We start from the raw sequence: 57,671 nt of genomic DNA on the forward strand, positions 1-57,671 counted from the left end.
GGTGCGAGCACCGCGAGGACGAGCACATATCCGGCGATGAACGGGGAGAGCCGCTCGTCGAGCCCCGCACCCGCCGCCATGGTGGCCAGGATGAGCGCGAACTCGCCCCGTGCCATCAGCGTGGTGGAGATGTTCGACGCGGGCAGTGCGCCGAAGCCGTACACCCGTGCCGAGAACAGGCCCGAGAGCACGTTCATCGCCACGGTCAGCGCGACCGCTATCAGGACCGGCCACAGAACGCTCGGCAGGTCGCCCGGGTTGATGGAGAGTCCGAAGGCGAAGAAGAAGATCGCGCCGAAGGCGTCCCGCAGCGGGTGCACCAGCTTCATGATGCGGTCGCCCGAGCTCGTGCTGCCGAGCATCAGACCGACCATGAAGGCCCCGATCGCGTCCGCGACCCCGAACCACTCGGAGACACCGGCCACGAAGACGGCGGCGCCGAGGAAGGAGATGACCAGCAGCTCGTCATCCCGTGTGTTGATCAGCTTGCTGATGAACTTGATGCCGAAACGGGCCATGAGAGCCAGCAGCAACAGGAAACCGAAGGCTTTGCCACCGTCCCGCAGGGCGGCGCCGAGACCGTCGGACTGCGACAGGATCGGCTGGAGGGCGGCCAGATAGAGGGCGAGGAAGATGTCGTCGACGACGATGATGCCGAGGATCGGCTTGGTCTCCGGGCTGCCGAGGCGTTTCGTGTCGACAAGGATCTTCGTGACGATCGCCGAGGACGAGATGCCGATCACCCCGGCGAGCACCAGCGCCTCGGAGTTGCCCCAGCCCAGGGCGAAGCCGAAGCCGAGCCCGGCGCCGACGTTGAGGATCAGATAGACGGTGCCGGCGAGCACCATCTTGCGGCCACCCGCTTTGAGGTCGTCGAGCTTGAACTCGAGCCCCAGGTAGAAGAGCAGCAGCACAAGACCGAGCGCGGAGAGCATCTCCAGGTCGTGCGGGTCGTCGAGAAGGACGACCCCTGGCGTGTGTGCGCCGAGAAGGATCCCGGCGAGGATGAACAGGGGGATGGTCGGCAGCCCGATACGGCCGCCGACGCGGGCGAGGACGGCGGCGGCGAGGAAGGCGCCCCCCATGGCGATGAGCGTGTCTGCGTGTCCGATGAGCCCGTCTCCTTCGTTCGGTCAAGAGTGCGTCAAGGAATCGTCAGTAATTAGTTTACCGAACGATTTGGGATGCAACGGTTGACCCGTCGAAATGTTGCTCCGTGGGGGGTACGGTCGGACCCATGACGAGCCCGTATCTGACGCTGTCCCAGGTGGAGGCGATCGCCCGCGAGGCCCATCGCCGGCAGACCGACAAGGCGGGGCGCCCGTACGCGGAACACCTGGCCGCGGTGGCCGATGGCGTACGGATCAGGGGCGGCAGCGAGGAGCAGAGGGCGGCCGCCTGGCTGCACGACGCGATCGAGGACGGCGCGCTGTCACGGCAGTGGCTGGCGGAGGCCCCGCTTCCGTCGCGGGTAAAGGAAATGGTCCTCGCCGTCACCAAGCGGGACGGCGAGGACCTCGTCGCGTACACCGGGCGGATTCTCGCCACGCCCGGGGCGCTGTTGATCAAGGAGTCGGATCTGGCGCACAACGCGGACCCGGACCGGCTCGCTCTCCTGGAACCGGCGACCCGTACCCGGCTCACAGCGAAGTATGCCCAGGTACGCGGCCTGTTGGGGCTCGGCGGGGGAGTCGGGCCCACCGAACAGCGGGATCAAGCCAACCCCGTGGACCGCTGACGCCCCGGTGGGGCCGGCCTCCGGCGGGAGGGCCCGATCCGGACGGACTCAGCGCTTGGCGGGGTTCCGGCGGAACGCCCAGCTCATGTCCGGCTCGGTCGCGAAGCGCAGTACGCGGCGGACCGGCGGGGTGCACAGCAGGGTCACGGCGACGGCCGCGGTGACGGACACGAGGATCAGGCCCAGGGGGCCCGAGAGCCACTCGTAGCGGTCGAACAGGCCCGCGTAGGAAGCGCCCTTCACCAGGAAGCCGTGCAGCAGGTAGCCGCAGATCGTCCCGGCGCCCAGCACGGTGAACCACATGGGGCGGCGCGGGACCCAGGCCAGGAAGGCGGTCGTGAGCAGCAGTGCGCAGCCGAACATGGCCAGGGTCATCACGGGACCCGTCCACCACTGGAAGTCCATCTCCTGGGCGCTGTTGCTGCGGTAGAACCAGCCGAGCTGCATGCGCGGCGCGGCCCAGTAGGCGAAGGCCAGGGCGCCGACGACCAGCGGAATCGACAGCATCCGCACCTCGCGGCGGCGCACCAGCTGGAAGTGCTCGGGCTTCAGCAGCAGGCCGAGCACGAAGAACGGCAGGAGCTGGCAGACGCGCTGCAGGTCCAGGTCGTCGCCGATGTCGGGTGTCAGCGAGGCCAGCGCCGCGATCACGAGGGCGACCGGCAGCGGGTGACGCAGCGACTGCCAGATCGGTGTGGTGACCCGCCAGATGAACAGGGCGATCAGGAACCAGGTGAGGAACAGCGGGTCGAGCAGGGTGATGGGTGTGTCGTCCACGCCGCCGGCGTACCGCCTGAAGAGCGAGTACGCGGTCTCGAAGAGCACATAGGGCACCACGACCCCGGTGATGAGGCGCTTCACCTTGGCCGAACTCATGTCGAACGACCGCGAGAAGTAGCCCGACACCAGGATGAACGCCGGCATGTGGAACGTGTACACGACCATGTACAGCGCGCGCGTCGTGCGGCTGCCGTCCATCACCGGCTCCCAGGCGTGGGCCACGGCGACGAGCACGATCGCGAGATACTTCACATTGTCGAAGTACGCGTCACGGCGCTTGGCCGGCTTGGACGCCGCACCACCGGCCGGAGCGGTCTCGGCTGCGGGGGAGGAGACACCCGTACCGGTCAGGACCTGCTCGTGTCTCGGCTCCGACTCCCGGCTCTCCGGGGTGATCGGGGCCCTCTGAATTTCGCTGGGAGCTTTAGACATCTCATGCACCTTAGACCCGTCGATCCGTACGCGTAAAACTCTCAAGGGATATCGCGTGTTCCCAGCCATTCGAAAGTGAAACCGTCGAAAACCGCCCGTTACGTAGTGATTCATCCGCCTTAAATGGGGCATATCGGCGGGTGGTTGGGGGGAGTGAATTTCGTCGCACGAACGTCCGGCGAATCGCCGTGAATGAAGTGTGGGGATATGGAAACGGTCACGTTGATCGATATGCGAACCGCTCTGCGCACAGCAGGCGCACAGTTTAGGCCCGACCCGCGCCCCTGCACCGCCTCTGCCCCTGTGTGCGCCGGATCGCACCACGGCGCGCGCGGGGGGGCACGCGGGCGCGAGGATGGCGCGATCCGGTCATGTCTCTTCATCACCCGTCAGCAGCCACAGGGGAGTTGGTGGCACGATGGGAGCGACGGAGGTGTGCTGGTCGCACGCCACCGGGCCGGCAAGGCGGACCGACCAAGGGTGTGATCAGTCGTGGCCATTTCACTGTCTGTGGTGCTGATGCTGGGGATCGTCCTGGTGGTGCTGATCCGCGGTGGATCCATCAAGGGGGGCCCGGCGATCGTCGCTGTGCTTTTCGGCTTCTTCCTGGCCTCGACCGGCATGGCGCCCTCGATCAACAGATTCATGAACTCGATAGCCGACACGATCAACCAGATCAGCTTCTGAGGCACACCCCGAAGCCCGGCCCGGCGGCCCGCAGCCGGCCGGGCCCCTTCCGTGCGTCCACGCACGGCGGAACAGGAAGACGACGGGCGGCGCGTAAGCGGGCGGGGCCACGGAAACGCCTCAGGGCCGGGCGGAGGGAAGACCTCCGCCCGGCCCTGAGCCGTTGGAGCGGGCGACGGGAATCGAACCCGCGTAGCTAGTTTGGAAGACTAGGGCTCTACCATTGAGCTACGCCCGCAAGCACCGCACCGCAGGTCCGTGGACCTCGGTACGCACAGCATCGTAGCGGGTCGGGGACGGTGCGCGCACACCCGTATCGGTGTGCCCCCACGACGGACCCCGGGACCCCCTACGCGAAGCGGCCGACGCGGTGCGCTTCTGCATGTACCCTACGTGTCGCACCGACGGGGTGTGGCGCAGCTTGGTAGCGCGTCCGCTTTGGGAGCGGAAGGTCGTCGGTTCGAATCCGGCCACCCCGACCACCAGCAAGATCGCATTGTGGGAGTCCTCCCCCTTGCCGTTACTATGCAAATTGCGTGCCCGTGTGTCTGATGTACCGGGCTCGATCCGCGAAGCCGCCTCTCGGCGGCCCAGCAGAACCCCAAGAAGTCAGCCACCAAGGAGACCGAACCGTGAAGAGCGCCGTGGAGACCCTGAACCCGACTCGGGTTCGGCTCAGCATCGAGGTGCCCTTCGAGGAGCTCAAGGACAGCCTCGACGCGGCGTACAAGAAGATCAACCAGCAGGTCACGGTGAAGGGCTTCCGTAAGGGCAAGATCCCCAACCGCGTCATCGACCAGCGGTTCGGCCGTGGTGCTGTTCTGGAGGAGGCCGTCAACGACGCCCTCCCGAAGTTCTACACCGAGGCTGTCAACGAGGGTGAGCTCAACGTTCTGGGCCAGCCCGAGGTTGACATCACCGAGCTCAAGGACGGCGACCTGCTGGCCTTCACCGCCGAGGTGGATGTCCGTCCCGAGATCGAGATCCCGGACTACTCCGGTATCGAGGTCACCGTGGACGCACTCGAAGTCAGCGACGAAGACGTCGACAAGGCCGTGGAGCAGCTCCGTGAGCGCTTCGCCTCGACCAACCCGGTCGAGCGCGCCGCCGCCGACGGCGATGTCGTGACCATCGACCTGGAGGCCAAGGTCGACGGAGAGGTCCTCGAGGACGGCGTGGCCGCCGGTGTCTCGTACACCATCGGCTCCGGCGAGCTCCTCGAAGGCATCGACGAGGCCGTGACCGGCCTGGAGGCGGGTGGCGAGGCCACCTTCACCTCCGAGCTGAAGGGCGGCTCCGCCGAGGGCAAGGAGGCGGAGGTCACCGTCAAGGTCACCGCCGTCGCCTCCCGCGAACTGCCCGAGCTGGACGACGACTTCGCGCAGATGGCGAGCGAGTTCGACACGCTCGCCGAGGTCCGCGAGGACAGCCGTAAGCGCCTGGAGAGCACCAAGCAGTACGACCAGGCCACCCAGGCCCAGGAGCGCGTGCTCGAGGAGCTGCTCAAGCTGGCCGAGGTCCCGATCCCCGAGAAGCTCCTCGCGGACGAGGTCCAGACCCGCAAGCACAACCTGGAGCACCACCAGCTCGGCCAGATGGGCCTCGACCTCGAGAAGTACCTCGAGATCCAGGGCAAGACCCTGGAGGAGTTCGAGAACGAGACCTCCGAGCAGGCCATCAAGGGCATCAAGACCCAGTTCATCCTTGACGAGCTCGTCAACAAGGAGAAGCTGAACGTCAACCAGGAGGAGCTCACCGAGCACCTCATGCGGCGCGCGCAGTCCTCCGGCATGAGCCCCGACCAGTTCGCCCAGGCCGTCGTCGAAGGCGGCCAGGTGCCGATGCTCGTCGGCGAGGTCGCCCGCGGCAAGGCGCTCGCCGTCGTCGTCGAGGCCGCCAAGGTCACCGACACCAACGGTGAGATCGTCGAGCTCGAGGACGAAGAGGACGCGGCGGACGCGGACGGCGAGGCCACCGAGACGGCCGAGGGCGTCGAGGGCGCCACCGAGGCCGCCGACGCCACCGAGGCCGCCGAGAAGAAGGACGAGAAGAACGAGGCCTGAGCCTCGCCCCGCTCGTTGATCTGATCCGCACGACGGGCCCCGGACGTTGCCGTCCGGGGCCCGTCGTCGTGTCGGCCCGCCCCGGGAACCCTTGTGCCCACTGCTTACCTTGCGCTCCCAGCGAACAGTTGGGGAAGCGGGATGGCGTTGTCCCACCTGCGCGTTAGGGTCCATGAAGAGGAAGGGTCGGGTAGTCCCGGCCCACCCCGGTACGAAGACGCTGAGACGGCCGGAGCCGTCAGAGACGAGCAGGTGGATACGTGACGAATCTGATGCCCTACGCCGCCGGAGAGCCGTCCCTCGGTGGAGGCCTCGGTGACCAGGTCTACAGCCGACTGCTCGGCGAGCGCATCATCTTCCTCGGTCAGCAGGTCGACGATGACATCGCCAACAAGATCACCGCACAGCTTCTGCTCCTTGCCGCGGAACCCGACAAGGACATCTACCTCTACATCAACAGCCCCGGCGGCTCGGTGACGGCAGGCTTCGCGGTCTACGACACGATGCAGTACATCCCGAACGACGTGGTCACCATCGGTATGGGCATGGCGGCCTCGATGGGCCAGTTCCTGCTCACCGGTGGCACGACGGGCAAGCGCTTCGCGCTCCCGAACACCGACATCCTCATGCACCAGGGCTCGGCCGGCATCGGCGGTACGGCCTCGGACATCAAGATCCAGGCGCAGTACCTGCTCCGCACGAAGACGCGGATGGCGGAGATCACGGCCCACCACTCCGGTCAGACCGTGGAGACGATCATCCGCGACGGCGACCGCGACCGCTGGTACTCCGCAGAAGAGGCCAAGGAGTACGGCCTCATCGACGAGATCATCTCGGCCGCGTCGGGCATCCCGGGCGGCGGCGGCACCGGCGCCTGATCCAGGCGCGCACCACCCCGCACCCTCTCGTACGCCGAGACCTCCAGCCCACATGAACGCCACCAGGATGGTGAACACCCACATGAACAACCTCTCCGGCGCCTCAGCGAGCGGCCTCTACACCGGCCCGCAGGTGGACAACCGCTACATCGTGCCCCGTTTCGTGGAGCGGACCTCGCAGGGCACGCGTGAGTACGACCCGTACGCGAAGCTCTTCGAGGAGCGCGTCATCTTCCTCGGCGTCCAGATCGACGACGCCTCGGCCAACGACGTCATGGCGCAGCTGCTGTGCCTGGAGTCGATGGACCCGGACCGTGACATCTCGATCTACATCAACAGCCCCGGCGGCTCGTTCACCGCGCTCACCGCGATCTACGACACGATGCAGTTCGTGAAGCCGGACATCCAGACGGTCTGCATGGGCCAGGCCGCCTCCGCGGCCGCCGTCCTGCTGGCCGCCGGCACCCCGGGCAAGCGCATGGCGCTCCCGCACGCCCGTGTGCTGATCCACCAGCCGTCCTCGCAGACCGGCCGTGAGCAGCTCTCCGACCTGGAGATCGCGGCCAACGAGATCCTGCGGATGCGCACCCAGCTCGAGGAGATGCTGGCCAGGCACTCCACGACCCCGCTGGAGAAGATCAGCGAGGACATCGAGCGCGACAAGATCCTTACCGCCGACGACGCACTCGCGTACGGTCTGGTGGACCAGATCGTGTCCACCCGTAAGACCACCGCAGGCGCGTCCGTCTGACGTCGGTCTTTCCCCTTGGCACAGTCCACCCGCACCGGCCTCGGCCGTGTGAACCGTGCCAAGGGGGGCCCGAACGGGGGGCCAGGCAAGGTACCGTCGGATAGAGGCACCAGGAGCCGCTGAACCAGGCTGCTCCCAGGCGAAGGGGAAGCACCTCGTGGCACGCATCGGTGATGGCGGCGACCTGCTCAAGTGCTCGTTCTGCGGAAAGAGCCAGAAGCAGGTGAAGAAGCTCATCGCGGGACCCGGTGTGTACATCTGCGACGAGTGCATCGATCTCTGCAACGAGATCATCGAGGAGGAGCTCGCCGAGACCTCCGAGGTGCGGTGGGAGGAGCTCCCCAAGCCGCGCGAGATCTACGAGTTCCTCGAGGGGTACGTCGTCGGGCAGGAGCCCGCGAAGAAGGCCCTCTCGGTCGCTGTGTACAACCACTACAAGCGGGTCCAGGCCGGGGAGAACGGCGGCGGCGCGAATCGCGACGACGCCATCGAGCTGGCCAAGTCCAACATCCTGCTGCTGGGCCCCACGGGCTCGGGCAAGACGCTCCTCGCCCAGACGCTGGCCCGCATGCTCAACGTCCCGTTCGCCATCGCGGACGCGACGGCGCTGACGGAGGCCGGCTATGTCGGTGAGGACGTCGAGAACATCCTGCTGAAGCTGATCCAGGCCGCCGACTACGACGTCAAGAAGGCCGAGACCGGGATCATCTACATCGACGAGATCGACAAGGTCGCCCGCAAGAGCGAGAACCCGTCGATCACGCGCGACGTATCGGGCGAGGGCGTCCAGCAGGCCCTGCTGAAGATCCTGGAGGGCACCACCGCCTCCGTACCGCCGCAGGGCGGACGGAAGCACCCGCACCAGGAGTTCATCCAGATCGACACGACGAACGTGCTGTTCATCGTGGGCGGTGCCTTCTCGGGCCTGGAGAAGATCATCGAGTCGCGGGCCGGCGCCAAGGGCATCGGCTTCGGGGCCACGATCCGCTCCAAGCTGGAGATCCAGGCGAGCGACCAGTTCCAGGAGGTCATGCCGGAGGACCTGGTGAAGTTCGGGATGATCCCCGAGTTCATCGGCCGCCTCCCGGTGCTGACCTCGGTCCACAACCTGGACCGCGAGGCGCTGCTCCAGATTCTGGTCGAGCCGCGTAACGCCCTGGTGAAGCAGTACCAACGACTGTTCGAACTCGACGGTGTGGAGCTGGACTTCGAGCGCGAGGCGCTTGAGGCCATCGCCGACCAGGCGATCCTCCGCCAGACCGGCGCGCGTGGTCTGCGCGCCATCATGGAAGAGGTCCTGCAGTCCGTGATGTACGACGTCCCGTCCCGCAAGGACGTGGCCCGCGTCGTCATCACCCCGGACGTCGTCCGCAACAACGTCAACCCGACCCTGGTCCCGCGCGAACCGCGCGCGATCGGCAAGAACGACGACGGCCGCCACGAGAAGTCCGCGTAGCGGCAGCCGACACGAAAGGGGCGCCCGGCCATCGGCCGGGCGTCTTTTCTCGCACCCAAAGTATTAGTCTGTGCTAATATTCCTTCCTGTGGATGGTCCGTACGAAATCAGATTCTTCGCAGATGTCCTGGAATGGATTCACGTGCTGGCCAAGGAGGATCCGGATAGCCATGATTACGTGATCGCTGCACTGGAGCGCCTCCAGGAGGTCGGTCCTGCGTTACGGCGCCCGACGGTGGGGGCTGTCGAGGACAGCCGCTACCGCAACATGCGCGAGCTTCGTCCACGCAGCGGCAGCACCGTCAGTATCCGGATGCTTTTCGTGTTCGACCCGGTGCGACGAGCGGTGTTCCTCGTTGCCGGGAACAAGGCGAGCGGGCGGCAGTGGGCGGCCTGGTACCCGAAGGCGATCAAAGAAGCCGATGCCAGGTACATGGCTTACCTTGAAGCCCTGAAGGAGGAGGACAACGGATGAATCTTGGCAGCATGGCCGATCTCACGGCAGACATCACGCCGGAGAAGCGTGCTCGCATCGACGCGCTCAAGAGCGAGATGGTCGACGCGGAGCGGGGGCATGAACTGGCCTCACTCCGGAAGGCCCAGGGGATGACCCAGGTGCAGGTGGCGAAGGCGATGAGCGTGACTCAGGGGCGGATCAGCCAGATCGAGCGTGGTGGAGTGCGACTGGACACTTCGACGATGTCGGCCTACCTGCATGCCATCGGAGGCGAGTTGACGATACTGGCCACCGTCGGAAACGTGTCTGTGAAGCTCTGATCGGTGGCACACACCACATACGCGAGAGGGGCGCCCGGCCACCGGCCGGGCGCCCCTCTCGCGCTGTGCGGGATCAGACCTTGGTGCGGGAGGTGTTGTAGAGCTTGGCCGCGAGAGCCGCCACCTCGTCCTGGGTCATGGACTTGTTGGTCATGGCCGCGCCGATGTCGACGCCGATGACCGCACCGACGGTGCTGTAATCGGCCCAGACGCAGACCGGCGTGGTCATATCCGCGGGGCCGTTCGCCAGGTCGCCGTCGGCCTGGTCGTTGACCACCTTCATGTTCTGGCACTTCATCAACGCGTCCTTGAAGCCGGGAGGCGTGACGTCCGTGGGGCTGCCGACCAGAGAGGTCTTGGCGTCATCACTCGCGGCCATCCCCATCTTGGCCTGAGCGAACATGCCGTCGAGAGCCTTCGCCGGGTCGGAGATGTCACCCCAATTGCCGTACAGCATGAGCATCTTGGTCGTGAGGGGATTCTTGTCGAGGTCGCCGCTCAGGTACTGGGCCTCGGCCTTGTGGGCATCCTTGATGCCCACAGCCTCGGCCTCGGCCTTCTCCTTGCTCGTCATGGTGTCCGAGGAGGAGGAGGAGTCCGAGGTGTCCTGCTTGTAGTCGTCCACCGTGGCGGCCGGGGTGAGCTTGTACCCCTTGGTGGAGTCCGCCACGTCGCTGCTGCTCGAACCGCCGCCCGAGGTCAGGAAGTACACCCCGCCCGCGACCACGGCCAGCGCGACCACGGCCGCGCCGATGATCAGGCCGGTCTTCTTCTTCGGGGCCGGCTGCTGCGGGGGCATGCCGGGGTACGCCTGCTGGCCGCCGTACGGCGGGGTGGGCGGCTGCTGGCCGTACGGGCCCGGCTGCTGGCCCTGCGGGTAGCCGTAGCCCTGCGGGGGCTGCTGCTGCGGCGGGACACCCTGGGGGGCCTGCTGCGGGTAGCCGTAGCCGGGCTGGCCCTGCGGGGGGCCCTGGGGCGGACCCTGCGGCGGCGGACCGCCGTACGGGCCCGGCTGCTGGCCGTACGGTCCGGGCTGGCCCTGCGGCGGCTGCCCGCCGTACGGGCCCGGCTGGTTGTAGCTCATTACGCTGTCCCCTGTTCGTGATGCTTACGCGTTCCGAACATCCTGACGGAAGCACCGCTCACATGGGACATCCGGGTGTACACCGTTACTGAACAAACCGGTTTCAGTGCAGGACTGTGACGCCCCTAAACTGTCTGCCGTGACCGAGAACGCAGCGCAGCAGCCAGCCAGCATCCCCGAACTGCCGACCCAGTACGCGCCGGCCGATGTAGAGGGGAAGCTGTACGAGCGCTGGGTAGAACGCGGTTACTTCGAGGTCGACGAGAACAGCGAGAAGCCGCCGTACTCCATCGTCATCCCGCCGCCCAACGTCACCGGATCCCTCCACCTGGGCCACGCCTTCGAGCACACGCTGATCGACGCCCTGGTCCGTCGCAAGCGGATGCAGGGGTTCGAGGCGCTCTACCAGCCGGGCATGGACCACGCCGGCATCGCGACCCAGAACGTCGTCGAGCGTGAGCTGGGCAAGGAGGGCAAGTCCCGCCACGAGCTCGGCCGTGAGGCGTTCGTCGACCGCGTCTGGAAGTGGAAGAACGAGTCGGGCGGCCAGATCTCGGGCCAGATGCGCCGGCTCGGCGAGGGCGTCGCCTGGTCCCGTGAGCGCTTCACCATGGACGAGGGCCTGTCCAAGGCCGTCCAGACCGTCTTCAAGCAGATGTACGACGACGGGCTGATCTACCGCGCCGAGCGCATCATCAACTGGTGCCCCCGTTGCCTCACCGCGATCTCCGACATCGAGGTCGAGTACCAGGAGGACGACGGCGAGCTCGTCTCCATGACGTACGGCGAGGGCGACGAGACCATCGTCGTCGCCACCACCCGCGCCGAGACGATGCTCGGGGACACCGCCGTCGCGGTCCACCCCGACGACGAGCGCTACAGGCACCTGGTCGGTAAGCAGATCAAGCTGCCGCTGACCGACCGTACGATCCCGGTCGTCGCCGACCACCACGTCGACCCCGAGTTCGGCACGGGCGCCGTCAAGGTGACCCCGGCCCACGACCCGAACGACTTCGAGATCGGCAAGCGCCACGACCTGCCGTTCCTCACCGTCCTCGACGAGCGCGCCGTCATCACCGTCCCGGGCCCCTTCCAGGGCCTGGACCGCCTGGAGGCCCGCTCCGCCATCGTCGCCGCCCTGCGCGCCGAGGGCCGGATCGTCGCCGAGAAGCGGCCCTACGTCCACTCCGTCGGCCACTGCTCGCGCTGCAAGACCACCATCGAGCCGCGCCTCTCCCTCCAGTGGTGGGTCAGGGTCGCCCCGCTCGCCAAGGCCGCCGGTGACGCGGTCCGCGACGGCAGCGTCAAGATCCACCCGCAGGAGATGGAGAAGCGGTACTTCGACTGGGTCGACAACCTCCACGACTGGACGATCTCGCGCCAGCTCTGGTGGGGTCACCGCATCCCCGTCTGGTACGGCCCGAACGGCGAGGTCGTCTGCGTCGGACCGGACGACGAGGCGCCCACCGGCGAGGGCTGGACCCAGGACAGCGATGTCCTGGACACCTGGTTCTCCTCCGGCCTGTGGCCCTTCTCCACGCTGGGCTGGCCCGAACGGACCGACAGCCTCGCGAAGTTCTACCCGAACTCCGTCCTGGTCACCGGCTACGACATCCTCTTCTTCTGGGTCGCCCGGATGATGATGTTCGGCCTGTACGTCAACGACGGCGTCCCGCCGTTCTCCACCATCGTCCTGCACGGCATGGTCCGCGACGAGCACGGCAAGAAGATGTCGAAGTCCTTCGGCAACGTGGTCAACCCGCTGGACTGGATGGACAAGTACGGCTCCGACGCGCTGCGTTTCACCCTCGCGCGTGGCGCCAACCCGGGCACCGACGTCCCGATCGGTGAGGACTGGGTCCAGGGGTCCGCGAAGTTCTCCAACAAGATCTGGAACGCCACCCGCTTCGCGCTGATGAACGGCGCCACGATCGAGGGCGAACTGCCGTCCGCCGACGAGATGTCGGTGACCGACCGCTGGATCCTGTCGCGGCTGAACAAGACGGTCGCGGAGGTCGACGCCTTCTACGACGACTTCCAGTTCGCGAAGATCAGCGAGTCGCTGCGCCACTTCGCCTGGGACGAGGTCTTCGACTGGTACGTCGAGCTGTCCAAGACCATCTTCTTCGCGGGCGGTCGTCCCGCCGAGGTCTCGGGCCGGGTCCTCGGCGAGGTCCTCGACGTGATGCTGCGCCTGCTGCACCCGATCGTGCCGTTCGTCACCGAGGCGCTCTGGACCGCGCTGACCGGCCGTGAGTCCGTCGTCATCGCGGACTGGCCGACCGACTCCGGCTTCCGCGACGATGCGGCCGAGAAGGAGATCGAGCTCGTCCAGCAGGTCGTCACCGAGGTCCGCCGCTTCCGCAACGACCAGGGCCTCCAGCCCGGCCAGAAGGTCCCGGCCGAGCTCACCCTGAGCGGTACGGCGCTCGCGCCCCACGAGGCGGCCATCCGGCAGCTGCTGCGCCTGCAGCCCGCGGGCGAGGGCTTCCAGGCCACCGCCTCACTGCCGGTCGCCGGCGCGACCGTCGCGCTGGACCTCTCGGGCACCATCGACGTCGAGGCCGAGCGCAAGCGGCTCACGAAGGACCTGGAGGCCGCGCAGAAGGAGAAGGCCCAGGCCACCGGCAAGCTCGGCAACGAGGCATTCCTGGCCAAGGCCCCGGACAACGTGGTCGACAAGATCCGTGGCCGGCTCGCCAAGGCCGAGAGCGACATCGAGCGGATCACCGCCCAGCTGGCGAGCCTGCCGAAGGGCTGATGACCTGATCACCAAGCCCCCGCGCCCCGACCGACCGGGAGCGCGGGGGCTTCGCCGTACTGCGAAGCCGACCCCGGGGGAGCGCGGCGGCGGGCGCTGCGCACGATGTCCGTGGCCATCCGTAGACTGGCCCCGTGAGTGAGCCCCGCCCTTCAGACCGGCACGACGCGTCCGATCCCGACGACACCTTCGCGGAGATCGTCGACGAAGAGACCCAGCGCGACCCCGACCTGGCGGTGATCGAGGCCGGGAGCCGGACGCTGCGCACCCAGTCAGGTCCGCCGCAGGGCGAGGCCGTCCCCGACCGCCCCGCCGACCCCGAGACCGACCGGGCGCTGCGCGAGGTGGAGCAGGAGCTCGCCGGACGCTGGGGCGAGACCAAGCTCGAGCCGTCGGTGACCCGTATCGCGGCCCTGATGGACGTGCTGGGTGAGCCCCAGCGCGCGTACCCCTCGATCCACATCACGGGGACCAACGGCAAGACCAGCACGGCCCGCATGATCGAGGCCCTGCTGGGCGCCTTCGAGCTCCGCACCGGCCGGTACACCTCCCCGCACGTCCAGTCGATCACCGAGCGGATCAGCCTGGACGGCGCCCCGGTCGACGCCGAGCGTTTCATCGAGACGTACAACGACATCAAGCCGTACATCGAGATGGTCGACACCCAGCAGCCCTACCGGCTCTCGTTCTTCGAGGTGCTGACGGGCATGGCGTACGCGGCCTTCGCCGACGCGCCGGTCGATGTCGCGGTCGTCGAGGTCGGCATGGGCGGCACCTGGGACGCGACGAACGTCATCGACGCCTCGGTCGCCGTCGTCACCCCCATCTCGCTGGACCACACCGACCGCCTCGGCTCCACCCCCGCGGAGATCGCCGGGGAGAAGTCCGGCATCGTCAAGCAGGACGCGACGGTGATCCTGGCCCAGCAGCCGGTCGACGCCGCCCAGGTGATGCTGAAGAAGGCCGTCGAGGTGGACGCCACGGTCGCCCGTGAGGGCATGGAGTTCGGCATCGTCTCCCGGGAGGTCGCGGTCGGCGGCCAGCTGCTGACCCTGCGGGGCGTCGGCGGCGAGTACGACAACATCTTCCTCCCGCTCTACGGCGCGCACCAGGCGCACAACGCGGCGGTGGCGCTCGCAGCCGTCGAGGCCTTCTTCGGTATCGGCGCCGAGCAGAGTCACAGCCTCGACATCGAATCGGTCCGCAAGGCCTTCCTCTCGGTGCTCTCGCCGGGCCGGCTCGAGGTCGTCAGGTCCAGCCCCACGGTCGTCCTCGACGCGGCGCACAACCCGGCCGGCGCACTGGCCGCCTCCGAGGGGATCTCCGAGGCGTTCGGCTTCTCCCGGCTGATCGGGGTCGTCGGCACGAGTGACGGCAAGGACGTGCGGGGGCTGCTCGAAGCCTTCGAGCCGATCTTCGCCGAGGTCGTCGTCACGCAGAACTCCAGCCCGCGCGCCATGGACGCGGACGCCCTGGCCGCGGTCGCGGTCGAGGTCTTCGGCAACGACCGTGTGCAGGTCGAGCCGCGCCTGGACGATGCGCTGGAGGCGGCCATCACCCTCGCCGAGGAAGAGGCCGAATACGCGGGCGCCGGAGTCCTGGTGACCGGATCCGTGATCACGGTCGGCGAGGCCCGGCTGCTCCTGGGAAGGCGCTGACCCTGTGCGTACGCTCTGTGCATCGACGCTGATCGGTGAATTCTTCGTCATCGGCTTCGCCGGACTCGTGGCGATGAAGTCCGACGACCTGTCCATGGGCACGGTGTGGATGGTCTGCGGTATCGGCATGCTGCTGTCGGTCCTGCTGTGCGGTGTGATCACCCGGCCCGGTGGGGTGCAGCTGGGCTGGGCCCTGCAGGTCCTGCTGGTGCTGAGCGGATTCTTCGTTCCGATGATGTTCATCCTCGGTGTGATCTTCGGTGCGCTGTGGTGGGCCTCGGTGCACTACGGTCGCAGGATCGACGAGGCCAAGGCGCGGTGGGCGGCCCAGGCCGAGGCGCAGGAGAGCGCGGAAGCTCCGGCCTGATCTACTTGAGGCCAAAGGCTGACGCGGAGTAAACCCGGCCGCGAGGCCGTTCGCGTACCCCTGTAATCTCGCCCTCACCCGCACCGGAAGTCTGCTAGGAGCCGTACATGACTCAGCGCACCCTCGTCCTTCTCAAGCCCGACGCCGTACGACGTGGGCTGATCGGCGAGATCGTCGGCCGTATCGAACGCAAGGCCGGCTGGACGATCACCGCGCTGGAGCTGCGCACGCTCGACCAGGAGACCCTGGAGCAGCACTACGGCGAGCACAAGGGCCGCCCGTTCTACGAGCCGCTCGTCGAGTTCATGGCGTCCGGCCCCGTCGTCGCCCTTGTGGCCGAAGGCGAGCGGGTCATCGAGGGCATCCGTGCCCTGGCCGGCCCCACCGACCCGATCGCCGCCGCGCCCGGCTCGATCCGTGGCGACTTCGGCACGATCACCAGGGAGAACCTCATCCACGCCTCGGACTCCGAGGAGTCCGCGGAGCGAGAACTCAAGCTGTTCTTTCCCGGACTTTCCTGACTTCGGCTCCGCCAATCAGCGCCAAGCACCTGGGGCGACCGAAGCTAGGCCGACCGGCACATGAGGGGCGGCGTCGCGGGGTTGGGCACGCACATCTGCGGCGTTGTCGTCAGTCGACAACGCTCCGCGTTGCCTCCCTCCTCCGCCTTGCAGCTGCACGCGCCCAACCCCGCTCCTTCACCCACCCCACATGTGCCGGTCGGCCTAATTCGGTCGCCCTTCGGCATAGGGTCACGTATCGCGGGAACGCATCCCTCCGACGTAACGTCACCATGGGTGGAACGGGTAGCCGTTCCACCCGCCACGGCGAAGGACCCTCGCGCTGTGTCCGTGCATACGGCACTACGATGGAAGCTTCCACGCCCGCAGCGCCAACCCTCGCCTACCTCGAACAAGCCATTCTTCGCTTCTTGGGAAGGCCCGACACATCCTCATGGGGAACAAGGGGAACTCAATGTCGTTCATCGGCCGTGACATGGCTATCGACCTCGGGACTGCCAACACGCTGGTGTACGTCAGGGGGCGCGGCATCGTCCTGAACGAGCCGTCCGTCGTGGCCATCAACACCAACACCGGCGGCATCCTGGCGGTCGGCGCCGAGGCAAAGAAGATGATCGGGCGCACACCGGGCAACATCGTGGCCGTGCGGCCCCTGAAGGACGGCGTGATCGCCGACTTCGAGATCACGGAGCGCATGCTCCGCTACTTCATCCTCAAGGTCCACAAGCGCCGCTACCTGGCCCGTCCGCGCGTCGTCGTCTGTGTGCCCTCGGGTATCACCGGGGTCGAGCGTCGCGCCGTCATCGAGGCGTCGACGCAGGCCGGCGCCCGTCAGGTGCACATCATCGAGGAGCCCATGGCCGCGGCCATCGGCTCCGGCCTGCCGGTCCACGAGGCCACCGGGAACATGGTCGTCGACATCGGTGGAGGCACCACCGAGGTCGCGGTGATCTCGCTCGGCGGGATCGTCACCGCCCAGTCGATCAGGACCGCGGGTGACGAGCTGGACAACGCGATCATCCAGCACATCAAGAAGGAGTACTCCCTCCTCCTCGGTGAGCGCACGGCCGAACAGATCAAGATCACGATCGGCTCCGCCTTCGAGATGGAGAAGGACGAGCACACCGAGATCCGCGGGCGCGACCTGGTCTCGGGACTGCCCAAGACCGTGGTGATCTCCGCGACCGAGGTCCGCAAGGCCATCGAGGAACCGGTCAACGCGATCGTCGACGCCGTGAAGACGACGCTCGACAAGTGCCCTCCGGAGCTCTCGGGCGACGTCATGGACCGGGGCATCGTCCTGACCGGCGGCGGCGCGCTCCTGCGCGGTCTCGACGAGCGGCTCCGTCATGAGACGGGCATGCCGATCCACATCGCCGAGGACCCGCTGGACTCGGTGGCTCTCGGATCCGGTAAGTGCGTCGAGGAGTTCGAGGCACTCCAGCAGGTGCTGGACGCCCAGCCCCGACGGTAGGACACGCCGTTCCGCCGTACGGGCACTGTCGTCCCGTGCGGCGGAACGTCGGTATACAGGCACGAACATTCCGCATACAGGCACGAACATTCCGACGAGGAAGGCACGGCCGCCGCACGTGAGGGACACACGAGAGAGCCGGCTGCTCCTGGTGCTGCTGATCGCCATCGCATTCGCCCTGATCACGGTGGATATCCGCGGTGGCGAGGCATCGCCGGTGGACGGAGCGCGGCAGGCCGCCGCCACGGTCTTCGGACCGGTCGAGAACGGGGTCTCGGCGGCGGTGGACCCGGTGGGCAACGCCATCGGCGCCGTGCGGGAATCCGGTGACCGGCACGACCGGATCGCGGCCCTGGAGCACGAGAACGCCGAGCTGAAGACGAAGCTCGGCAGCGACGACCGCAACGCCAGCAAGGTCCGGCAGCTCGACACCATGCTGAAGAGCGCCGGTGCCGGCCAGTACGGCATCAAGGCCGCCCAGGTCGTCGCCATAGGAGCGGCCCAGGGCTTCTCCTGGACGATCACCATCGACGCAGGGGCCAAGGACGGCCTGCGGCGCGACATGACCGTACTGAACGGCGAAGGGCTCGTCGGCCGGGTGACGACGGTCGGACCGAACACCGCGACCGTCCTGCTGGCCAGCGACCCCGACTTCACCGTCGGCACCCGGATGGAGAAGACCGACGAGCTCGGCTTCGCCACCGGCCAGGGGTCCCGGCCGCTGTCGGTGCAGTTCCTCAACGGCAAGGCCGAGGTGAAGAAGGGCGACCGTCTCGTCACCTTCGGCTCCAGCAAGGACAAGCCCTTCGTCCCCGGCGTGCCGGTCGGCGAGGTCGTCAGCGTCGACCCGTCGGGCGGCGACCTGACCAGGACCGTCTCCGTCCGCCCGTACGTCGGCTTCACCAAGCTCGACATCGTGGGCATCGTCGTCCAAGCGCCCCGCGAGGACCCCCGCGACCTGGTCCTGCCCGCGCAGCCCAAGAAGCCGGCGAAGCCCAAGCCCACCCCGACCGTCACGGTCACCGCCCAGCCGAACGGCGACCTCGTCGACGGCAGCGGAAAGGTCGTCGGGAACATCAACGACGATCCCGACGCGACGGCGTCCCCCGACGCGGCCGGTGATGCCGGCACGGCAGCCGGTGACACCGACACGGCCGCCGGTGACGCGGCGAACGAGCAGGAATAGAGCTGATCCCCATGCGCTTCAACCGGACGCTGCTCTCCGTCATCCTGGTCGTGGTCGCCCTCGTCATCCAGGTGTCCGTCCTCGCCCGTCTCCAGCTCCCCGGGGCCACCCCCGACCTGCTGCTCCTCGTCGTTCTCGGACTCGCCTTCGTCTACGGGCATGTGAGCGGCGCCTTCATCGGCTTCGGCGCGGGCCTCCTCGCCGACCTGGCACCGCCCGCGGACCACGCCGCCGGGCGCTACGCCCTGGTCCTCTGCGTCATCGGCTACTGCGCAGGCCTGGCGCGGCCCTCGATCGGCCAGCTCAAGTCGGCCTTCACCCCGATGGCCTTCGTCGTCGTCGCGGCGCTCGGGTCGACGCTGCTGTACGCGGGTGTCGGCGCCCTCGTCGGCGACACGGCCGCCCGGCATGTGGGCCTGGCCAGCCTGCTGTTCACCGCCGTGGTGTACGACCTGCTCCTGGCGCCGTTCATCGTTCCACTGATCATGGCGCTCGCCAGACGCACCGAGAACGACCCGGTCGCCGAGAGCTCCAGCAGCGGCGATGTCGCCGCCGGCTGGCTGGCCACCGGCACCGGCCTTCGGATCGGCAGCCAGCGGGGCGGGATGCGCCTGAGGGCAGCCCGCGGCCGTGCCGCACGCGCAGGAAGGATCAAGGGGGTCAAGCGACTGTGAGGCTGTTTCCTTCCGGGGGTAACCCCCGTACCCCCGGCCGACCCACCAGCATCGGGGGCACCCCGTGAGCAACATTCCCGAGACGGGCCGGACGCCACGGGTCCAGATCCGTCTCGTAGTGATCCAGATCCTCGTCTTCTCCCTGCTCCTGACGCTCGGCGGCCGGCTCTGGTACCTCCAGATCCGCAACGGGCAGGAGTACACCGACGAGGCCAAGAACAACCACGTCCAGCAGGTCGTGCAGCCCGCCGTCCGCGGCTCGATCCTCGACGCGCGCGGCGTGCCGCTCGCCGACAACGAGACACGGCTCGTCGTGTCCGCGAGCCGCACCGAGCTGATGAAGATGAAGGACGACGGCGTCGGCGTCCTCACCCGGCTGGCCGGTGTCCTGGACATGAAGCCCAAGGACGTCCTGGACAAGGTCAGGCTCTGCGACGACAAGACCCCGCAGCCCTGCTGGAACGGCTCGCCCTACCAGCCGATCCCGGTCACCGACGAGGCCACCACACAGCAGGCCCTCCAGATCCGTGAGCGCGCCGAGGACTTCCCCGGCATCACCGCCGAACCCACCGCCGTACGCCGCTACGCCGCACCCGGCAAGGCCAACACCGCCCAGGTGCTCGGCTACCTCTCGCCCGTCACCGACGAAGAGGTCACCAAGGCCCAGGACAGCGACTCGCCGTACCTCCGCTCCGACCAGGTCGGCCGCTCCGGCCTGGAGCGCACGTACGACAAGGAGCTGCGCGGCAAGGCCGGTGTCACCCGGTACGAGGTCGACAACCTGGGCCGCGTCATCGGCCAGGCGCAGAACGACGACGCCGAGCCCGGCGCCAACGTCGTCACCTCCATCGACGCCCGGGTCCAGGCCGTCGCCGAGTACGAGCTCAACGAGGCGATGAAGACCGCCCGCAAGGAGCTGGACCCCAACACCAACGAGATGTACAAGGCCGACTCCGGCGCCGTCGTCGTGATGGAGGCCAAGACCGGCCGCGTCGTGTCCATGGCCTCGCTGCCCTCGTACGACCCCAACGCCTGGATCGGCGGCATCTCGGCCAAGGACTACGCGAAGCTCACCGGCAAGAAGTCCAACTTCCCGCTGCTGAACCGGGCCATCCAGGGCACCGCCGCACCCGGATCGATCTTCAAGGTCATCTCCTCGACCGCCGCGGTGAACGCCGGATACGACTTCGACGGCAACTACCCGTGCCCGAGCTCCTACTCCATCGGCGGCCAGACCTTCAAGAACTTCGAATCCCAGGGCTACGGCAACATCACCATCGGGCGCGCCCTGGAGGTCTCCTGCGACACGGTCTACTACGGCCTGGCGCACAAGGAGTGGCAGAAGGACGGCGGCAACAACCCGAAGAAGAACCCGGCGGACTGGTTCTACAAGACCGCCCACCAGTTCGGACTCGGCAAGGAGACCGGCATCGACCTCCCCAACGAGGTCGCGGGCCGGGTTCCCGACCGCCAGTGGAAGCAGGACTTCTACGACGCCAACAAGGCGTCCTGGTGCAAGCAGGGCAAGAAGAACGGCACCTACGTCGAGAAGATCGCGTACGAAGGCTGCATCGAGGGCAACAAGATGCGCGCCGGTGACTCCGTCAACTACTCCATCGGCCAGGGCGACACGCTCGTCACGCCGATCCAGATGGCGACCATCTACTCCGCGATCTCCAACGGCGGCACGCTGTACGACCCGACCGTCGGCAAGGCGATCGTCAGCGGCGACGGCAAGACCGTCCAGGAGATCGCGCCCGAGGCGCACGGCAAGCTGCCGTTCAAGAAGGCGGACACGCGCGACAAAATAGATCAGGCCCTCGCGGGAGTCGCGACCCAGGGCAGCGCCGCCTGGCGATTCGGCGGTTGGCCCCAGGACAAGATCCCGATGCACGCCAAGACAGGCACGGCCGAGGTCTACGGCAAGCAGACGACCTCCTGGTTCGCCACCTACACCAAGGACTACTCGATCGTCATGACGATCTCCCAGGGTGGTACGGGCTCCGGCGCGTCGGGCCCCGCGGTGCGCAACATCTACAACGCGATCTACGGACTCGACGCCAGCGGCAAGCAGGACCTCAAGAAGGCGCTGCTGCCCGAGCCCCAGAAGGACCTGCCGAAGATCAAGTCGGACGGTCGGATCGTGTCGCCCAAGATCAAGCCGTACACCCCCGCGCCCGCCGACGACGGCACCGAGACCCTCGCGGGTGCCCTGCCGGCGACCGTGGGGAGGCGTGACTGATGGCGGGCTTCTCCGTCTCGGGCTACGCCCCCGAGGAACGCTCCGCCTGGTCCAAGCTCACCGCCCGCGACTCCGTCGTGCGGCGGCTGGACTGGCCCCTGCTCGGAGCGTCACTCGCGCTGTCCTTCGTCGGCTCGCTGCTGGTCTGGTCGGCGACCCGGGGCCGTGAGTCACTGACCCACGGCGATCCGTACTACTTCCTCTTCCGGCACGCCCTCAACAGCGGCATCGGCTTCGCGCTGATGATCGGCACCCTCTGGCTGGGACACCGCACCCTGCGGGGAGCGGTGCCCGTCCTCTACGGGCTCTCGGTCGTGCTCGTCCTCGCGGTCCTCACCCCGCTGGGCGCCACGGTCAACGGGGCGCACGCCTGGATCCTGCTCCCCGGCGGCTTCTCCCTCCAGCCCTCCGAGTTCACCAAGATCACGATCATCCTCGGCATGGCGATGCTGCTCGCCGCCCGGGTCGACGCGGGCGACCAGCTGCACCCCGACCACCGGACCGTCGGCAAGGCCATCGGCCTGGCCCTCGTGCCGATGGCCGTCGTCATGCTGATGCCCGACCTCGGCTCCGTCATGGTCATGGCCGTCATCGTGCTCGGTGTGCTCCTCGCGTCCGGCGCGTCCAACCGCTGGGTCTTCGGGCTCCTCGGCGCGGGCACGGCGGGCGCGGTGGCCGTCTGGCAGCTCGGTGTGCTCGACGACTACCAGATCGCCCGCTTCGCGGCCTTCGCCAACCCGGCACTCGACCCGGCCGGCGTCGGCTACAACACCAACCAGGCCCGGATCGCCATCGGTTCCGGCGGTCTCACGGGCACCGGGCTCTTCAACGGCTCCCAGACGACCGGCCAGTTCGTCCCCGAACAGCAGACCGACTTCGTCTTCACCGTCGCGGGCGAGGAGCTCGGCTTCCTCGGCGCCGGACTGATCATCGTCCTGCTCGGCGTCGTCCTGTGGCGCGCCTGCCGTATCGCCCGGGAGACGACCGAGCTGTACGGGACGATCGTCGCCGCCGGCATCATCGCCTGGTTCGCCTTCCAGTCCTTCGAGAACATCGGGATGACACTCGGGATCATGCCCGTGGCCGGACTTCCGCTGCCGTTCGTGTCGTACGGGGGGACATCGATGTTCGCCGTCTGGGTGGCGGTCGGACTGCTCCAGTCGATCAAGGTGCAACGGCCGCTGTCGGCCTGAGTACGGCGAGGGGCCGGGCGCACCCCTGCATATCCGCCGGTATCGCGGATAGGTTCGTCGTATGGCGGACTCGAAGCGCGAGGTCGAGCGGAAGTACGAAGCGCGTCCCGACACCCGGCTGCCCGACCTGACCGGCGCGGCCGGGGTCTCGGCGGTCGTCCACCGTGGTCCCAGCGAACTCGACGCCGTCTACTACGACACCGAGGACTTCCGGCTGGCCGCCGACTCCCTCACGCTGCGCCGCAGGACGGGCGGGCACGACGCCGGATGGCACCTCAAGTTCCCCGTGTCGCCCGACGTGCGTGACGAGATCAGGGCCCCGCTCTCCGACGCCCTGCCGCCCGCCATCGGCGAACTGCTCCGCTCCCGGGTGCGGAACACCCCGGTGACCCCCGTCGTCCGGATCCTCTCCGCCCGCGACGTCCACCACCTCCTCGGCGCGGACGGCGCCCTGCTCGCCGAGCTGAGCGTCGACGAGGTCCTCGCGGAGCGCCTCACCGCAGAGGGGCACGGGACCACATCGGCGTGGACCGAGCTGGAGGTCGAGCTCGCCGACGACGGCGATCCCGCTCTCCTGGACGCCGTCGAGCGGCGGCTGCGCAAGGCGGGTGTTCTGCCGTCGGCCGCGCCCTCCAAGCTGGCCAGGGCGCTGGCCGAGACCGCCCCCGACGGGCGGCGGCGGACGCCGGAGGACGAGCACGACCCGCACACCGCGGGCGACCATGTGCTCGCCTACGTACGCGCCCAGATCGCGGCCGTCGTCGGACTCGACCCGGCGGTGCGCCGCGAGCTGCCCGACAGCGTGCACCGTATGCGGGTCGCCACCCGGCGGCTGCGCAGCGCCTTCAGGACGTACCGCGCGATACTCGACAGGAGCGTCACCGATCCCCTGCGCGACGAGCTGAAGTGGCTCGCCGCCGAGCTCGGGGCCGACCGTGACCAGGAGGTCATCGAGGAACGGCTGCGCTCCGGTCTGGACGAGCTGCCCGGCACCCTGGTACTCGGCCCCGTGAGCGCCAGGCTGACGCTCACCTCCGTCGCCAGGCGCACCGGTTCACGGCGGCGGGTGGCCACGGTGCTCGACGCGGACCGCTATCTCGCCCTGCTCGACTCCCTGGACGCCTTCGTCGCCGACCCGCCGCTGCGCCCGGCGGCCGGGCGCCCACCGCGGGACGCCCTGCCCCGCGCCGTGCTCAAGGACTACGACCGCCTCGCCGCCCGCGTCGGCCACGCACTCGGCCTGCCCCCGGGCGGGGAACGCGACGTGGCCCTGCACGAGGCGCGCAAGGCCGCCAAACGCGCCCGTTACGCCGCCGAGGCCGCCGCGCCCGCCCTGGGGAAGCCGGCCAGGAAGTTCACCGAACGGATGAAGTCGGTGCAGTCGCTGCTCGGCGACCACCAGGACAGCGTCCTGACCCGTGACGCCCTGCGCACCCTGGCGGTCCAGGCGCACGGCGCGGGGGAGTCCGCCTTCACCTGGGGCCTTCTGTACGGCCATGAGGAGGCGGGGGCGGCGGTACGGGAGCGCGAGCTGCCCGAGGTCTGGGCCCGGGCGTCGCGGCCGGGTCTGCGTACGGCGATGAAGCGCTGAGCGGTCCGCGCGCGGCGTCGAGAGGCTGAGCACCGGGTTAGGCTTGATGGTCACCCCTGCCAGCTACGAAGGTCCCCAGATGTCTGCCGAGTCGGTCTTCCCGCAGCTCGAAGCTCTGCTCCCGCATGTGCAGAAGCCCATCCAGTACGTCGGCGGTGAGCTGAACTCCACCGTCAAACCGTGGGACGAATGCGACGTCCGCTGGGCACTCATGTATCCCGACGCCTATGAGGTCGGACTCCCCAACCAGGGCGTCATGATCCTCTACGAGGTGCTCAACGAACGTGAGGGCGTCCTCGCCGAGCGCACGTACAGCGTGTGGCCGGACCTGGAGGAGCTGATGCGCGAGCACAAGGTGCCCCAGTTCACCGTGGACAGCCACCGCCCGGTCGGCGCCTTCGACGTGTTCGGCCTCAGCTTCTCCACCGAGCTGGGTTACACCAACATGCTCACCGCCCTGGATCTCGCGGGTATCCCGCTGGAGTCCAAGGACCGCACCGTCGACCACCCGATCGTGGTGGCCGGCGGCCACGCCGCGTTCAACCCCGAGCCGATCGCGGACTTCATCGACTGCGCGGTCATCGGCGACGGCGAGCAGGCGGTCCTGGAGATCACCGAGATCATCCGCGCCTGGAAGGCCGACGGCAGGCCCGGAGGCCGCGAAGAGGTGCTGTTCCGCCTCGCGAAGACGGGCGGAGTCTACGTCCCCGGCTTCTACGACGTCGAGTACCTCCCCGACGGCCGCATCGGCCGCGTCGTGCCCAACAGGTCGGGCGTGCCGTGGCGCGTGTCCAAGCACACCGTGATGGACCTCGACGAGTGGCCGTACCCCAAGCAGCCGCTCGTCCCCCTCGCCGAGACCGTCCACGAGCGGATGTCCGTGGAGATCTTCCGCGGCTGCACCCGCGGCTGCCGTTTCTGCCAGGCCGGCATGATCACGCGACCCGTGCGGGAGCGAAGCATCACCGGCATCGGCGAGATGGTCGAGAAGGGGCTCAAGGCCACCGGCTTCGAGGAGGTCGGCCTCCTCTCGCTCTCCTCCGCCGACCACTCCGAGATCGGTGACATCGCCAAGGGCCTCGCCGACCGGTACACGGACGACAAGGTCGGCCTCTCGCTGCCCTCCACCCGCGTCGACGCGTTCAACGTGGACCTGGCCAACGAGCTGACCCGTAACGGCCGCAGGTCGGGTCTCACCTTCGCCCCCGAGGGCGGCTCCGAGCGCATGCGCAAGGTCATCAACAAGATGGTCTCGGAGGAGGACCTGATCCGCACGGTCGCCACCGCGTACGGCAACGGCTGGCGCCAGGTGAAGCTGTACTTCATGTGTGGTCTGCCCACCGAGACCGACGACGACGTCCTCCAGATCGGCGACATGGCGGTCAACGTCATCGCCAAGGGCCGCGAGGTCTCCGGGCAGAACGACATCCGCTGCACCGTCTCCATCGGCGGGTTCGTGCCCAAGCCGCACACTCCCTTCCAGTGGGCCCCGCAGCTGAGCGCCGAGGACACCGACGCCCGGCTGAAGAAGCTCAGGGACAAGATCCGCGACGACAAGAAGTACGGCCGTTCCATCGGCTTCCGCTACCACGACGGCAAGCCCGGCATCGTCGAGGGCCTGCTCTCCCGGGGCGACCGCCGTGTCGGCTCCGTCATCCGTGAGGTCTACGAGTCCGGCGGCCGCTTCGACGGCTGGCGCGAGCACTTCAGCTACGACCTCTGGATGAGGAGCGCGGAGAAGACGCTGCCCTCCTTCGGCGTGGACGTCGGCTGGTACACCACCCGTGAGCGGACCTACGAGGAGGTCCTGCCCTGGGACCACCTGGACTCGGGCCTCGACAAGGACTGGCTCTGGGAGGACTGGCAGGACGCGCTCGACGAGACCGAGGTCGAGGACTGCCGCTGGACGCCGTGCTTCGACTGCGGGGTCTGCCCCCAGCTCGACCTGGACATCCAGATCGGCCCGACCGGCAAGAAGCTCCTGCCGCTGACGGTCGTGAAGTAGCTCCCCCTTCCGGGCTCCCGTACGGCAGCCCGATGACGGAAGCCCGGCCCGGGAGGCTCCGCCGCGAGCCCCCGCGCCGGGCTTTCGCGGGCCGAGGACGCGCGGGAACTCGAAGAGTCCGCTGCGCGTACCCTGGGTAGGACAACGACTGTCCCAGCGCGGCGCCCGCATTCGAGATCTCCCTGCTTGCCGACACAACGGTCGAGCGGGGGTGAGCCGGAGCGGCACCCCGGGGCACCCCGTACTTCGTGGGCGGCACGCCACCGCGGCTGCCCCGCACCGAGGAGAAGAACCACTGGGCAAGCGACAGCCCGAAGGCCCGCCGCCCGCACCGGCGGTGCAGCGCATCAGACTGCGCTACACCAAGCGGGGCCGCCTCCGGTTCACCAGTCACAGAGACTTCCAGCGTGCCTTCGAGCGGGCGCTGCGCCGCTCCGAGGTCCCCATGGCCTACTCGGCCGGCTTCACCCCGCACCCCAAGGTGTCGTACGCCAACGCCGCCCCCACGGGTACGGGCAGTGAGGCCGAGTTCCTGGAGATCGCGCTCACCGAGGCGCGGGATCCGGCCACCCTGCGCACCCTGCTCGACGCGTCGATGCCCGAAGGCCTCGACGTCGTCGACGCGGTGGAGGCCCACACCTCGGGCCTCGCCGACCGGCTGACCGCCTCCGTGTGGGAGATGCGGCTGGACGGGGTCGCCGTACAGGACGCGGAGAGAGCCGTCGCCGCCTTCCTGGGCGCCGAGACCGTCGAGGTCCAGCGCCGGGCGAAGAACGGCATGCGGACCTTCGACGCCCGCGCGGCCGTCGCCGGTCTCGAAGCCCTTGATCCACAGCCTGATAGGTCCGGGGACAGGCCCTGTGCGATACTGCGGCTGGTAGTGCGGCACGTGACACCTGCTGTGCGACCCGACGACGTCCTGTCCGGTCTCCGAGCTGTGGCCGACCTAACGCCGCCAGTCCCCGCAGCGGTGACCAGGCTGGCGCAGGGGCTCTTCGACGAGGAGTCCGGCACGGTGACCGACCCGCTCGCGCCCGACCGCGAGGCAGCCCCGGCCGTTTCCACGGCCGATCCGGCAGCCGCCGCGGCGACGCCGGAAGGTGCAGGTTCCGCGTAAGGCGGTCGTTGTAGCGCAGCCCTTGGACCGGGAGCCACCTGGGTCGGGCCGCGCACCGCCCCATAAGACTTTCGCCAGGCCGTGCGTCACGCGTACGGAACCGGCGAGCCAGACATCAGCTCCCGTGCGGCGCCCGCGCCCCGGACGGCGGTATCGCGCACATCACGCGAATCGCGCCGGACCGGAATCAGGCGTGGCGCCCGGGAGCGCGACGGGAGAACCGCCCGCATGCACGAGCCGAACGAACCCGGAAACACCGGGTCCCCCATGAACGCCGAAGACAGCAACGCCCCCGGGGACAAGCTGCCGCCGCGCCGCAGGCGCCGCGCGGCGTCCCGCCCCGCGGGCCCGCCGTCGGGCGCACAGGGTGCGCCCGCCACCGAAGAGATCACACAGGCCGCCCCGGCCGCCGCCGCAGAGCAGCCCGAGCCCGTGGCGGATGCCGCGCCGCCGGCGCGTGGGCGTCGTCGTGCGGTCCGTAAGGCGACCGCTCCGGCGGGTGCGCCGCAGGGTGCGGCCGAGATCGTGGAGCCCGTCGCCGAGGCCGCTCCGGCCGAGGCCGATGAGGACACCGTCGAGGCGTCCGAGCCCGTGGCGGATGCCGCGCCGCCGGCGCGTGGGCGTCGTCGTGCGGTCCGTAAGGCGACCGCTCCGGCGGGTGCGCCGCAGGGTGCCGCCGAGATCGTGGAGCCCGTCACCGAGCCCGCCCAGGCCGAGGACGAGGACGAGACCGAAGAGGACACCGCTGAGGCACCCGTGGCCGAGGCCGCGCCCCCCGCGCGCTCACGCCGCCGTGCCTCCCGTAAGGCGACCGCCCCCGCGGGTGCTCCCCAGCCGGCCGAGGCCGCCGCTGAGGAGACCGTCGTGGCCGAGCCGGCGAAGGCCCAGGCTCCCGAGCCCGCCGCGGAGCCGTCCGAGCCCGCGGCAGCGCCGCGCGGCCGGGCACGCCGCCGCGCGTCCGCCCCGGCCGGTGCGCCGGGCACTCAGACCGCCGGGACCCCGGCCGAGATCGTGGCCGAACCGGCTGCCGAGGCCGTCGCCGCGCCCGCCGAGCCCGCCAGGGCCGAGCAGGCAGCGGCCGATGCACCCGTCGCCGAGGCACCCGTTGCCGAGGCCGCGCCCCCCGCGCGCTCACGCCGCCGCGCTTCCCGTAAGGCGTCGGCACCGGCCGGCTCCCCGCAGCCCGTCGAGGAGGTCGCCGAGGCGGCCGCCGAGAAGGGCGAGGACCTTCCCGCCGCGGTGGCCGAGGAGCTCGCGTCCGAGACCGAGCAGGTGGAGGAGGCCGCGCCGCGCGGCCGCCAGCGCCGTCGGGCCACCTCCGCCGCCGGCCGCCCCGAATTCACCGGGAAGACCGAGGAGCCCACCCGCAAGGGCCGTCGCGCGACGCGCCCCGCCGTGGCCGTGTTCCAGGCCCCGGTCTTCGCCGAGCCGATGTTCCAGACCCCGGAGACCGCTGCTGCCGCTGCCGCCGCCGCGGGCTCCGCCCCGGCCGTCGACGAGAGCGACGACGCCGAGGAGCAGAGGTCGGCGGACCGTGCGCCGCGCAAGGCCGAGGGCAGGCAGGCCGCCGCCCCCGCCGAGCAGGCCGAGTCCGCGCCGCAGGGCGGTTCGCGCCGTCGCCGCCGCCGTCGCGGCGAGGCCGTCGAGACCGAGCCGGCCGCGACCCCGGTCACGCTTCCGGCCGAGCAGGCCGAGCAGTCCGCCCCCGCCGCCGCTCCGGCCACGGACGAGCACGAGGCCGAGCCCGGGACGGACGCCGAGCACGAGGGCGACGAGACGGACGAGTACGGCGACCGCCCCTCGCGCCGTCGCCGTCGCGGTGGCCGTCGCCGCCGTCGCGGTGAGGCCGGCGACACCGACGACACGGAGCAGCAGCAGGACGACGCGTCCGCCGACCGTTCCGACGAGGCGCAGCCCGCCCAGCAGGACGACGAGGACGAGGACGAGCACGAGTCCTCGAACGGTTCGAGCAGCAGCCGTCGCCGTCGCCGGCGTCGCCGCCGCAGCGGGGATGCCTCCGGCGACGACACGAGCGCGGGCACGGGCTCGGACGACCCGGAGCGTACGGTCGTCAAGGTCCGCGAGCCGCGTGAACGGCGCGGGAAGGAAGCCGCCGAGCGCGAGCCCGGCACCGGCTTCGACGAGGTCCAGTCCATCAAGGGCTCGACCCGTATGGAGGCCAAGAAGCAGCGTCGCCGCGAAGGCCGCGAGCAGGGCCGCCGTCGCGTCCCGATCATCACCGAGGCCGAGTTCCTGGCCCGCCGCGAGGCCGTCGAGCGGGTCATGGTCGTCCGCCAGAGCGGCGAGCGCACCCAGATCGGTGTCCTCGAGGACAACGTGCTCGTCGAGCACTACGTCAACAAGGAGCAGGCCACCAGCTACGTCGGCAACGTCTACCTGGGCAAGGTGCAGAACGTCCTGCCGTCCATGGAGGCCGCCTTCGTCGACATCGGCAAGGGCCGCAACGCCGTCCTGTACGCCGGTGAGGTCAACTTCGAGGCGCTCGGCATGGCCCACGGGCCGCGCCGCATCGAGACCGCGCTCAAGTCGGGCCAGTCCGTCCTCGTCCAGGTGACGAAGGACCCGATCGGCCACAAGGGCGCCCGCCTGACCAGCCAGGTCTCGCTGCCCGGCCGCTACCTCGTGTACGTGCCCGAGGGCTCGATGACCGGTATCAGCCGCAAGCTGCCCGACACCGAGCGCGCCCGGCTGAAGACCATCCTCAAGAAGATCGTTCCCGAGGACGCGGGCGTCATCGTGCGCACCGCGGCCGAGGGCGCGAGCGAGGAGGAGCTGCGCCGCGACGTCGAGCGGCTGCAGGGCCAGTGGGACGAGATCCAGAAGAAGGCGAAGAACACCAGCAGCTCCAACGCCCCGACACTGCTGTACGGCGAGCCGGACATGACCGTCCGGGTCGTCCGGGACATCTTCAACGAGGACTTCTCGAAGGTGATCGTCAGCGGTGACGACGCCTGGGAGACGATCCACGGCTATGTCTCGCACGTGGCGCCCGACCTCAGCGACCGGCTGTCGCGCTGGACCTCCGAGGTCGACGTCTTCGCGACGTACCGCATCGACGAGCAGCTGATGAAGGCGCTCGACCGCAAGGTCTATCTGCCGAGCGGCGGCTCGCTGGTGATCGACAAGACCGAGGCGATGGTCGTCGTCGACGTCAACACCGGCAAGTTCACCGGGCAGGGCGGAAACCTCGAGGAGACCGTCACCAAGAACAACCTGGAGGCGGCCGAGGAGATCGTGCGCCAGCTCCGGCTGCGCGACCTCGGGGGCATCGTCGTCGTCGACTTCATCGACATGGTGCTCGAGTCCAACCGGGACCTGGTGCTGCGGCGCCTCCTGGAGTGCCTGGGCCGCGACCGTACGAAGCACCAGGTCGCCGAGGTCACCTCGCTCGGCCTGGTGCAGATGACCCGTAAGCGGGTGGGCCAGGGTCTGCTGGAGTCCTTCTCCGAGACCTGTGTCCACTGCAACGGGCGCGGTGTGATCGTCCACATGGAGCAGCCCACGGCCGGCGGTGGCGGTGGCGGTGGCAAGCGGTCCAAGAAGCGCGGCCGTGGCGGCGCGGGGCACGAGCACGAGCACGAGCACGCCCAGGACCACGAGCACGCCGAGCAGCCGGCCGAGCCGGAGACCGAGAGCGAGGCCGAGGTGGCCGCCGAGGTCGCCGCCCCGGTGGCGCTGCCCGAGCCGGAGTTCGTCGCCGACGAGGAGCTGTACAGCCACCCGGCCGAGGCCGAGGCGGCAGCGTCGCGCGGCCGTGGCCGCCGCCGCGCGACCCGCAAGGCGACGGCTCCGGCCGGCGCCCCCGCCTCGGCTGCCTCGGTGGATGAGTCCGCTCCGGCGGCCGAGTCCGCCCCGGCGGTCGAGGAGGAGCCGGCGCCCGCGCCGGTGGCCGAGACCCCGGTGGAGGCTCCCGCCGCATCCGAGGCAGCACCCGAGGCCGAGGCCGCGCCGCCGGCGCGCACGCGTCGCAGGGCGACCCGGAAGGCGTCCGCCCCGGCGGGCTCGCCCAAGCACGCCGATGTGACGCCGCCGGTGCAGCCGACCGAGCCCGCGGCGGAGCCCGTCGCGGTCGAGGACCCGGTCGTCGAGGCCCCCGCGGCCCAGGCGCCCGCCCCCTCGGACGAGGCGACTGCCCCCGACGCCCACGCGGCTGACGGGGAGTCCGCTCCGGCCGCCGCGCCGCGCGCCCGTCGCAGGGCGACCCGTAAGGCCACCGCGCCCGCGGGGTCGCCGGCCGGTGCGGAGGGGGCCGAGGCCGTCGTGGTCGCGGACACCGACGCGTCCGACACGCCCGATGCCTCCGGCACCGAAGCGGCGGAACCGGAAGCTCCGGCGAAGAAGGCCGCGGCGCGCAAGACCGCCAAGAAGGCCACGGCGAAGAAGGCGGCCGCCAAGAAGACGGCCACCAAGACGGCGGCGAAGAAGACCGCTGCGAAGAAGACGACGACGAAGAAGGCAGCGGCGAAGAAGACCGTCGCCGCAGAGCAGTCCTCGTCCTCCGTGACGGCCTCGGCCCCGTCCACCGAGTCGGGACCGTCCACCGACTGACACCGGAAGGACTGACCGCCCGTCACACACGTGTCCCGCCTCGAAGCTTTCGGGGCGGGACACGTGTTTTCGTTTCACAACCGATGCATGGGCTTGTTAACAGGACCGAAATCACATGAGAAATCCCTGATAATGTGACGGCGGTCGCTGACTGTGAAGCTCCTGCAAAGGAACTGCGGTCAGTGACCGACCTGGTTCTGGAGTGACCGGGTCCTGTTTCTCGGCAGGGCGTCGGCACATCTGCCGGTGGGGTTTTGCGCGGCCTCGTCAGACGTCCCGCACGCACCCCGGGCCTCTGCTTGTGAAGAGCTCTTGCGGTGTTCAGGGAGGACGTCCATGACGAGCATCAACGGGCAGCCGATTTCCGCTGCCCGCCCGGTTATCGGGGAAGAAGAGATCGAGGCCGCGGTGCGCGTACTGCGCAGTGGTCGCGTGGTTCAGGGCCCGGAGGTCGCGGCCTTCGAGGACGGCTTCTCCGAATTGGTCGACGGCCGCCACTGCGTCGCCGTCAACTCCGGTACCTCCGCTCTGCACATGCTTCTGCTCGCCCTCGGTATCGGTCCGGGCGACGAAGTGATCGTGCCGTCCTTCTCCTTCGCCGCCTCCGCCAACGCGGTCCGGCTGGTCGGCGCCGACGTGGTGTTCGCCGACATCGAGCCCGACAGTTACGGTCTGGACCCGGCCGCCGTCGAAGCAGCTGTCACACCGCGCACGGCCGCCATCATGCCGGTGCACCTCTACGGTCACCCGGCGGCCATGGACAAGCTGCTGCCCATCGCGCAGAAGCACAAGCTCGCAGTGGTCGAAGACGCGTGCCAGGCGCACGCCGCGGCGCTGAACGGCACCTCCGTCGGGGCGTTCGGCGAAGGCGGAGCGTTCAGTTTCTACCCGACGAAGAACATGCACTCCCTCGAGGGTGGCATGGTCACCACGGCGGATGCCGAACTCGCCCGCACTCTGCGCCTCCTGCGCAACCAGGGCATGGAACAGCGGTACGCCAACGAGATCGTCGGTGCCAACATGCGTATGACGGACGTGGCCGCGGCCGTCGGCCGCGTACAGCTCACCAAGGTCGGTGGGTGGACCGAGCAGCGCCGCGCCAACGCCGCGTACCTCGACGCGCACATCACCGCCCCCTGCGTGACGACGCCGACGGTCGCCGAGGGCGCCCGCCACGTCTACCACCAGTACACGATCCGGGTGCGGGGCGACCGTGAGGCCGCGATGGCCGCGCTCACCGGGGCGGGCGTCGGCAACGCCGTCTACTACCCGACTCCGATCCACCGGCTGAAGCCGTACTGGGAGCCGGACCAGAAGGCCGGCCGGAACTGGGACCTGCCCGAGACCGAGCGGGCGGCGGCCGAGGTCGTCTCACTCCCCGTCCACCCGTCGCTCGACGAGGGCGACCTCGCGCGCATCGCCGACGCGGTGAACGCCCTGGGGGAGGGGCTGTGACCGCCGTGTTGAGAGCCGGCCTCATCGGTCTCGGTTCCATGGGGCGCAACCACGCCCGGGTCCTCGCAGGGCTGGAAGGCGTGAAGCTGGTCGGTGTCGTCGACCCGATGGGCGACAGGAACGGCTGGGCCCAGGGCGCACCGGTCCTGTCGTCCGTGGACGACCTCCTCGCGCTCGGCATCGACTACGCGGTCGTGGCCTGCCCGACCGCCCTGCACGAGGAAGTCGGTCTCCAGCTGGCCGACGCAGGTGTCTGCGCCCTCATCGAGAAGCCGCTGGCCGACACCGTCGAGGGCGCCCGCCGCCTCGTCGAGGCCTTCGAGTCACGCGGTCTCGTGGCCGGTGTCGGCCACATCGAGCGCTGCAACCCGGCCCTGAGGTCACTGCGCAGTCGGTTGGAGAGCGGCGAACTCGGCGACGTCTTCCAGGTCGTCACCCGCCGCCAGGGGCCCTTCCCTCACCGCATCGCCGACGTCGGTGTGGTCAAGGACCTGGCCACGCACGACATCGACCTGACGGGCTGGGTGACCGGCCAGGCGTACGCCTCGATCGCGGCCCACACCGTCTCCAAGTCCGGCCGTCCGCACGAGGACATGGTCTCGGCGGTGGGCCAGCTCTGCGACGGCACCATGGTCAACCACCTGGTCAACTGGCTGAGCCCGCTCAAGGAGCGCTTCACCTCGGTCACCGGCGAGCGCGGCTGCTACATCGCCGACACACTCACGGCCGACCTGACGTTCCACTCGAACGCGGCGGTGACCACCGAGTGGGAGGCGCTGCGGGCATTCCGAGGCGTCTCCGAGGGCGACATGATCCGTTACGCGATCCCGAAGCGTGAGCCGCTGCTGGTCGAGCACGAGCTCTTCAGGGACGCCGTGCTGGGCGAGTCGGCCGATATCTGCACATTGCGGCAGGGGCTGCGTACCGTTGAGGTAGCAGCTTCCGTACTGGAATCGGCCCGGGTCGGCCGAACGGTTGTTCTTGAGACAGGAGAGCCCGCTCATCATGGCGGTTGACAATACGGTGGTGGGGGCAGCGCAGCGCAGCTCCCGTGGCAAGATCGTCATGCTGGTCGACAACGGCGTGAACGGTGACTCGCGTGTCCAGAAGGAAGCGCGTTCCGCGGCCGCGGCCGGCTGGGACGTGGTCCTGCTCGGCAAGTCCCCGACGAAGAGGGAGCAGTTCTGGCAGCTGGGTGATGCCCAGGTGCGGCTGCTGCACGTTCCGACTCCCATGCACCGCAGGCGGCATGAATACCGCCGCGCCGTGCTGAGGTCTCCTCTCGCCTACAGGCCCGGCCCGCTGGCCGCGTACCGCAAGCAGCGGATGAAGGCGTGGCGGGCCGAACTGAACATCCGGCTCATCCAGGCGGGCCAGCGGCGATCGGCCGTCGGGAAGCTCAAGCTGATGCCCCCTCGGATCCTGGCACGGGTGATGAGCAGGTGGGTCGGCCTGCGTGCGAAGCAGACAAGCGCCCTGGAGCGGCGCCGCAAGGACATGGTGTCCCCGCTGGACCGCTTCACCACGGCCTTCTGGCTGCGCACGATGGGAGACAGGGCCTGGCGTCGGCTCGACCCGGCCCTGTGGGACATGGAGCTCGCGTACGGCAAGGTCATCGATGCCCTGGAGCCCGACCTGATCCACGCCAACGACTTCCGGATGCTCGGTGTGGGCGCGCGGGCCAAGCTGCGGGCCGGGGCCAGGGGCCGCTCGGTCAAGCTCGTCTGGGACGCCCACGAGTACCTGCCGGGCATCAAGCCGTGGAATCCGCACCCGAGGTGGCACGTCGCGCAGTGCGCGTACGAGCGTGAGTTCTCGCAGTACGCCGACGCCGTGACGACGGTCTCCGAGACCCTCGCCGACATGCTGGCCGACCGGCACGGTCTCAAGGCCAAGCCCGAGGTCGTGCTGAACGCACCGGACGCGGAGGTCTCGCCCGAAGAGGCCGCCGAGCCCGTGCCGGACCTGCGCGAGCTGTGCGGGATCGGGGCGGACGTCCCGCTGACCGTCTACAGCGGTTCCGCCGCCCCGCAGCGCGGGCTCGACATCATGGTCGAGTCGTTGCCCCAACTGCCGGGTACGCACGTCGTGTTCGTCGTGCTCAAGCCCACGTCGGACTACATGACCGGGCTGTCGGCGCGGGCCCTGGAGCTCGGTGTGTCGGACCGGATGCACATCCTTCCGTATGTGCCGCACTACCAGGTTGCCCCGTTCCTGGCCTCGGCGGACGCGGGCGTGATTCCGATCCACCACTGGCCGAACCACGAGATCGCCCTGATCACCAAGTTCTTCGAGTACTCGCATGCTCGGCTCCCGTTCGTCGTCAGCGATGTCAAGACGATGGGTGAGATGGTCGCGCAGACCGGGCAGGGCGAAGTGTTCAAGGCCGAGGACGTGGCGGACTATGTCCGAGCCGTCAAGGCCGTACTCGCCGACCCCAAGAAGTACCGCGACGTCTACGACTCCCAGGGACTTCTCGACACGTGGACCTGGGAGTCGCAGGCGGAGGTGCTCGACGGCGTCTACACCCGCGTGCTCGGTGGCCGGACCCGCAGCAGGAGTGCCGTGTCGGTCGCGCAGGTGGTGGCATGAGCGGCAGACCCGATGCCACTGTGGTCGTGGCCGTCTACAACACGATGCCCTATCTGACGGAGTGTCTGAACTCTCTCGTCCGCCAGAGCATCGGCCTCGACCGCCTGGAGGTCGTGGCGGTCGACGACGGATCGACGGACGGCAGCAGCGAGGAACTCGACCGGTTCGCCGAGCGTTACCCCGGCACGGTCAAGGTCATTCATCAGGCCAACTCGGGCGGACCCGCGGCGCCCAGCAACAGGGCCCTGGATCTGGCCACCGGCCGGTTCGTCTACTTCATAGGTTCCGACGACTACCTGGGCGAGGAAGCCCTGGAGCGGATGGTGGCCTACGCGGACGAGCACGGATCCGACGTGGTCATCGGCAAGATGGTCGGCACCAACGGCCGGTACGTGCACCAGAAGCTCTACAAGGAGAACAACCCGGACGTCAGCCTTTTCCGGTCAAGTCTGCCTTTCACCCTGGCAAACACCAAGCTCTTCCGCCGCGAGTTGGTCGAGAAGCACGGGCTGCGCTTTCCGGAGGATCTGCCGGTCGGCAGCGATCAGCCGTTCACCATCGAGGCGTGTGTCCGGGCCCGGAAGATCTCCGTTCTCTCGGACTACACCTTCTACTACGCGGTGAAGCGCGGCGATGCCAGCAACATCACCTACCGGGCCGATCATCTGTCCAGGCTGCGTTGCACCGCCGCGATCATGAGGCATGTGGCCTCGCTCGTGGAGGCGGGTCCCGACCGGGACGCCCTCTTCGAACGGCACTTCACATGGGAGCTCTCCAAGCTCATCCAGGGCGACTTCCCCGCTCTCGACCCCGTCACCCGGCGACAGGTGTGCGAGGGGATCGCCGACCTCGCGGACGCGTACCTCACCGACGAACTCCGGGATTCCCTGGACGTCAAGCGCCGGGTGCGGATCTGCCTCGCGCAGGCGGGTGCCGTCGACGAGCTGGTCAGGGCCATCACGGAGCAGGCGGAGCACGGAGCCCCGCCCTTCCACCTGGAGGCCGGCCGGGCCTTCGCGCTGTACCCGGGTTTCCGTGAGGAGGCTCTTGGGCTTCCCGACCGTGTCTACGAACTGGTCGGGGAGATCGTGCCGGGGCGTCTCGCACAGGGCACGGAGCTCGTCGCTGCGGACTGGGACCAGGACGGCGACGACCTGTTCCTGGTGGTCACGGCCAGGGTCGGTGTCCTCGGTGACACCGCTTCCCTGACCGTTCGCCTGGCGAAGGGGGCCATGCCCAAGAGCGCGGACAGGCCGGGTGCGCGTCCGCTGCCGTCCGGTCATGAACGCTCCGCTGCGGTGGGGGAGTTCAGCCGCGTCCCGACCGGCGACGGCCGGGCGACGACGGTACGCGCCGGGATCCCCGTCCGTGCCGTGAAGGCGAAGCTGGGCGTCCGTGTCTATGTGGACGTGGCAGGTTCGACGTACGAGATCCCGGTGAAGACCGGCGACAGGCCGCTGCCCCTGGCCCGCCGCTGGCGCCAGGCGGTCCCGTACAGGGCATCGGCGAACCGGAACACCAAGGGCCGGCTGGTGATCACGACAGCGCCCCTGTGGGAGAGCCGGTCCGGTGCGGGCATGGGGCTGCGCCCCATGCTGTCCAAGCTGAAGAGGAAAGTAATCCGATGAACATCTGTGTAGTCGCGCTCGGCAAGATCGGCCTTCCCCTGGCCGTGCAGTTCGCGGCCAGGGGCCACACGGTCGTGGGCGCGGACGTCAACGAGAAGGTCGTCGAGCTGGTCAACGCGGCCACCGAGCCGTTCCCCGGTGAGCACGACCTGGACGTCAAGCTCAAGGAGACCGTGGGCGCGGGCCTCCTCTCCGCGACCACGGACACCACGGCCGCGGTCGCCGCGTCCGACGCCGTCGTGGTCGTCGTGCCGCTCTTCGTGGACGCCGACGGCACGCCGGACTTCGGCTGGATGGACGCGGCGACGAAGTCGATCGCCGCAGGTCTGAAGCCGGGCACCCTCGTCAGCTACGAGACCACCCTGCCCGTCGGCACCACCCGTACCCGCTGGGCGCCCATGCTCGCCGAGGGCTCCGGCCTGACCCCGGGTGTGGACTTCCACCTCGTCTTTTCCCCGGAGCGGGTGCTGACCGGCCGTGTCTTCGCCGACCTGCGCCGCTACCCCAAGCTCGTCGGGGGTATCGACGAGGCCTCCACCCGGCGCGGTCTGGAGTTCTACGAGACCGTGCTCGACTTCGACGACCGCGAGGACCTGCCGCGTCCGAACGGCGTCTGGGACCTCGGCACGGCGGAGGCCTCCGAGCTCGCCAAGCTCGCCGAGACCACCTACCGCGATGTCAACATCGGGCTGGCCAACCAGTTCGCCCGGTTCGCCGACAAGAACGACATCGACGTCAAGAAGGTCATCGAGGCCTGCAACAGCCAGCCCTACAGCCACATCCACCAGCCGGGCATCGCCGTGGGCGGCCACTGCATCCCGATCTACCCGAGGATGTACCTGTGGAACGACCCCGAGGCCACCGTCGTGCGCTCAGCGCGTGAGGCCAACGCCGCGATGCCCGAGTACGCCGTCGACCTGCTGGCCGCCGCCTACGGCGACCTCGACGGCGCCGGGGTCCTGGTGCTGGGCGCCGCCTATCGGGGCGGGGTCAAGGAAACCGCCTTCTCCGGCGTCTACGGGGTGGTCGAGGCGCTGAGGGCGCGCGGCGCGGTGCCGTTCGTGTCGGACCCGATGTACACCTCCGGCGAACTGGCCGCGCACGGCTTCGTGCCGCACGAGGGCCAGACGGTCACCGCCGCGATCCTCCAGGCCGACCACGCGGAGTACCGGGCACTGGCCGCCGCCGATCTGCCGGACGTCCGTGTGCTGGTCGACGGCCGGCGCACGACGGACCCGGCCAGGTGGGAGGGCGTGCGCCGGGTGGTCATCGGCGGCTGAGGGCATCGGGACGGACGCACCGGTCCGTACAGACGTGCGGGTCTGTGCGGACCGGGCCGGTGCGTCCGTGCGGGCCAGGGGTGTCAGACGGCGCGTTCCGTGAGGACGCCGTCGGTCTCGTCGTGCAGGGCGCCCGTCTGCGGGCACTCCCAGACACCGGGGGCGCCCGGGCGCTCGACGAGCTTGACCCCGCTGCGGCCCACCCAGCCGATCCGGCGGGCCGGCACGCCCACGACCAGGCCGAAGTCGGGGACGTCCTTGGTCACCACCGCGCCGGCGGCCACCATGGCCCACCGGCCGATGTGCACCGGGGCGACGCACACGGACCGTGCGCCGAGCGAGGCGCCCTCGGCGACCTTCACGCCGACGGCCTCCCAGTCGTCGCCGCGCTTCTGCTTGCCCTCGGGGTCGACCGAGCGCGGGTTGTGGTCGTTGGTGAGGACCACGGCCGGGCCGACGAAGACGCCGTCGCCGAGCTCGGCAGGCTCGTACACCAGGGCGTAGTTCTGCAGCTTGACGTTGTTCCCGATCCGCACACCGGAGCCCACGTACGCACCACGCCCCACCACGCAGCCCTCACCGAGCGTGGCTCCCTCGCGGATCTGCGCGAGCTCCCAGATGCTGCTCCCGTCGCCGATCTCGGCACGGTCGTCCACCTGGGCTGTGGGCTGGACTCTGTAGGTCACTTGCGGCACCTTTCGGGAGCGGATCAGGCAAGAGCATACGATCGATCCCGAGCGGGGCAGGAACCCGGTTTGACCCCCCGCAGCCCGCCCCGTAATCTTGACCCTCGGCGTGTTTCTGTGCGCCTACCCCCTGAGCACATCCCTCCCGGTGATCCGTCCCCGGGGGAGGCCGCTCATCCTTCCGGACTGTCGTGGGCCTCGGCCCGCGCGGGCGGCTGGCATCAGGGGATCCGTTCCGAGTGAGAGAGAGATCCGCGTGTACGCCATCGTGCGCAGCGGTGGTCGCCAGCACAAGGTTGCTGTCGGCGACATCGTTGAGGTTGACAAGATTTCCACCGCCCAGGTTGGCGACACGGTCGAGCTCTCGACCCTGCTCGTTGTCGACGGCGACGCCGTGACCAGCGACCCCTGGGTCCTGGACGGCATCAAGGTCCAGGCCGAGATCGTGGACCACCACAAGGGCGCGAAGATCGACATCCTTCGCTACAAGAACAAGACGGGTTACCGCCGTCGCCAGGGTCACCGCCAGCAGTACACGGCGATCAAGGTCACCGGTATCCCCGCGGCTGCGAAGTAAGGGACTGAGGAGACATGGCACACAAGAAGGGCGCATCGTCCACTCGGAACGGGCGCGATTCCAATTCCCAGCGGCTCGGCGTGAAGCGCTTCGGCGGTCAGGCCGTGAACGCCGGTGAGATCCTGGTCCGCCAGCGCGGCACCCACTTCCACCCGGGCACGGGCGTCGGCCGTGGCGGCGACGACACGCTGTTCGCGCTTGCCGCCGGTGCGGTGGAGTTCGGTACGCACCGTGGCCGCAAGGTCGTGAACATCGTTCCCGTCGCCGCCTGATTTTCCTGGCTGCGACGAGCGACACAGCACCTTCCGAGGGCGGATCTCAGCTTTCCCGGTAACCGGGGAAGCGGGTCCGCCCTCGGCGCGTTACGTCAAGAGACATTCCCGTATTTTTCCGCAGTACCTGGAGGAACCACCATGACCACCTTCGTGGACCGCGTCGAGCTGCATGCCGCCGCGGGTAACGGAGGCCACGGCGTGGCCTCCGTGCACCGTGAGAAGTTCAAGCCGCTGGGCGGTCCCGACGGGGGCAACGGCGGGCGTGGCGGCGATGTGATCCTCGTCGTCGAGCAGGCCGTCACCACGCTGCTCGACTATCACCACCACCCTCACCGCAAGGCCACGAACGGCCAGCCCGGTGCAGGTGACAACCGCTCGGGCAAGGACGGCCAGGACCTCGTGCTGCCCGTGCCCGACGGCACCGTCGTCCTCGACAAGGCCGGCAACGTCCTTGCCGACCTGGTCGGTCAGGGCACCACCTTCATCGCGGGCCAGGGCGGCCGCGGCGGCCTGGGCAACGCGGCGCTGGCATCCGCCCGCCGCAAGGCGCCCGGCTTCGCGCTGCTCGGTGAGCCGGGGGAGAGCCGGGACATCGTCCTGGAGCTCAAGACCGTCGCCGACGTCGCGCTCGTGGGCTACCCGAGCGCCGGCAAGTCCTCGCTGATCTCGGTGCTTTCGGCCGCCAAGCCGAAGATCGCGGACTACCCCTTCACGACCCTCGTCCCCAACCTGGGCGTCGTCACCGCGGGCTCGACCGTCTACACCATCGCGGACGTCCCGGGGCTCATCCCGGGCGCCAGTGAGGGCAAGGGCCTCGGCCTCGAGTTCCTGCGGCACGTCGAGCGCTGCTCCGTCCTGGTGCACGTCCTGGACACCGCGACCCTGGAGTCCGACCGCGACCCGGTCTCCGACCTCGACATGATCGAGGAGGAACTGCGGCTGTACGGCGGCCTCGAGAACCGCCCGCGCATCGTCGCCCTCAACAAGGTCGACATCCCGGACGGCCAGGACCTCGCCGACATGATCCGCCCCGACCTGGAGGAGCGCGGCTACCGCGTCTTCGAGGTCTCGGCCATCGCGCACAAGGGGCTCAACGACCTCTCGTACGCCCTTGCCGGGATCATCGCCGAGGCGCGCGCCAGCAAGCCGAAGGAGGAGTCGACCCGGGTCGTCATCCGTCCCAAGGCCGTCGACGACGCGGGCTTCACCGTGACCGTCGAGGAGGACGGCATCTATCGCGTGCGCGGCGAGAAGCCCGAGCGCTGGATCCGCCAGACCGACTTCAACAACGACGAGGCCGTCGGCTACCTCGCGGACCGGCTCAACCGGCTCGGTGTCGAGGACGAGCTGCGCAAGGCGGGTGCCCGGGCCGGCGACGGTGTGGCCATCGGAGCGGAGGACAACGCGGTCGTCTTCGACTGGGAGCCGACCATGGCGGCGGGCGCCGAGATGCTCGGACGCCGTGGCGAGGACCACCGGCTGGAGGCCCCGCGGCCTGCCGCGCAGCGTCGTCGCGAGCGTGAGTCGGAGAGGGACGACTCGCAGCGCGAGTACGACGAGTTCGACCCCTTCTAGGCCTTCGCCCTCTGCGGGGCTTCGGGGCTTCGGGACGGGTGCCTCCGCGCGGCGCGGGGGCACCCCGGATTCACGGAAAACGGCCAGGTAGTGGCAGGTTCGGCGGCCGGCGATGTGCCGATTGGGTAACGCGTCTGTGGAGTCTGTCACTCCGGTGAGGTGCCCCGGAGGATCAATCTCCCTGGCCAGACGGTGAACTGCGGGTTTCCCAGGGGTGAGCGTCGGTAAACGTCCGTCTTGCGGGACGGTCACGGAGAGTGCGACCATCACACTGTTCCCCTTGTCATCGTAAGGTAGGTCGTCTGTGTCCGTGCCGCATGAAGCCAAGCCCCGCACCACAGCGGTCGTACTCGCCGGTGGGACCGGACAGCGGGTGGGACTGTCGATCCCCAAGCAGTTGCTGAAGATCGCCGGTAAGGCAGTCATCGAGCACACGCTGACACTCTTCGAGAACGCCGAGAGCATCGACGACGTCATCGTGCTGATGGCGCCCGGCTTCGTGCCCGACGTCGAGAAGATCGTGGCCAAGGCCGGGATGACCAAGGTCATCAAGGTCATCGAAGGCGGCAACACCCGCAACGAGACCACCGAGCGCGCCATCGCGGCCCTCGGCGAGGGGCTCGCGGAGGGCGAGGACCGCAACGTCCTCTTCCACGACGCGGTCCGTCCGCTTCTGTCACAGCGGGTCATCAAGGACTGCGTCGACGCCCTCGACCGCTACCAGGCCGTCGACGTCGCCATCCCGTCCGCCGACACGATCATCGTGACCCGGACCCATGGCGAGGACGGCGAGTTCATCACCGACGTCCCGGACCGGTCCCGGCTGCGCCGCGGCCAGACCCCGCAGGCCTTCAAGCTGTCCACGATCCGCAAGGCGTACGAGGTCGCGGCCGGCGACCCGAACTTCCAGGCCACCGACGACTGTTCGGTCGTCCTGCGGTACCTCCCCGACGTGCCGATCTATGTGGTCGCGGGCGACGAGTACAACATGAAGGTGACCCAGCCGGTCGACGTCTTCATCACCGACAAGCTCTTCCAGCTGGCCTCCACCGCGGCCCCCCGTCAGGCCGACGAGGCCGCCTACCGTGATCTGCTCTCGGGCAAGACCCTGGTCGTCTTCGGCGGTTCGTACGGCATCGGCGCCGACATCGCCACGATCGCCGAGCAGTACGGCGCCAGCGTGTACGCGCTGGGCCGCTCCACCACCGGCACGCACGTCGAGAACCCGGAGCACGTCGAGGACGCGCTGTCCAAGGCCTACGCCGAGACCGGCCGCATCGACTACGTGATCAACACCGCGGGCGTGCTGCGCATCGGCAAGCTGGCCGAGACGGACACGACGACGATCCAGGAAGCCCTGAACGTCAACTACCTCGCGCCCGTGCAGATCGCCCGCGCCGCGTACAAGTACCTGGCGGAGACCCAGGGGCAGCTGCTGCTCTACACCTCCAGCAGCTACACCCGGGGCCGCGCCGAGTACAGCCTCTACTCCTCCACCAAGGCCGCGATGGTGAACCTCACCCAGGCGCTGGCCGACGAGTGGGCGAGCGAGGGGATCAGGGTCAACTGTGTGAACCCGGAGCGCACCGCGACCCCCATGCGGACCAAGGCGTTCGGCCAGGAGCCGGAGGGCTCGCTGCTCTCCTCCGAGGCGGTGGCACGCACCTCGCTGGACGTCCTCCTGTCGGCGATGACGGGGCATGTCATCGACGTACGGCAGCAGGACCCGACGCGTGACGTCTCCGAAGCTTCGGGATTCGAGCAGGCGCTGGCCTCGATTCTGGACCGTCAAGAAGATGTGTAATAATTCTTGACAAATGAACTTTTACGGGCCTCTGGGTTCACCTTTTGGTGGAACCAGAGGCCCGAGTGCGTGAAGTCGGATCTCCACATTTCCTTCTCATACGTGAAATAATCGGCACCCCCTGGAGCAGGTCCTTCGTGATTTCGACAGCCATTCGCCTGGCCCGTGTGGGCAGCCGGTCAGAATTGTTGGCGGCCATGCTGATGATGCTGGGGTATCCCTGCGTCATGATCGCCGGTCTTCTGCCCGACATCTGGTTCTTCGCGGCGGCCACGGCTGTCACGTACCTCGCGGACTGGTATCTGCACCAGCGCGGCAGCTATCTGATCAACCGGCTCGGCAAGGTGCGAGCGGGGCTGTCCATCCGCTTCCTGCTCCGCCAGCTGATGGTGCTGCTCCTGCTGGCCAGGATGGACGCCGCCGAGGAGCCGCTGTTCTACGCGGCGGTCGCCTGCTTCCTCGTCTTCTACGGTCTGCAGGCCCCGCACGGCGCGCTGACGACGCTGATCCGGCTGCGCCGCAGCCTGCCGATCGTCACCCGGAACGTGGACCTGCACGCCGTCCGCATCCCCGACGCGCCGCCGCGCGCACTGCTGCACCGTGCCAGCGAGAAGATGCTCCACCTCGACCTCCCGGCGGTGGCGGGTGTCCTGCTCGCCGTCGGCACGGGTGAGGACGTCATCGGCTACATCGGTGCCGGGCTGACGCTGCTCCTGGCCGTCGGTTACAACGCCCTGCTCGCGCCGTACCTGCGCCGGAGCCGTCGGGCCCCGGCCGTCCCCGCGGTGCTCGACGCCCTGGACGTCTGGCTGCGTGAGTACCGGCCGACGGTCGTGCTCTACTTCTCCGGCTCCAGCGAGTCCGCCTACCAGGGCAACATGTGGCTCGACACCATGGCCGCCGTCGAGGGACGCCCGCTGATCATCATGCGTGAGCGCAATCTCGTCCCGCAGCTCGCCGACACCTCCGTGCCCGTGATCTGCGTGCCCGGCGGCACCCACCTGATGAACATGGATCTCTCCACCGTCCGGGTGTGCCTGTACCCGGCCAACGTCGGCAAGAACATCCACATGCTGCGCGTCCCGACCGCGAAGCACGTCTTCATCGGCCATGGCGACAGCGACAAGCTGGCCAGCGTCAACCCGTACTCCAAGGTGTACGACGAGGTGTGGACCGCGGGCAGGGCCGGCCGCGACCGCTACGCCCTGGCCGACGTCGGTGTGCGTGACGAGGACATCGTCGAGGTCGGGCGCCCGCAGCTGGCGCCCATCGAGAGCTGGACCGGCACCACGAAGAACCCCGTCCCGACCGTGCTGTACGCCCCGACCTGGGAGGGCTGGGACGACAACCCGGGCAACACCTCGCTGCTGCTGGCCGGCGAGAACATCATCCGCCGGCTGCTGAAGGCGGAGAACCCGGTCCGGGTCATCTACAAGCCGCACCCCTTCACCGGGATCCGCAGCGCCAAGGCCAAGGCCGTGGACGCCCGGATCCAGGCCATGATCGTCAAGGCCACGGAGGCCCGTGCCACCGACCCGCGCTGGGCGCAGGAGGCCTCGGCGGCGGCAGCGGGGCAGAGCGAGGCCACTGCCGAGCTCGCCCGCGTCGAGGCCCGTCTGGCGGAACTGGCGAAGCCCGGCCGCGCCGGCGGGGACGAGTCGGAGGAGTCCAGGGTCTCGCTCGCCGACCCGGCTCGCCAGGCCGAGATCGCCACCCTGCGGAGCCGGTGGAACGACGCCTACTGGGGTTCCTTCGGCTGGTGGGAGCACCGGACGGTGACCGGCTCCGAGCCGAAGCTGTACGACTGCTTCAACCAGTCCGACGCCATGGTCTCGGACATCTCCAGCGTGGTCTCCGACTTCATCGCGAGCGGCAAGCCGTACGCCGTCACCGACTCGGCCCAGCTCGGCGAGGAGGAGTTCAAGCGTCAGAACACCGCCGTACGGGCGGCCGTCATCCTCCCCAACAGCGCGGAGGGCATCGACGAGCTCCTGCGTGCGGTCGCCGATCCGGCGGCCGACCCGCTGGCCGAGGACCGTCACGAGCTGAAGAGCTACCTGCTGGGGCCGGACGAGCCCACCTCGATGGAGCAGTTCAACGCCGCGGTCCGTGCCCTGGCGGCCAAGGCCGAGGCCCGCAACACAGGCGTCGCACAGCGGGTGGGCGAGCAGGCCGCCGTCCCGCGTCCCGACCCCGAGGCCGCGTCCAGCGGTGCGGGGAACGGGGCGGCCGAGGTGGTCGCGGAGGCCGAGGCGGCCGCCGATCCGGACGCACCTGAGGCGCCGGACGCCGACGCGGAGGTGGGCGCGGGCCCCTCGTCGATCCGCTGACACGGGCGCCCCCCGGGGCGCTGACGACCGGCTGTCATCCGGTTGTCATGCAGTTGTTCGAAATCCACCCCATTAAGACGCAACCTACGAAACGGTCCGTACATCTCCTCTCTTGTGGAGGGGAACGTACGGACCGTTCGGCGTGTCCGTGCAGAGAACGGGGCACATGTCGTCGTTCTATCGTTTCTCCTGACTAATGCGTGTATACGTGAACCGGGGAGAGATGAGCAGCACCGCACCAGATGTGACCGTCATCATCGGCGCCTACGAGGCCATGCCGTACCTGATCCGCTGCCTGGACTCCGTCGAGGCGCAGACGCTTCCTGCCGGACGCATGGAGATCGTGGCCGTCGACGACGGGTCGACCGACGGCACAGGGGAGTACCTGGAGGAGTTCGCCGCCAGGACCGCCATCGACATGCGTGTGGTCCACCAGGAGAACTCCGGTGGGCCCAGCGGGCCCCGCAATGTCGGGCTCGGACTCGCCCGCGGCCGGTACGTCTTCTTCCTCGACGCGGACGACTACTTCGGCGAAGAGGCCCTGGAACGGATGGTCGCGATGGGCGACCGGGCCGGCACGGACGTGGTGCTGGGGAAGGTCGTCGGCGTCAACCGCGGGGCTGCCAAGTCGATGTGGAAGGAGACCGTCGAGCGCGCCGATCTCTTCTCCTCCAACATCAAATTCACCCTGAGTGCCCAGAAGCTGTTCCGGCGGGATCTCCTGGTGCGGCTCGGCATGAAGTTCGACGAGGACCTCAGGACGGGGGAGGACGCGCTCTTCACCATGGAGGCGTATCTGCGGGGCAGCGGCGTCTCCGTCGTGGCCGACCACACCTGCTACTACCTCGTGGGCAGGGAGGACGGCAAACACATGACGAAGAGCGGCACCTACCGGCTGCGCTTCGATTCGGCCAGGGCGCTCATGGGGCTGATCGCCACGCACGTCCCACCGGGGCCGAAGCGGGACGTCCTGATGGTCCGGCCGTTCGTCATCACCCTGCTGCCGCAGTTCGGGCCGTCCCTGTTGCGGCAGTCCGCCGCGGTGCGGAAGAAGAAGATGGAGCTGGCGGCGCCCCTGATGAAGGCCTACTGGTCACCCGGTGTGGCCCGTCGCCTCAAGGTCCACGAGCGGCTCAGGCTGGTCTGCGTCTCGCAGGGCAGACTCGACCTGCTCCTGGACATCGTGCAGTTCATCAAGGACAAGAAGAAGCCGCGGGTGGTGCGCAAGGGCGTCAGGGGCCGCCTGTACCTGGCGTACCCCCACTTCGGGGACAGCACTCAGCTGCCTCTGGCGGCGTACGAACTGACCGTGACCGAGTGGATCGGCCGCAAGCGCATCGACGCTCCGGAGCATCAGTCCACTGCCGCCGTCCTGCGGCGACTGGCGGGCAGGGCGCGTAGATCGGCCCGGGCCGCCGGACTGCATGTGCCGCGCCGTACCCACAAGGTCTGAGACGGCGGGCGTGAGGCGGCAGTGGACATGGCCCCTACTGGTCAGGGCGCAGCAGCCTGCGCACCGGACGTCCCACCACGCGCCGGGCGCGCCGGTAGGCCGAAGGCCACGCGGCCGTCGCCTGGCCGCCTGCCTGCAGTTTGATGCTGACAGGACCGGCCTTCTTCTCGAGCTGGCCGCGCAGCAGGGCGTTCTCCGCGGACAGCTCCTCCATCCGGCTCTGCATCCAGCTGAAACGGCTGCTCAGCGAGTCGGGGTCGGTCTCGGTCCACGGGCGTACGGCCGGCGGAAGGGTGAGCTTGGCCATCTTGGCGTCGAACGCCTTGCCGCTGTCTCCGTGGTGGAAGGTGTTCTCCAGGCCGTTCCGCTCCATGAAGCCGGTGAAACGGAGAAAACGTTCCTTGTGACCGTTCACCAGTTCGCTGAAGTCCGCCGACTCGTAGAGCTCCGCGGGGTCGATGTTCTTGGGTGTCTCGGAGATCTTGCGGTGCGGAATGCCGAAGTAGCGGCAGAGCTCCAGGGTCCGGGAGTCGCTGCAGAGCACGGTGCTGGGGACGCCCGCCAGGAGCGCCGCGATGTTCCCGTGGATGCGTGAGCCGAACGAGAAGTCGAACGCGCGTAGCTCGTCGATCCAGGTGGCCGGGTCGACGTAGAGACGGACCTTGCCCTCGCGGTACATCGGGTGGGACGGATGGGTCGGCATCGAGGTCTGGGCGCCGATCCGGTTCGACGTCTCCCGCCAGTGGAGCAGCTGTGCCTCCAGGAGGTTCTGCCCGACGAACCGCAGATTCGGATAGCGCTCGTGTGCCTGCCGGATGATGGCGTCGAGGCCGTGCGAACGAACGGCACTGTGTGACCCGTTCACCGAGATGAGGGATTCGGCGGTGAGCGACTCGGTCCTCTTCTCGACCGTGAACGTCTCGCCGCCCATGAACATGGAGGGGCAGCCGATGACCTCGACGTCGCGGAAGCCCATGCCCTTCAGGTACTGCTCGGTGAACTCACCCCGCACACCGATGGAGGCGCTGCGGTTGAGCACCTCGGTGACGAACTCCCTGACGGTCGGCTCCATCGCCTTCAGCCGGGACGCGTCGTACTTGAGGTCGGCCTGCGCGCCGACACCGAGGACGACGACGGGGATGCGCAGCTTCTTGATCAGCTGTGTCATCCGCTTGAGGGGACGCTCGAACGTCGGCCGGAAGGCATTCGCCAGCGGCACGACGAATACGTCGAACTCCTCGTTTATGCGGGCGGCCGCCCGCGGATCCGTCCGGATGCCGTTGGAGAAGACCTCCGCACGCGGAGTCGTAAGAAGCTTGTGTGCCGCATCGCTGAAGATCAGATTGCCCGCGTTGGTCGCGAAGACATCTCTGTCGAGGGACTGTTCGAGCGAAGCCACATCGAAGGGGCTTTTGCCCGATCTGAGGAGAATGCGCCTCTGGCGGGTCAGTTCATCTGTCACGCAATAGAGGGTAGCCCCCATGAACGGCGGGTGGAGATTGAGTAAATGGCCTATTCCGGGGCATGTCGAAGCGCCGCCGGAAGCCATCGGTCCGCGTAATGGCGTCGTAGTGGCGTCCACCCGCTGACAGCAGCTGAGACGGCACGATGCGGGACCCGGCCCCTCGCGTAGATTGAGGAAAACCGAGCAGGACGACGTGATGGGGACGGGCGTACGTGTCAGGGGCAAGGGAATCCGAAGGCGCGGCGGCGGAACGCGGGGACGCGCCCGGCACAACCGCGGGGGACGGGGCCCGCGCGTCCGGGTCCGCCGGGTCCGCCGAGGGTGGCTCGGGGTACAGGCCGGGTGTGACCGATGCCCGCCGCATCGTGGTCAAGGTCGGCTCGTCCTCGCTCACCACAGCGGCGGGGGGCCTCGACGCCGACCGGGTCGACGCGCTCGTCGATGTGCTGGCCAAGGTCAGGAGCGGCGGGGAGCGTGAGATCGTCCTCGTCTCCAGCGGCGCCATCGCGGCAGGCCTCGCACCCCTCGGGCTCGTGCGCAGGCCCAAGGACCTGGCCAGGCAGCAGGCCGCTGCCAGCGTCGGCCAGGGGCTGCTCGTCGCCCGCTACACCGCTTCCTTCGCCCGCTACGCCGTTCGGGTCGGGCAGGTGCTGCTGACGTCCGACGACACCAGCAGGCGCGCCCACTACCGCAACGCCTACAGCACGCTCGACCAGCTCCTGGAGATGGGCGCGTTCCCCGTCGTCAACGAGAACGACACGGTGGCCACGGACGAGATCCGGTTCGGGGACAACGACCGGCTCGCCGCCCTCGTCGCCCATCTGGTCCACGCCGACCTCCTCGTGCTCCTGTCCGACGTGGACGGCCTCTACGACGGGGACCCGAGCAGGCCGGGCACCTCCCGCATCGCCGAGGTGACCGGGGAGGCCGATCTGGAGGGCGTCACCATCGGCAGCGCGGGGAAGGCGGGTGTCGGCACCGGAGGCATGGTGACCAAGGTCGAGGCGGCCCGGATCGCCACCGCCGCCGGCATCCCGGTCGTCCTCACGTCGGCGAGCCATGTCGCCGACGCTCTCGCGGGGCGCGACACCGGCACGTACTTCCACCGCACCGGGCGCCGCTCGGCCGACCGGCTGCTCTGGCTGGCCCATGCCTCGACCCCGCAGGGCGCGCTCACGCTCGACGACGGGGCGGTGCGCGCGATCGTCGACCGCCGTACGTCCTTGCTGCCCGCGGGGATCTCCGCGGTCGAGGGCGAGTTCTCCGCGGGGGACCCGGTCGAGCTGCGCGACCCCGCCGGCCGGGCCGTCGCTCGGGGTCTCGTCAATTTCGACGCGAAGGAGATCCCCCAGCTGCTGGGCCGGTCGACCCGCGACCTCGCGCGCGAGCTGGGCCCCGCCTACGAACGGGAAGTCGTACACAGGGACGATCTCGTCGTCCTCACGCCCCGCCCGGCCCCCTGAAACGGCTGAAAGTCCAGCCTTCGGGCGGAGACCTTCACGAAAACCGCCCCACACCCGCCCCCGGACTGGTCAACTTTGTCGTGGGGGTATCTGGGGTATCCGAGCGAAAGACCCTTGGGTCAGCACAGCTACACATTCACAGGAGGCCGCCGGTGAGACGAGCGCGCCCGGGGGCGCCGCCCCGCGGAACGGGCAGCCGTGCCCTGACCAGCGTCGGGGCGGGAGCCGATTTCGTCGGCACGCCCACCGACCAGACCACCGAGCAGCAACCGGTGGTCACGGACGAGGAACTGACCCGCTCCAAGCTGTGGCACATCACCCTCAGCGTCTCCGGCAGCGAGACACCGCTGAAGGAGGTCAGGCGCGGACTCGAGCAGCTGGCGCACGACCACCCGTTCCTGCTGACCAGCCGGTACGCCAACGACCACGCGGAGGTCCGCTACTGGGAGGAGGCCAGGGACCTGCACGACGCCGCGGCCGTGGCGCTGCGGCTGTGGGGCGAACACCGGTCCAGCGCGAAACTCCCGCCCTGGGAGATCGTCGGCCTCGAGGTCATCGACCGGGAGACCTACCACCTGCGTATCGCCGAGGGCTACGGACCGCCCCCGGCAGCCCCCGTCGGTGTGCACCCCTACTGAGTCCGGCTGTCTCCGGCCGCCCCCTGCTGACCGGCGGGGCGCACCCCACCGGTACGCCCTGTCTCGCATGACGGGATACGTGACGGATGCCCGCAGTGTGCGCACTACCCTGCGGGCATGACCACGCTTTCGCCGTACGACAACATGTCCCCGGTCGCCCGGGCCGCCTACCGGGCACGCGCCGCCGCCGACGACATCGCGCCACTCCCGCGCGCGGCGAAGGACGACGCCCTGCTGGCCATCGCGGACGCGCTCGAGGTGCGCACCGGCGAGATCGTCGAGGCCAACGCCGAGGACGTCGCGAAGGCCAGGGAGGCAGGGACGAGCGAGTCGGTCGTCGACCGGCTCACACTCACACCGGAGCGCATCCGCGCGATCGCGGCGGACGCGCGTGACGTGGCGGCGCTGCCGGACCCGGTCGGCGAGGTGGTCCGGGGCTCCACCCTCCCCAACGGCATCGATCTGCGTCAGGTGCGGGTGCCGCTCGGAGTGGTCGGCATCATCTACGAGGCCAGGCCCAATGTGACGGTCGACGCCGCGGCGCTCTGCCTGAAGTCCGGCAACGCGGTGCTGCTGCGCGGATCCTCGTCGGCGTACGCCTCGAACACCGCCCTCGTGCGGGTGCTCCGTGACGCGGTGGGCGGGTCCGGCCTCCCGGCGGACGCGGTGCAGCTCGTCCCGGGCGAGAACCGTGACTCGGTGCGCGAGCTGATGCGGGCCCGCGGCCTCGTCGACGTACTGATCCCGCGCGGCGGTGCCTCACTGATCCGCACGGTCGTGGAGGAGTCGACGGTCCCGGTCATCGAGACGGGCACCGGCAACTGCCATGTGTACGTCGACGCGCGGACCGACCTCGCCATGGCCGTGGAGATCCTGGTCAACTCCAAGGCGCAGCGGCCGAGCGTCTGCAACGCCGCCGAGACCCTCCTGGTCCACAAGGACATCGCCGCGGACTTCCTGCCCCTGGCCCTGGACGCGCTGGCGCGCGCCGGGGTGACCGTGCACGGCGACGAGCGGGTACTGGCGTACGCCGAGGAGTCCAAGGCCACCGTCGTGCCGGCGACGCCGGAGGACTGGGAGACCGAGTACCTCTCGTACGACATCGCGGCCGCTGTCGTGGAGTCGCTGGAGGCCGCTGTGGCGCACATCAGGCTCTGGTCCTCCGGTCACACCGAGGCGATCGTCACCACCTCGCAGGCGGCGGCCCGCCGGTTCACCCAGTTGGTGGATTCCACGACGGTCGCCGTGAACGCGTCGACGCGCTTCACCGACGGCGGCCAGTTCGGATTCGGTGCCGAGATCGGGATCTCCACGCAGAAGCTGCATGCCCGTGGGCCGATGGGGCTGCCCGAGCTGACGTCGACGAAGTACATCGTCACCGGGGACGGCCACGTCCGTTAGGGCCTGGCGGCCCCGGGGACCGGGCCCGCGCCGAGCCCGGGCCCGCGTCGGACCGGACCCGCGTCGGACCGGACCCGGGGGCCGCGCCGAGCCCGGTCCGGGTGGGCGACTTCGCGGGCTCCCTGCCCAAAACGCCCTGCCGGGTCTAGGCTGAAGCTGTGCCGGACGACGTGGGGGGCAAGCCGTTCCCGGACGGCTGGGAGCCCGACGACGACCGCGGGGGCGCGGACGAGGACTTCGCCTCCGTGGTGTTCGACGAGGACTTCGTCCGGTCCGCCGAGATCCATGAACCCACCGCGGTGGAGCGCCTGCTGGCCGCCGCGCAGGACCGCGCCGAGGCCGAGGCCGGCCGGGCCCGCCGGGGCGGCGGAGCCCTGGACGACGACCTCTGCGACGACTACGGCCCCGGCGGCCTGTACGGCCACGAGAGCGCCTTCGGTGACTCCTGGGACCCCGATGACCCCGACGGCATCCGCGAGGACGAGAACGGCCCCTACGGGCGTCACGGCGGCTCCCTGCGTCCTTACCGTGGCGCCGCTCGCTGGCACAGGCCCATCGCCTGGCTGCTCGCCCTGCTGATGGGGATCGGGATGGTGGCCCTGGCCTTCAACGCGGTGTACCGCGGCGCGGCGGGCGGTCGGGAGGACCAGGTGCCGTCTCCGGTGACCAGCGGCGTCGACAAGCCGCCTGGCGCGGCCCCCTCCGCATCGGCCGACTACTCCCGCCCGGCGGTCTCCGCCGTTCCCCGCACCCCCTGAACCGGCCCTCCCGACTGCTCGCCCGCCTCTTCGCCGGCTGGTTCCGCTGCTCTTCGCCGGCCGGTTCCCCTGCTCTTCGCCAGCTCGTTCTCCCGCCTGTTCTCCCGTTGAGCGCTCGTGGTCGCACCCCTTCGCCCTCCCGGCGGCGCTCCACCTGCGCTCCCACCTGCGGCGCGTTTACCTTGATGAGGATCGATCCAATCTGAAGATATGACCTTGTGACCCCTTCTCTCGTCCCCGTCCCCGGGAAGAGGGCCAGCCACGTGTCCATGTGTCGAACCCGTGACGGACAGGTCCGCCCGATGCCGAGCGGCTGAGGCGGATCCAGCGCCAGCCCCCGCCGGTGGCGCGGAGATCGGGAGAATTCATGACAGGCCGCGGAGAACCGCCGGAAGGACCGCTCGACAACCCCTCGGGCGGGGAGGACGAGTACCGCTCACTCGTCTTCGACGAATCGTTCGTCCGCGCTGCCCGGCTGCAGGAGTTCTCCGCGCAGGAGCGCATGGGCGACCACGCGCGCGCCGTACGCTCCCTGCCCGGCCGCGCCACCCGGCGGCACCGCCCCAGGGCGGGTGTCGCTCTCGTCGTGCTGATCGCCCTGGCCTTCGCCAGTGCCGTCTACATCGGCTTCCGCAACCCCTACCCGCCCACCGTCGGCAGGCGTGCCGAACCCCTGCGGACCACGGTGGTCCCGCTCGCCCCGAAAGGCGCTGTGCCCGGAGGGACCGCCGAGTCGCTCCTCGCCGACGGCCCGGCCGCGGAGCACAGCACGGGCGCCCAGGGCATCACCCTCCCGTCGGTCCGGCGCACGGAGAACTTCTCGGACAGCCAGGTGACCATCGCGCTGACCACGGTCAAGGACTATCTGGTGGGCTCCTCTCTCGACCCCGACGTACTGACCGCCGGAGTCGTCCGGCCGGTCGGACGACTGCTCGACCCGGACCAGACGGCGCAGTTCGACCGGAGCGTGGACTCACCGGCCGACGACGGCGAGCACAGCGCGACCGGCTGGCTGGTGCGCTTCGACCCGGCCGAGGTCGAACTCGCCGACACCGACGTCCGGGTGCACGGCAGCCTCACCTACGCGGAGGCGGGGTCGGACATCCTGGAGGTGGTGTCCGACCACACCTTCACCTACGCGCTGCGCCCCGCCGTGTCCGGCCCCCACCGGGCCGACGGAGTCTCGCTGTTCACCGTGCGCCGCATGCTGCATTTCCTGCTCGACCGGGAAGACATCCGGCTGCACCGGCTGGAGGTCCGCAGCGCCTACGTCCAGGCCGGTCCGCAGTCGTGCTCGTCCGACACGGCGAGCGTCCTGCATCCGCTGCTCGCGGGCGGCCGGGCCGACACCCGGGGCCCCACAGGCACCGACCCGTACGCCACGGGCGTGCCCACGGCGGCCCTCTGCGGCACGCTGTCCGTCAGCTCCCCGAGCCCGGGCCCTCCTCCTCAGGGTCCTCAGGACCCGGACGCCGCCAGGTCCCCTCGGAGCCGTCCGTAGAGTCCGAGGGCGGAGTGCCCTTGGCCGCGCCGCCGCCGGTGCCGGCGGCTCCACCGGCCGCGCCGGTGAACCGGTCCCGGAGCTTGCCTCCCAGGTCGCCCGCACCGCCCGCGATGTCACCGACGAGCTTCATCAGTGGGTCCTTGCTGGTGCGCACCGTGTCGGCGTAGTGCGACGCGGACTGACGGAAGGAGTCCGTCACCGAGGTGTCCTTGTCCTCGTCGCGCTTGGCGTAGTGGCCGTCCATGATGCGCTGGAAGTCCCGGGTCTCCGACCACTTCTTCAGCTCGGCCGCCCGGATCGTGGTGAACGGATGCGTCCGGGGCAGCACATTGAGGATCTTGAGCACCGAGTCGCGGAGGTCGCCGCCCCTCTCGTACTCGTCGGCCTGGGCGAGGAAGGCGTCCACATTCATCTCGTGGAGATGATTGCCGCCGGCGATCTTCATCAGCCCGCGCATGGAGGCACGCAGATCCTGGCCCACCAGCAGCCCGGCGCGGTCGGCTGACAGCTCCGACTTGCGGAACCACTCGCGCAGCGCGGTCACGATCGCCATGATCGCGACATTGCCGAGCGGGATCCACGCCACCTTGAGCGCGAGATTGGTGAGGAAGAGCAATATCGTGCGGTACACCGCGTGGCCGGAGAGCGCATGGCCCACCTCGTGGCCGACCACGGCCCGCATCTCCTCCTCGTCGAGCAGCTCGACGAGCCCGGTCGTCACCACGATGATCGGCTCGTCGAGGCCGATACACATGGCATTGGGCTGCGGATCCTGATTCACGTACATCGGCGGGACCCGCTCGAGATCCAGGATGTAACACGCGTCCCGCAGCATGTCGTTGAGATGCGTGAACTGTGCGTCGCTCACCCGGACGGAGTCCGACAGGAAGAGCAGCCGCAGACTGCGCTCGGGCAGCAGTCCGCTCAGCGCCTTGAACACCGTGTCGAAACCGCTCAGCTTGCGCAGGGCCACCAGGGCCGAACGGTCCGCCGGATGCTCGTAGGCCCGCGATGAGATGTCCGGGAATCGCCTGCGCTGCCTGCTCGGCACGCTCTCGTGACTGGCGTCGGTCATGGATGCCCCCTGTTCGTACGAGACGTTGCTCGTCCCCCTGACACAAGCCAGCGTATGCGCTGGCGCTACGGTGTGCGGGGGGCTGTGGATAACTTTGAGGAGCGCCCGGAATGCCGCACAACGCCGTCATGCTCGCCGCCGTGTCCGAGGGCCAGGGGCCGGGCAACCTGCTTCGCATCGTGCTGCTCGCCTCGCTCGTCGGAGCGGCCCTGCTCGCTTGGTTCCTGCTGCGCGGATACCGCAACGACGACAAGAACGACTGAGTCGGCGTGAGCGTGCCCGGCGCGCCCGCATACGATGTGCGCGACGTCTCCCTCCTGATTCCCGATGGATAGGTCCTGCAGAAGATGAGCTTCCCGAGCACCGCGCACCAGCTGGTCACCCTCGCTGCCGAAGGCGAGCAGGGTGGTAACCACGAAAGCCTCAGCCCGTACGTCACCGGTGGCGGCGCGTTCCTCGTGCTGCTGCTCCTGCTGTGGATCACCACCCGCTTCAACCGCGACCGCTGAGGCACAGAGCGAACAGCTGTGCCAGTAGGGTCTGCACGCATGGGAGAGCAGGAAGTGCCTACCGGCCCCGACAAGCGCCGCATCGGAGTGATGGGCGGGACGTTCGACCCGATCCACCACGGACACCTGGTGGCGGCCAGTGAAGTGGCCGCCCACTTCCACCTCGACGAGGTCGTGTTCGTCCCGACCGGGCAGCCCTGGCAGAAGAGCCACAAGCAGGTGTCACCGGCCGAGGACCGCTATCTGATGACGGTCATCGCGACGGCGTCCAACCCGCAGTTCTCGGTGAGCCGCAGCGACATCGACCGCGGCGGGCCGACGTACACGATCGACACGTTGCGGGATCTGCGTACGGTCCACGGCGACGCGGACCTCTTCTTCATCACCGGCGCCGACGCCCTGTCCCAGATCCTGACCTGGCGGGACGCCGAGGAACTCTTCTCGCTCTCCCACTTCATCGGCGTGACCCGGCCGGGCCATCTGCTGACGGACGACGGGCTGCCCAAGGGCGGGGTCTCGCTGGTGGAGGTGCCCGCGCTGGCGATCTCGTCCACAGACTGCCGTGCGAGGGTCGGGCAGGGGGACCCGGTCTGGTATCTGGTGCCGGACGGTGTCGTCCGTTACATCGACAAGCGCCAGCTGTACCGCGGCGAATGAGCCACGGAGAGGGGCACCTGTGAACGACCGACACGACCCGTACGACCCGTACCAGCAGCCGCAGATCATCGGCTACGACGCGTACGGGCAGCCGGTCTACCAGCAGCAGGAGCAACAGCCACCGCAGGGGCAGGGGCAGCAGCAGTACGACCAGTACGACCCGTACGCGCAGCAGCAACACCAGCAGCAACAACCCCAGCAGCCCCAGCAGGGATACGGCTACGACCCGTACGCCGCCGCGCAGCAACAGCAACAGCAACAGCAGTACGACCCGTACGCCTCCCAGCAGGCGCAGCCGACTCAGCAGGGTTACGGCTACGCCGACGGCGGCTACGCGGCGTACGGCTACGACACGGGGCAGCAGCCCGCCGTGGACGATTCCACCCAGCAGTGGAACGTCCCCCAGTCACCCCCCGCACCGGAGGCTGCTCCCGCACCTCCGGTCCCGGAACAGCGGCGTGAGCCCGAACCTGCGCCGGAGGCCGCCGTCCCCGGGCAGCGCCGTGCCGACCGCGACTACCGCACCGAGCAGTTCTCCTTCA

At 69.3% G+C, this 57,671-nt stretch carries 47 protein-coding genes and 2 tRNA genes (2 of these 49 cut by a window edge); 42 read left to right on the forward strand and 7 right to left on the reverse strand.

The genetic code is table 11. The features are described from left to right. Window positions 1-1,085, reverse strand: the 5' portion of a protein-coding gene (locus OG623_RS23775; protein ID WP_406149116.1) for a cation:proton antiporter. It extends 94 nt beyond the left edge of the window; only the first 1,085 of its 1,179 coding nucleotides appear in the window; its start codon is at window positions 1,083-1,085; its stop codon lies off the left edge, out of view. Window positions 1,086-1,237: 152 nt separating this feature from the next. On the opposite strand from OG623_RS23775, the gene OG623_RS23780 reads away from it, so the two are divergent. After that, window positions 1,238-1,738: an HD domain-containing protein gene (locus tag OG623_RS23780; protein ID WP_406149117.1), complete on the forward strand. Its 501-nt coding sequence runs from the start codon at window positions 1,238-1,240 to the stop codon at window positions 1,736-1,738. A gap of 48 nt (window positions 1,739-1,786) precedes the next feature. Here the strand turns inward: OG623_RS23780 and OG623_RS23785 are convergent, their stop codons facing one another. Next, a complete protein-coding gene (locus OG623_RS23785; RefSeq protein WP_406149119.1) occupies window positions 1,787-2,950 on the reverse strand; it encodes an acyltransferase family protein in 1,164 nt (387 codons plus the stop codon). Between the two features lie 492 nt (window positions 2,951-3,442). On the opposite strand from OG623_RS23785, the gene OG623_RS23790 reads away from it, so the two are divergent. Continuing rightward, a complete protein-coding gene (locus OG623_RS23790) occupies window positions 3,443-3,637 on the forward strand; it encodes a hypothetical protein (protein WP_205020323.1) in 195 nt (64 codons plus the stop codon). Between the two features lie 164 nt (window positions 3,638-3,801). On the opposite strand, the gene OG623_RS23795 is transcribed toward OG623_RS23790, so the two are convergent. Beyond that, window positions 3,802-3,875 (reverse strand) — tRNA-Gly (locus OG623_RS23795). 167 nt (window positions 3,876-4,042) lie between these two features. Here OG623_RS23795 and OG623_RS23800 point away from each other — a divergent pair. From OG623_RS23800 to OG623_RS23830, 7 genes are all read left to right on the forward strand, one after another. Then, window positions 4,043-4,119, forward strand: a tRNA-Pro gene (locus tag OG623_RS23800). A gap of 150 nt (window positions 4,120-4,269) precedes the next feature. Next, on the forward strand, window positions 4,270-5,700 hold the full coding sequence (tig, locus tag OG623_RS23805) for a trigger factor (protein WP_406149121.1): 1,431 nt from the start codon (window positions 4,270-4,272) through the stop codon (window positions 5,698-5,700). Between the two features lie 272 nt (window positions 5,701-5,972). Further along, window positions 5,973-6,578 carry an ATP-dependent Clp protease proteolytic subunit gene (locus OG623_RS23810; protein WP_406151973.1) on the forward strand — a complete coding sequence of 202 codons (606 nt, stop codon included), beginning with the start codon at window positions 5,973-5,975 and terminating at the stop codon, window positions 6,576-6,578. Window positions 6,579-6,645: 67 nt separating this feature from the next. Further along, window positions 6,646-7,329: an ATP-dependent Clp protease proteolytic subunit gene (locus tag OG623_RS23815; RefSeq protein ID WP_362886120.1), complete on the forward strand. Its 684-nt coding sequence runs from the start codon at window positions 6,646-6,648 to the stop codon at window positions 7,327-7,329. A 157-nt stretch (window positions 7,330-7,486) separates the two neighbouring features. Further along, on the forward strand, window positions 7,487-8,785 hold the full coding sequence (clpX, locus tag OG623_RS23820) for an ATP-dependent Clp protease ATP-binding subunit ClpX (RefSeq protein WP_406149122.1): 1,299 nt from the start codon (window positions 7,487-7,489) through the stop codon (window positions 8,783-8,785). Between the two features lie 142 nt (window positions 8,786-8,927). Then, window positions 8,928-9,260, forward strand: a complete 333-nt coding sequence (locus OG623_RS23825) for a type II toxin-antitoxin system RelE/ParE family toxin (protein WP_406149123.1) — start codon at window positions 8,928-8,930, stop codon at window positions 9,258-9,260. Continuing rightward, complete coding sequence (locus OG623_RS23830) at window positions 9,257-9,562, forward strand: helix-turn-helix domain-containing protein (RefSeq protein ID WP_406149124.1); 306 nt, start codon at window positions 9,257-9,259, stop codon at window positions 9,560-9,562. The genes OG623_RS23825 and OG623_RS23830 overlap by 4 nt, the downstream gene beginning before the upstream one ends. Before the next feature lie 73 nt (window positions 9,563-9,635). Here the strand turns inward: OG623_RS23830 and OG623_RS23835 are convergent, their stop codons facing one another. Further along, entirely contained in the window at window positions 9,636-10,646 is a 1,011-nt protein-coding gene (locus OG623_RS23835) for a hypothetical protein (RefSeq protein ID WP_406149126.1), read from the reverse strand. Between the two features lie 139 nt (window positions 10,647-10,785). On the opposite strand from OG623_RS23835, the gene OG623_RS23840 reads away from it, so the two are divergent. From OG623_RS23840 to OG623_RS23925, 18 genes are all read left to right on the forward strand, one after another. Next, entirely contained in the window at window positions 10,786-13,407 is a 2,622-nt protein-coding gene (locus OG623_RS23840; RefSeq protein WP_406149127.1) for a valine--tRNA ligase, read from the forward strand. Between the two features lie 134 nt (window positions 13,408-13,541). Next, a complete protein-coding gene (locus OG623_RS23845) occupies window positions 13,542-15,065 on the forward strand; it encodes a bifunctional folylpolyglutamate synthase/dihydrofolate synthase (RefSeq protein ID WP_406149128.1) in 1,524 nt (507 codons plus the stop codon). Between the two features lie 4 nt (window positions 15,066-15,069). After that, a complete protein-coding gene (locus OG623_RS23850) occupies window positions 15,070-15,432 on the forward strand; it encodes a DUF4233 domain-containing protein (protein ID WP_406149129.1) in 363 nt (120 codons plus the stop codon). A gap of 107 nt (window positions 15,433-15,539) precedes the next feature. Next, window positions 15,540-15,953, forward strand: coding sequence for a nucleoside-diphosphate kinase (ndk, locus tag OG623_RS23855; RefSeq protein WP_103516217.1), 414 nt, complete (start codon window positions 15,540-15,542; stop codon window positions 15,951-15,953). A gap of 454 nt (window positions 15,954-16,407) precedes the next feature. After that, complete coding sequence (locus OG623_RS23860) at window positions 16,408-17,427, forward strand: rod shape-determining protein (protein WP_406149131.1); 1,020 nt, start codon at window positions 16,408-16,410, stop codon at window positions 17,425-17,427. 118 nt (window positions 17,428-17,545) lie between these two features. Continuing rightward, window positions 17,546-18,613 carry a rod shape-determining protein MreC gene (gene mreC / locus OG623_RS23865; RefSeq protein WP_406149132.1) on the forward strand — a complete coding sequence of 356 codons (1,068 nt, stop codon included), beginning with the start codon at window positions 17,546-17,548 and terminating at the stop codon, window positions 18,611-18,613. A gap of 11 nt (window positions 18,614-18,624) precedes the next feature. Next, entirely contained in the window at window positions 18,625-19,287 is a 663-nt protein-coding gene (gene mreD, locus OG623_RS23870) for a rod shape-determining protein MreD (protein ID WP_406149133.1), read from the forward strand. A 64-nt stretch (window positions 19,288-19,351) separates the two neighbouring features. Continuing rightward, entirely contained in the window at window positions 19,352-21,529 is a 2,178-nt protein-coding gene (gene mrdA / locus OG623_RS23875; RefSeq protein ID WP_406149134.1) for a penicillin-binding protein 2, read from the forward strand. Next, window positions 21,529-22,722, forward strand: coding sequence for a rod shape-determining protein RodA (gene rodA, locus OG623_RS23880; RefSeq protein ID WP_406149135.1), 1,194 nt, complete (start codon window positions 21,529-21,531; stop codon window positions 22,720-22,722). The genes mrdA and rodA overlap by 1 nt, the downstream gene beginning before the upstream one ends. A 61-nt stretch (window positions 22,723-22,783) precedes the next feature. Next, on the forward strand, window positions 22,784-24,313 hold the full coding sequence (locus OG623_RS23885; RefSeq protein ID WP_406149136.1) for a CHAD domain-containing protein: 1,530 nt from the start codon (window positions 22,784-22,786) through the stop codon (window positions 24,311-24,313). A gap of 79 nt (window positions 24,314-24,392) precedes the next feature. Then, complete coding sequence (locus OG623_RS23890; RefSeq protein WP_406149137.1) at window positions 24,393-26,318, forward strand: TIGR03960 family B12-binding radical SAM protein; 1,926 nt, start codon at window positions 24,393-24,395, stop codon at window positions 26,316-26,318. Window positions 26,319-26,655: 337 nt separating this feature from the next. After that, complete coding sequence (locus tag OG623_RS23895; RefSeq protein ID WP_406149138.1) at window positions 26,656-27,435, forward strand: TIGR03936 family radical SAM-associated protein; 780 nt, start codon at window positions 26,656-26,658, stop codon at window positions 27,433-27,435. Window positions 27,436-27,663: 228 nt separating this feature from the next. After that, window positions 27,664-32,004: an Rne/Rng family ribonuclease gene (locus OG623_RS23900; protein WP_406149139.1), complete on the forward strand. Its 4,341-nt coding sequence runs from the start codon at window positions 27,664-27,666 to the stop codon at window positions 32,002-32,004. Window positions 32,005-32,340: 336 nt separating this feature from the next. After that, window positions 32,341-33,459 carry a DegT/DnrJ/EryC1/StrS family aminotransferase gene (locus OG623_RS23905; protein ID WP_406149140.1) on the forward strand — a complete coding sequence of 373 codons (1,119 nt, stop codon included), beginning with the start codon at window positions 32,341-32,343 and terminating at the stop codon, window positions 33,457-33,459. Then, window positions 33,456-34,475: a Gfo/Idh/MocA family protein gene (locus OG623_RS23910; protein WP_406149142.1), complete on the forward strand. Its 1,020-nt coding sequence runs from the start codon at window positions 33,456-33,458 to the stop codon at window positions 34,473-34,475. The genes OG623_RS23905 and OG623_RS23910 overlap by 4 nt, the downstream gene beginning before the upstream one ends. Further along, on the forward strand, window positions 34,465-36,051 hold the full coding sequence (locus OG623_RS23915; protein WP_406149143.1) for a glycosyltransferase family 4 protein: 1,587 nt from the start codon (window positions 34,465-34,467) through the stop codon (window positions 36,049-36,051). Before OG623_RS23910 ends, OG623_RS23915 begins: the two co-directional genes overlap by 11 nt. Further along, a complete protein-coding gene (locus OG623_RS23920; protein ID WP_406149145.1) occupies window positions 36,048-37,679 on the forward strand; it encodes a glycosyltransferase family 2 protein in 1,632 nt (543 codons plus the stop codon). The genes OG623_RS23915 and OG623_RS23920 overlap by 4 nt, the downstream gene beginning before the upstream one ends. Further along, entirely contained in the window at window positions 37,676-38,959 is a 1,284-nt protein-coding gene (locus tag OG623_RS23925; protein WP_406149147.1) for a nucleotide sugar dehydrogenase, read from the forward strand. Before OG623_RS23920 ends, OG623_RS23925 begins: the two co-directional genes overlap by 4 nt. A gap of 83 nt (window positions 38,960-39,042) precedes the next feature. Here OG623_RS23925 and OG623_RS23930 read toward each other — a convergent pair whose 3' ends face one another. Beyond that, window positions 39,043-39,645 (reverse strand): acyltransferase, encoded by a 603-nt coding sequence (locus OG623_RS23930; RefSeq protein ID WP_406149148.1) that lies wholly within the window; start codon window positions 39,643-39,645, stop codon window positions 39,043-39,045. A 256-nt stretch (window positions 39,646-39,901) separates the two neighbouring features. Between OG623_RS23930 and rplU the strand changes: the two genes are divergently transcribed. The 6 genes from rplU (at window position 39,902) to OG623_RS23960 (ending at window position 47,659) form a co-directional block, all read left to right on the forward strand. Then, on the forward strand, window positions 39,902-40,222 hold the full coding sequence (gene rplU / locus OG623_RS23935) for a 50S ribosomal protein L21 (protein ID WP_389194597.1): 321 nt from the start codon (window positions 39,902-39,904) through the stop codon (window positions 40,220-40,222). A 14-nt stretch (window positions 40,223-40,236) separates the two neighbouring features. Then, complete coding sequence (gene rpmA, locus OG623_RS23940; protein ID WP_362887659.1) at window positions 40,237-40,494, forward strand: 50S ribosomal protein L27; 258 nt, start codon at window positions 40,237-40,239, stop codon at window positions 40,492-40,494. 141 nt (window positions 40,495-40,635) lie between these two features. After that, window positions 40,636-42,072: a GTPase ObgE gene (gene obgE, locus OG623_RS23945; protein ID WP_406149149.1), complete on the forward strand. Its 1,437-nt coding sequence runs from the start codon at window positions 40,636-40,638 to the stop codon at window positions 42,070-42,072. A gap of 304 nt (window positions 42,073-42,376) precedes the next feature. Further along, window positions 42,377-43,876 (forward strand): D-ribitol-5-phosphate cytidylyltransferase, encoded by a 1,500-nt coding sequence (locus tag OG623_RS23950; protein WP_406149150.1) that lies wholly within the window; start codon window positions 42,377-42,379, stop codon window positions 43,874-43,876. A gap of 197 nt (window positions 43,877-44,073) precedes the next feature. Then, window positions 44,074-46,206, forward strand: a complete 2,133-nt coding sequence (locus tag OG623_RS23955) for a hypothetical protein (RefSeq protein WP_406151975.1) — start codon at window positions 44,074-44,076, stop codon at window positions 46,204-46,206. 223 nt (window positions 46,207-46,429) lie between these two features. Further along, window positions 46,430-47,659 carry a glycosyltransferase family 2 protein gene (locus OG623_RS23960; protein ID WP_406149151.1) on the forward strand — a complete coding sequence of 410 codons (1,230 nt, stop codon included), beginning with the start codon at window positions 46,430-46,432 and terminating at the stop codon, window positions 47,657-47,659. A 34-nt stretch (window positions 47,660-47,693) separates the two neighbouring features. Here the strand turns inward: OG623_RS23960 and OG623_RS23965 are convergent, their stop codons facing one another. Continuing rightward, on the reverse strand, window positions 47,694-49,121 hold the full coding sequence (locus tag OG623_RS23965; protein WP_406149152.1) for a polysaccharide pyruvyl transferase family protein: 1,428 nt from the start codon (window positions 49,119-49,121) through the stop codon (window positions 47,694-47,696). A gap of 347 nt (window positions 49,122-49,468) precedes the next feature. On the opposite strand from OG623_RS23965, the gene proB reads away from it, so the two are divergent. The 5 genes from proB to OG623_RS23990 all read left to right on the forward strand — a co-directional run bounded on the left by proB (window position 49,469) and on the right by OG623_RS23990 (window position 54,885). Then, a complete protein-coding gene (gene proB / locus OG623_RS23970; protein WP_406149153.1) occupies window positions 49,469-50,587 on the forward strand; it encodes a glutamate 5-kinase in 1,119 nt (372 codons plus the stop codon). A gap of 152 nt (window positions 50,588-50,739) precedes the next feature. Further along, window positions 50,740-51,225, forward strand: a complete 486-nt coding sequence (locus tag OG623_RS23975; protein WP_362887673.1) for a hypothetical protein — start codon at window positions 50,740-50,742, stop codon at window positions 51,223-51,225. A gap of 117 nt (window positions 51,226-51,342) precedes the next feature. Next, on the forward strand, window positions 51,343-52,626 hold the full coding sequence (locus tag OG623_RS23980) for a glutamate-5-semialdehyde dehydrogenase (protein ID WP_406149154.1): 1,284 nt from the start codon (window positions 51,343-51,345) through the stop codon (window positions 52,624-52,626). Window positions 52,627-52,784: 158 nt separating this feature from the next. Beyond that, entirely contained in the window at window positions 52,785-53,384 is a 600-nt protein-coding gene (locus tag OG623_RS23985) for a hypothetical protein (protein WP_406149155.1), read from the forward strand. A gap of 367 nt (window positions 53,385-53,751) precedes the next feature. Continuing rightward, the gene (locus tag OG623_RS23990) at window positions 53,752-54,885 is read left to right on the forward strand and encodes a hypothetical protein (protein ID WP_406149156.1); all 1,134 of its coding nucleotides are present in this window, start codon (window positions 53,752-53,754) and stop codon (window positions 54,883-54,885) included. Here OG623_RS23990 and OG623_RS23995 read toward each other — a convergent pair. Continuing rightward, on the reverse strand, window positions 54,806-55,963 hold the full coding sequence (locus OG623_RS23995) for a M48 family metallopeptidase (protein WP_406149157.1): 1,158 nt from the start codon (window positions 55,961-55,963) through the stop codon (window positions 54,806-54,808). The two genes, OG623_RS23990 and OG623_RS23995, sit on opposite strands and share 80 nt — an antisense overlap. A gap of 110 nt (window positions 55,964-56,073) precedes the next feature. Here OG623_RS23995 and OG623_RS24000 point away from each other — a divergent pair, with 110 nt between their 5' ends. The 4 genes from OG623_RS24000 to OG623_RS24015 all read left to right on the forward strand — a co-directional run. Then, window positions 56,074-56,226: a hypothetical protein gene (locus OG623_RS24000; protein WP_362887683.1), complete on the forward strand. Its 153-nt coding sequence runs from the start codon at window positions 56,074-56,076 to the stop codon at window positions 56,224-56,226. Window positions 56,227-56,310: 84 nt separating this feature from the next. Beyond that, window positions 56,311-56,472 (forward strand): hypothetical protein, encoded by a 162-nt coding sequence (locus OG623_RS24005; protein WP_362887685.1) that lies wholly within the window; start codon window positions 56,311-56,313, stop codon window positions 56,470-56,472. Window positions 56,473-56,511: 39 nt separating this feature from the next. Beyond that, window positions 56,512-57,129, forward strand: a complete 618-nt coding sequence (nadD, locus tag OG623_RS24010) for a nicotinate-nucleotide adenylyltransferase (protein WP_406149159.1) — start codon at window positions 56,512-56,514, stop codon at window positions 57,127-57,129. Between the two features lie 19 nt (window positions 57,130-57,148). Further along, on the forward strand, window positions 57,149-57,671 hold the 5' portion of the coding sequence (locus OG623_RS24015; protein ID WP_406149160.1) for an LCP family protein. Its footprint extends 1,238 nt past the window's final position; only the first 523 of its 1,761 coding nucleotides appear in the window; its start codon is at window positions 57,149-57,151; its stop codon lies beyond the right edge, outside the window.

The sequence above is a fragment of the Streptomyces sp. NBC_01012 genome, assembly GCF_045162755.1.
Lineage (GTDB): Bacteria > Actinomycetota > Actinomycetes > Streptomycetales > Streptomycetaceae > Streptomyces.

Coding starts and splice junctions, on each gene's coding strand:
- rpmA (WP_362887659.1), top strand. CDS start 40,237: ATGGCACACAAGAAGGGCGCATCGTCCACTCGGAACGGGCGCGATTCC.
- OG623_RS23960 (WP_406149151.1), top strand. CDS start 46,430: ATGAGCAGCACCGCACCAGATGTGACCGTCATCATCGGCGCCTACGAG.
- OG623_RS24005 (WP_362887685.1), top strand. CDS start 56,311: ATGAGCTTCCCGAGCACCGCGCACCAGCTGGTCACCCTCGCTGCCGAA.
- obgE (WP_406149149.1), top strand. CDS start 40,636: ATGACCACCTTCGTGGACCGCGTCGAGCTGCATGCCGCCGCGGGTAAC.
- OG623_RS23835 (WP_406149126.1), bottom strand. CDS start 10,646: ATGAGCTACAACCAGCCGGGCCCGTACGGCGGGCAGCCGCCGCAGGGC.
- OG623_RS23830 (WP_406149124.1), top strand. CDS start 9,257: ATGAATCTTGGCAGCATGGCCGATCTCACGGCAGACATCACGCCGGAG.
- OG623_RS23955 (WP_406151975.1), top strand. CDS start 44,074: ATGCTGATGATGCTGGGGTATCCCTGCGTCATGATCGCCGGTCTTCTG.
- OG623_RS23915 (WP_406149143.1), top strand. CDS start 34,465: ATGGCGGTTGACAATACGGTGGTGGGGGCAGCGCAGCGCAGCTCCCGT.
- mreD (WP_406149133.1), top strand. CDS start 18,625: ATGCGCTTCAACCGGACGCTGCTCTCCGTCATCCTGGTCGTGGTCGCC.
- OG623_RS23905 (WP_406149140.1), top strand. CDS start 32,341: ATGACGAGCATCAACGGGCAGCCGATTTCCGCTGCCCGCCCGGTTATC.
- OG623_RS23885 (WP_406149136.1), top strand. CDS start 22,784: ATGGCGGACTCGAAGCGCGAGGTCGAGCGGAAGTACGAAGCGCGTCCC.
- rodA (WP_406149135.1), top strand. CDS start 21,529: ATGGCGGGCTTCTCCGTCTCGGGCTACGCCCCCGAGGAACGCTCCGCC.
- OG623_RS23920 (WP_406149145.1), top strand. CDS start 36,048: ATGAGCGGCAGACCCGATGCCACTGTGGTCGTGGCCGTCTACAACACG.
- OG623_RS23780 (WP_406149117.1), top strand. CDS start 1,238: ATGACGAGCCCGTATCTGACGCTGTCCCAGGTGGAGGCGATCGCCCGC.
- OG623_RS23925 (WP_406149147.1), top strand. CDS start 37,676: ATGAACATCTGTGTAGTCGCGCTCGGCAAGATCGGCCTTCCCCTGGCC.
- OG623_RS23860 (WP_406149131.1), top strand. CDS start 16,408: ATGTCGTTCATCGGCCGTGACATGGCTATCGACCTCGGGACTGCCAAC.
- nadD (WP_406149159.1), top strand. CDS start 56,512: ATGGGAGAGCAGGAAGTGCCTACCGGCCCCGACAAGCGCCGCATCGGA.
- OG623_RS23995 (WP_406149157.1), bottom strand. CDS start 55,963: ATGACCGACGCCAGTCACGAGAGCGTGCCGAGCAGGCAGCGCAGGCGA.
- OG623_RS23810 (WP_406151973.1), top strand. CDS start 5,973: ATGCCCTACGCCGCCGGAGAGCCGTCCCTCGGTGGAGGCCTCGGTGAC.
- OG623_RS23980 (WP_406149154.1), top strand. CDS start 51,343: ATGACCACGCTTTCGCCGTACGACAACATGTCCCCGGTCGCCCGGGCC.
- OG623_RS23785 (WP_406149119.1), bottom strand. CDS start 2,950: ATGTCTAAAGCTCCCAGCGAAATTCAGAGGGCCCCGATCACCCCGGAG.
- OG623_RS23815 (WP_362886120.1), top strand. CDS start 6,646: ATGGTGAACACCCACATGAACAACCTCTCCGGCGCCTCAGCGAGCGGC.
- OG623_RS23990 (WP_406149156.1), top strand. CDS start 53,752: ATGACAGGCCGCGGAGAACCGCCGGAAGGACCGCTCGACAACCCCTCG.
- OG623_RS23900 (WP_406149139.1), top strand. CDS start 27,664: ATGCACGAGCCGAACGAACCCGGAAACACCGGGTCCCCCATGAACGCC.
- ndk (WP_103516217.1), top strand. CDS start 15,540: ATGACTCAGCGCACCCTCGTCCTTCTCAAGCCCGACGCCGTACGACGT.
- OG623_RS23890 (WP_406149137.1), top strand. CDS start 24,393: ATGTCTGCCGAGTCGGTCTTCCCGCAGCTCGAAGCTCTGCTCCCGCAT.
- OG623_RS24000 (WP_362887683.1), top strand. CDS start 56,074: ATGCCGCACAACGCCGTCATGCTCGCCGCCGTGTCCGAGGGCCAGGGG.